The following is a 57,050-nucleotide window of genomic DNA, read 5'->3' as shown; positions in this document are numbered from 1 at the left end:
CCGTCTGGTCTTCGACGCCCAGGGCACGGCGGCCGACCCGATCGGCTACACCGTCCGCTATGTCGACGTACTGCACCAGGACCCGTCCGACGCCGTGGTCCCGATCAAGGGCGGAGCCATTCTGGAGATCTCGCTGTTCTCCCCGCGCTCCGACCCGGCGACCGGACAGCCCTACCCGCCGCTCCCGTCCGTCGACGTCACCGGGTACCGGACCTTCCGGGAGTTCAAGATCACAGGTGGCTCGGAGGGCTACACCCAGGCCGGACTGGGTGTCCGCGCCCGGCTGCCGTTCCGGGTCTTCCAGACGGCCAACCATCTCGTGGTGGACGTGGCTCACACCTGGTGAGGCGGACCACCAGGGCCGGCAGGTGCTGACCGACGAATCGGCCGGTTCACGCCTGGAACTCGGTGAGATCGATGGTGTGAACGCGCAGCGGGTAGCCGTACACCGGATGCGCCGTCTCCCGCTCGGGCACCATGCCGAGCTTGCGGATGACGTTCTCGGAGGCGTCGTCACCCACCCGGTTGATGCTGATGACGCGCTCCAGGCCACGGTCCTGGAGCGCGAACTCCAGTGTGGCGTGCGCGGCTTCGGACCCGTATCCCTGGCCCCAGAACTGTGAGCCGAGCCGCCAGTCGATCGCCACGGCGGGCATCACCTCCGGCAGGAACTCGGGCACGGACAGCCCTGTGAAGCCGATCAGTTCGCCCGAGCCCAGCAGCTCGACGGCGAAGAGTCCGAAGCCCTCCTCGTCCCACTCCTCCTCCCACCGCTCGATGTCCTCGGCCGTACGGTCCAGGTCGTGCACCGAGCCGTCGCCGACCCAGCGCATGACCCGTGGGTCCGCGTTGATGTCCGCCATCGGTACGAGGTCGTCGTCGTGCCAGCTGCGGAGGAGGAGACGGGGTGTGCGGATCTCGGTCATGCCCCCATCCTCGCAGCCTGCCGCAGGTGTGAATCCACGCCGCGCAACGGGATGTCATGTGTGGCGGCACATGATGGCAGCAATCTGCTGTGGCCGGCCACAGTGACCGCTGGTCCTTGCGGCATGAGACCGGCGGTCGGTACATGAGCGCGTCGGTGTGACCGGCCTGTTCCAGGCGGCCGGCGCGGAGAAGGCGGCCGCCGACGCCATCACCTTGTTCACCGCTCTCCAGCAACTTCCCTCCCTGGAATCGGCCTTGACCGCCTGGGAGAAGAACCGTCTCGACGAGGGGAACGCCCTCTACCGGCACGGCGTCGGGCTCGGGCAGCGGCTCGGCCTCAACGGGCCGGTGCCGGCCGGTGCCGCGGTGAGCGGCCCGAATCCCTGACCTCACTCACTCCGGCGACGCCCCCCGGTTCGTCGCCGCGCAGAACCACTACAACCTCCTCGATCGCCGTGCCGAGCTCGAAGTCCTGCCCGCCGCCACCGCGTTCGGCCTGGGGGCGCTGCCCTACTACCCCCTTGCCGGCGGGCTCCTGACCGGCAAGTACTCCTCCGGCAAGGCCCCGAAGGGTGCCCGCCTGACGCACTTCCGGCAGGACGACTTCGAGAACGCCGACCTGCAACAGCCCGCCGCCTCCGGTGACTTCGTCAAGCAGCGTGGCCTCACCGAGGTGCGGGCCGTCTTCTCCTGGCTAGGCTCCCGGCCCGCCGTCGCCTCGGTCATCGCCGGTGCCACCCGCCCCGAGCAGATCGCCCAGAACGCCGCCGTCGGGTACGAGTTCAGCGCGGACGACCTCGCGGAACTCGACGCGATCCTCCCGCCGCTGCCGCCGATCGCGCTCTTCTGACCTCCCTGAGCTTTTCAGCCTCTTGTGACAAGGCACGGCTGCTCCACGGGCTTCGGCGAGGTGTCACGCTCCCGGCAGCGGGCGGACCGTGAGGATCTGCGAGGCGTGTCCGACCGGTCCTTCGACGTCGTGCAGGACCGTGCTGGTCAGGCCCTGGCCGGTGGGGCCGAAGGTGACCTTGGTGTCCAATCCGGTCCAGGCGCCGCGCGGTTGGCGGTGGAGATGGATGGTCAGGTCGACGTTGGGGAACATCCACGCGGTGGGCGGCTGACGGACGGCGATGCCGTTCGCGGTGTCGACGAGGGCGACGTACGACGCGAGCGGTCCGGCCGCCCCACCGGCGACCAGCTCCAGCGGAGTCGAGACCCACGGCCCGGACGGGGTGGTGCGACCGGGCGGATCTGCACGGACCTGATGTAGCCGCCGGGCCAGACGTCGGTCGCAGGCCACGGGGCGAGTGACTCCGGCGGGGCGAGGCGGTCGTCGGGGCCGCCCATGACCGCGGTGGTGTCGAGGGCGGCCAGGAACCAGGCGCGGGCCCGCAGAACCGGGCGGCCGGCGATCCGTACCACCGCTTCGAGCAGCTCGATGGTCCGCCCGGGACGGACGGTCTCCACCTCGATCTCGCACTCGTCGAAGGCGAACCGGTGATCGTCGAGGACATCTCCCACGACCCCTCCTGCGGACCGTGGGCCGAAGTCGCCGAGGAGCACGGCCACCACTCGATGGCATCCGTCCCGCTGCGCAACCAGGGCGAGACCGTCGGCACCATGAACGTCTACGGCAGCGACCCCGCCGCCTCGGCCCCGGCGGCCTGGAGCTGCTCCAGATCCTCGCCAGCCACGCCGGCATCGCCCTGGAGACCGGCGCACAGCTGGAGCGCGACCGCCGTCGGGTGCGGGAACTCAGCGCGCTGAACGAGCTGCTCCGGCAGCACGCGGCCATCCACGACCGGTTCATCGGGGTCGCCCGGCGAGGCGGCGGCGTCACCGACATCGCGACCGAGCTGGCCGAGATCACGGACCGCCGCGCCACCGACCTGGTCACCACCCTGCGCACCTACCTCGACCACGACCTCAACACCAACGCCACCGCCGAGGCGCTCTACATCCACCCCAACACCGTCGGCCTGCGCGTCAGACGCATCGAGAGCCTGCTCGGCGTCCGCCTCACCAGCGTCGGCGACCTGACCACCCTGCGCGCGGCGCTCGCCATCGACGACATCACGCGCGACGCCTGACCTGTCCGTCCGGCGCCGACCCGGTCGTCGTCAACCTGTTCGGCAGTCACCTCGGAGCAGCGTGGCAGGCGGCACCCGCTCAACGGGCGGTGGCGAAGTCCTGGGTCCAGTAGCTGCCGGGCTGTGCGAGACCGACGCCGATCTCCTTGAACGCGCAGTTGAGGATGTTGGCCTTGTGGCCGGGGCTGGCCATCCAGCCCGCCATGACCAGCTCGGGAGTGGCGTAGCCGTAGGCCACGTTCTCGCCGTAGGCGCTCCAGGTGTACCCGGCGGCGGTGATCCGGTCTCCGGGGGAGGAGCCGTCGGACCCGGAGTGCGACATGTTCTGGTGCAGCGCCATGTCCTCGCTGTGTGCCTGTGCGACCTTGGTCAGGGTCGTGTTCAGGGTCAGGGCCTGACAGCCGACCTTGCCGCGCTCGGCGTTGACGAGTGCCACGACGCGAGCGACGACCCCGGACGCCGTGGCGGTGGCCTTCGGGGTGCTCGACGGCTTGGGGGCCGCGGAAGCGGTGGCGGCGGGGGCGGTGGTGGTGATCCGGGGGCGGGGGCTGGGCGACGCGGTGGTCTTCCCGGCGCGCGCGGGGGCGTGATGAGCAGTCTTCGTGGCGTTCGCGGAAGCCTTCGGGGCCTTCGTGGCGTTCGCGGAAGCCTTCGGGGCCTTCGTGGCGTTCGCGGAAGCGCTCGGAGTCTTGGTGGCGCTCGGCGCCGCCGACGCCGTACGCGAGGGCTCGCCGGCCTGGTCGGTGGTCCAGGGGCGGCCCCAGCCGGCGTCGTTCCACCAGCCCTTCTCGTCCCACGAGTCCTTCGCTGCGCTGTTCCCGGCGCTGTCGGACCGGTGTCCGCCGCTGCCGGGCCAGTTGGTACAGGCCATGGCGGCGGACGGTATGCCCACGCTGCCCACGGCGACGGCAGCGACGACTATCCGCCGGTACTGCGTGTTCTTACGATGTTTAGCCATGAGTAACCCGCTCCTGAGCTGCGGCGGCGTCCTGAGGATCGTCATTCTTAGGAAGCCTTCACACGGGGCGCAAAGGGCCTCGGTACTAGCTCGCTTCGTAGGTGAGGACGGCCCTTGCCAAGGGGGCGGGGAGCGGTGGTCCGGTTTCCGGGGTCTCCCCGGAGTCCTGTCGCCCCGTCAGAATCCCTGCGTGCGCGCGGAACGGGAGAAGTCGACTCGCGATCGCAAAGCCGTGAATTCAGGCGTGACGCATGGGTGCCCCAAGTCAGACAAATCCCATATGTCGTTAGAGCGGCATCTACTATCGGGCATGCCTAGGCCGCGGATCCGCTGTGAGGGATGTCACGGAACCATGCGTTCCGGTTATGACTCGACATGGATGTCGCGGACTCGAGGCGCCCGGCGCCAGTAGGGGCGAGGGCGCCCGCCAAGACCATCAGCGGCGACGGTGCACGGTCCAGGCGCAGCAGACAGGGCAGCGGGAGAGGAACAGGGCCTTCTCCGCGGCCGGCGGTCCGCCGGGGGTGGCGGAGGCGAGGCTGCGTGATCCGACGCGTCACAACGGCCATGAGGAGGCGTCTTCTCACCTGCCTTTAACCCTACAAAACGTAGTGTGGGATGTCCTCCTGCGACCTGTAGAGGATCCGGCTCCGTGGCGTGCGACGACGAGAGGTGCAAGATGGCCGACGGCTCGAACGCCATGACGACCGGTGTCCCTCGCACCGGCCCCCCGCCACAGTCCGTCCGGCCCCGGCGTCCGAGGGGCGAACCATGGCTCGGGGCGGTCGCGGCCGCCTTCACGCTCGCCCAACTCGTCCTCGTACGGCCCGATCTCGGTCTCGGCTGGGACGAGACCGTCTACGTCAGCCAGGTCAGCGGTCACGTTCCCGCCGCCTACTTCAGCGCGCCCCGCTCCCGCGGCATCTCACTCCTCACCGCCCCGATCGCATCGTGGTCCGACTCCACCGTCCTGCTCCGGATCTACCTGGCCGTCCTCTCCGGCCTGGCTCTCTACTGCACCCTGCGCGTCTGGCGAGGCCACCTCAGGGCCCACGTCCTGGCCTTGGCCGGCGCCCTGTTCGCCTCCCTGTGGGTGACGCTGTTCTACGGCCCTCAGGCCATGCCCAACTACTGGGTCGCCATCGGCGCGCTGGCCTGCGTCGGCTGCTTCCTGCGCGCCCGCGCGAACGCACGCGACCGGCCTGCCTGGTGGGGTGTGTTCGCGGGCGCCGCGCTGATGGCCTGGATGCGCCCCATGGATGCGGTCTACGTCGTGCTGCCCCTGCTCGCGCTCTCCGTGCGCCGCCCGCGTCTTCTCGCCGTGCTGGTCGCGGGGCTGGTGGCGGGTGCCGGCGAGTGGGTGATCGAGGCGTATACGAGCTACGGCGGCCTCGCGCAGCGCCTGTCCGCCGCCTCCGCCATTCAGGGCGGCCTCGGCTGGCACCTCGCCGTACTCGACCAGTTGCGCAGTCTCGGCGGACGTACCCTGTGCCGGCCCTGCACCGGATCGGCCCCCGGCCCGGTGGTGACCCTGTGGTGGTACGCGCTGCCGCTCCTCGCCGTCCTGGGCGCTGTGGTCGCCGTCCGCGCCCGGCGCGCGCTGCCTGTCCTGCTGCCGTCGGCCTGTGCTGCCACGGCCGCGGTTCCCTACCTGTTCCTCATCGGCTACGCGGCCCCCCGCTTCCTGCTGCCCGCCTACGCCCTGCTCGCCCTCCCCGTGGCCCACGGCCTCGTCCACCTGGTCACGGCCCCGGCCGGCCGGATCGCGCGCACCGTCGCCGTCAGCCTGGTGGCGGTCGGTCTGGCGGGTCACCTGGCCGTGCAGTACGTCGTTCTGGAGCACACCGTGCACAGCTCCGCCGCCTCCCGCGCCGACTGGGCCCGCACCGCCGCCGCTCTCCGCAGACTCGGTGTACGGACGCCGTGCCTGCTCAGCGGTTACGACGCTGTCCCCGTCGCCTTCCATATCGGCTGCGGCTCCGCCCAGACGACGGGGCATGACGCCAGCACCACCCTGGCCGAGCTGGCGCACGCCGCTCACCGCACATCCTTCGCCGTCCTCGTTCCGCCGGGCAGCCGTCCGCCCGCGTACGCGCGCGCCTGGACCGAGGAGCAGGCCGGCGTTCTCCGCGCGTACGTGGCACCCGATGTACGGCAGGGGAGGTGACCGTCGTGACCGCGACCGAGAGCCTGCCGACCGCCATGGGCAGGCGCCTGTACTTCCAGCTGGGAATCACCCTGATCGTGCTCGCCGCCGCCGGCTGGATGCTCGCCGCGCACCGGGCCACGCTCGACAGCGGCACCGACCGGCTGGCCGCCGCCGACAGGGAGTGGCTGGTGCTCGCCTGCGTCGCCGCCGTGGCCACCTGGGTGTGCGCGGCCGTGGCGCAGCAGGGGGCGGTGATCGAACGGCTGCCCAGGGGACGGCTGGTGGCGGCGCAGTTCGCGGCCGGCGCCGCCAACCACCTCCTTCCGGCCGGGGCCGGAGCGACGGTGGTCAACCTGCGGTTCCTGACGCGGTGCGGGCTGTCCACCCGGCGCTCGGCGACCGCGCTGGCGGTGAAGGCGGCCGTCGGCGGGATCGTCCGGTGCGCGCTGGGCGTGGCCCTCCTGGTCGCCTCGCCCGGCACGGTCCATCTCTCCGCGCGGGTCCCGCATGCGCTGGTCCTGCTGCCGGCGGCGGCCGGAGCCGTAGCCCTGGTGGTCGCGGTCAGCGGCCGCCTCAGACGAGAGGTGAGCCGAGCCTTCGTCGACGTGCGGGACGTGCACCGGTCCCGGGCGCGGGCCTGCGCGCTGTGGGGCGGGTCGGTCGCGTTCGCTCTGCTGCATGCCGCTGTGGTCGTCGCCATGGTCCATGCCATCGGCCTCGGCCTTCCCGCGAGCCGTGTGGTCATGGCCTACCTGGTCGCCAGCGGCGCGGCAGCGCTGCTGCCGACACCGGGCGGGCTGGGGTCGCTGGACGCCGCGCTCGCCCTCGCGCTCACGGCGGCCGGAGCGCCGGGACCGGCGGCGGTCTCGACGGTCCTCGGCTACCGCCTGCTGACCGGGTGGCTGCCGATGGCCCCCGGGTTGTTGGTCCTGGCGCTGCTGGCCCGCCGCTCGGCCTTGTGAACCGGCAAGGTGCTCGCCGTACCGGGGGCGTCCTCGCATCTTCTCGATCCGGTCAGTCCGGTGGATCCGACTGCCGTTCCAGCCGGTACCCGTGCCCCCGCAACGTGGTGATCCGGGGCAGCCGGGCCTGCCGTCCGTCCGCCTGTGCCGCCTCGGTCAGCCTGCGGCGCAGGCCCGCCAAGGTCACGTCGAGGGTCTTGGTGGAGCCGAACCAGTTCTCGTCCCACACCTCGGCCATCAGTGTCTCGCGCGAGACCGCCTCGCCGGCCCGCTCGGCGAGCACCGCGAGCAGGTCGAACTCCTTGGCCCGCAGCCGGACTTCGACGCCGAGCAGGGCACAGCGCCGGGCCGTTACGTCGACGACCAGATCGCCCAGCCGCACCGGATCCCGGACCGGCGCGGCCACCGCGTGCCGCCTGAGATGAGCCCGCAGCCGGGCGAGCAGCACGGTCAGACTGAACGGCTTGACCAGATAGTCGTCGGCCCCGGCGTCCAGCCCGGCGATGATGTCGATGTCGTCGGTCCGTGCCGTCAGTACGACGATCAGCAGCTCGGGGAGGCGGGCGCGCAGCTGCCGGGCGACGTCCAGGCCGTCCATGTCCGGCAGCCCCAGGTCCAGCAGCAGTACCTCGTACGGTGCCCGTCCGGCCTCCGCCAGTGCGCCCGCTCCGGTGCGGCACCACGTCGGGGCGTAGTCGTGGCCCCGCAGGCCGGTCTCCAGGTGGCGGCCGATGGTGTCGTCGTCCTCGACGACCAGGACGCGCAGTCGGCTGCGGTCCGGTGCGGCGGGCATGCGCATGGTCGACAGCCTAGGAGCTGCCGGGGCGCGGGGCTTGTCGTCGGTGCACGCCGGGTTCACAGGTCGCGGAGCTCCTCCACGGCGGGGCGGTGGCTGCCGCGGATGCCGTTGAGGGCCGCGGCCAGGAGGGCGGCGACGGCGGCGGCCCCTGTGAGTGCCAGGTAGGCACCGGGGATCGACAGGGTCGCGGGTGGTGGATCGAAGACGCCGGTCAGGACCTTGACCAGCATCTCCGACAGGACCCAGCCGATGAGGGCGCCTCCGGCCAGACCGCCGACGGCCAGCAGCAGGGCCTCGGAGAGGACCATGCCGCGCAGGTGGCGTGGTTGCGCGCCGAGGACCGTGGCGATGGCGAACGTGCGGCGCCGTTCGGCGAGTCCGAGGGCGAGGACCAGGCCGCCGGCCCCGGCGGCGAGCAGGACGGCGAAGGCCAGCTCGATGCGGGTGAGGCCGGCCAGGTCGACGGAGGTCAGGCTGGTGCCCACGGTGCCGCGGGTCTGGGTGAGGTCGGTGACGGTGGCCCCGGTACCGAGCTGCGTGCGCAGGTGGGCGGCGATCCGCTGCTGGTTCGTGCCACCGGTGTCGAGGAGGAAGGCGCCCACCGAGTCGTCGCCGGTGGCCTTGGCGATGTAGGAGGCGTTGGCGACGAAGAAGCTGTCCTTGGGGGCGGTGGGGAACTCCTTGGCGATACCGGCGTAGTGGAAGGGGACCGTGCGCAGGGACTTGGTGCGGGCGTCCTGGATGCGCAGGTTGACGGTGTCGCCGGGGGAGAGCTGGAAGTCGTTCACGGTCTCGACGCTGACGAGGAGGTTGTCCGGGCGCTGGGCGAGGCGCCGCATCAGCTGGTCGGCGGTGCCGCCCGCGAAGTAGGCGTCCTGGAGCGAGGTGGCGTCGGCGACCGTGTCCGGCCGGACGCCGTAGAGGTCCTGCAGGTCGGAGCCGACGTAGGCGAAGCGGTGCTGGAGGGGTTCGGCGTGCCGTACGCCGGAGATCTTCAGCGCGGCCCCGGCAGCGGGCGGGACTCGGGCGCCGGGTGGTTCGGTGACGGTGACGTCGGCGCCGTTGGTCAGCCGGGCGTCGACCTCGGCCTGCTGGTGGTAGGTGGCGTTGAAGACGGCGGTGGAGATCGCGAAGGAGACGGCGAGGGCGAGCAGGACCACCGACCGGGCGAACGGGCGACTGCGCCGGGCCAGGACGGCGGCGGTGGTGCCGGCCAGGGTCGCGGTCAGCGGCCGGACCAGCCGGGCCAGGCCGGGACGGCCGTGGGTGAGGGCGAGCAGGGTCAGGCGCCACAGCAGCAGGGCCGCCCCGATCCACAGCAGGGCGGGGCCGAGGAAGGCCCAGTAGGACACGGAGATGCTGGGGACGCCCTCGGGCGCGAGGACGAGTGCGTACTGGTTGCCGGAGGAGGCGCGGAAGACGAGCCACGAGCAGATCAGGAGGGCGAAGTCCATGCCGTAGCGCAGCCACCAGGGCGATCGGGTGCGTCGTAGGTCCTCCTGTCTGCGGGTGTCGGCGACGGTGACCGTGCGCAGGTCCCGCAGGGCGGGGACGAGGACCGCAGCTGCGGCCACGGCGGCTCCGAGTGCGAAGGCGACGGCGTACCAGAGGGACCAGGTGGCCGCGCTCGCACCGAAGGAGGCCGTGCCGAAGGCGAGCCGGCCGGTGAGGGCGGCGATGCCCAGTCCCGCCAGGCCGCCGAGGAGGCCGATGAGAGCGGCTTCCAGGCCGGCGAGGCCGGTGATCTGACGGGGCCGCAGGCCACGCAGCCGCAGCAGCCCCTGTTCCTGGCGGCGCCGTTCACCGCCGGCCGAGGCGACCGCCGCCGTCAGCGCGGCGGCCAGCACCGCGCCCGGCACACCGAGGAAGAGGAAGAGGATCTGGGCGTACAGGGCGTCCTGGCGGGCCGAGTCGAGTGCCGCGCCGACGTTGTTGCCGACCAGGGCCGTGCCCGCGGAGCGGGCTTCGAGGTGGTGGGCGGCGCCGGTGACCGCGGAGAACGCGGAGGCCGGGTCGGAGGGCAGCCGGGTGGTGTCGCGAGCGGTGTGGATCTGGGTGGTGACACCGGTGGCGCCGCGGGTGAGAGCGGCGAAGCGGGCGGCGGGCAGCAGGACGACGTTGTCCGGGGGCGCGGTCGGCTGGGACTGGCTGGGGGCGCCGACGGTCTGGAAGAGGGAGTCGGCCTGCGGCAGGTCGACCACACCGTCCACCCGCACCTGGCGCAGACCCGCACCGGGCAACCGGATGCCGATGGTGTCGCCGGGGGCCGCGTGCAGGTTGGAGGCGGTCTGCTGGGCCAGCAGGACACCGGTGGACGAGCCGGAGAGCGTGCGGACGGCGTCGGGGAAGCGGGCGCGGTAGCCGTCGGGCAGGCCGAGGGCCATGCCGGGGCCGGTGGCCTGGGTGCTTCCCTGCACGCGGGCCGTGAAGCCGTCGGTGCGGGCGTAGCCGACCGGCAGCGCGGCACGGGTGCCGCCGGCGGCGCGCACCAGGGACAGAACGGAGTTCGGGTCGGCGCCGGGCTGCACCTGGACCTGCCAGTCCACGGCGACCGAGCGCACGGCACGCTGCGTCATGGTCGCCTTCGACGCGGTCAGGAAGGAGCCGAGTGCGGCGACCAGGGCGACCGCGAGCGCGATGCCGGTCAGGGCGGCCAGGAGCCGTCCGGTGCGGTGGCGGGCCAGTCCATGGGCCCAGGCGGTGATCATGGCATCTCCTCGGTGGCCGACTGGGTTCCGGTGCGGTGCCGGGGCAGTCCCCGCGCCCGGGCGGTGGTCACGGAACCTCCTCGGGGGCGAGCAGCCGCCCGTCGCGCATGCTGCGGCGGACGGTGAGCCGGGCGGCGACGGCGGGGTCGTGGGTCGTGACGACGAGGGCCGCGCCGGTGTGGTCGGCGGCCGTCAGCAGGGCGTCCAGGACACGGGTGCCGGTGGCGTGGTCGAGGCGGCCGGTGGGCTCGTCGGCAAGGATCAGGCGTGGCGCCTGGGCCAGGACCCGGGCGGCGGCCACTCGCTGGGCCTGGCCGCCGGAGATCTCCTCGGGGAGCCGGTCGGCCAGGTCGGCGGCGTCCACGAGGGCGAGTGCCGCGAGCGCGCACAGTCGCGCCTCGCCCTCCGGACGATCGGCGAGGACCAGGGGCAGAGCGGTGTTCTCCGCCACGTTCAGGGCGGGGATCAGGCTGTCGCCCTGGAACACCAGGCCGATGTCGTACGGCCCGAGCGAGGCGGCCCGGGTGACGGTGCCGCTGGTGGGCTGTTCGAGCCCGGCGAGCAGGTGCAGCAGTGAGCTCTTGCCCGATCCCGAGGGGCCGACGACCGAGAGCCGGTCCCCGGCCCTGACGACCAGGTCGGCCCCGTGCACGGCCACGACCGCCTGAGATCCCCGGCCGAAGGTCAGCGCCGCGTCCGCGCAGCTGACAAGTACCTCATCCGACGGCATCGGGCGCCTCCTCGCGGTTCTGCCGCCGTGCGTCGGTGGCCTTGCCGTCCGTCAGGGTGATCACCCGGTCCGCGATACGGACGGCTTCCCGGCTGTGCGTGACGATCAGTACCGCGCACCCCTCCGCGGCCCGCTCCCGCACCATCGAAAGGACCAACTGCTCGGTCTCGCCGTCCAGTTCACCGGTCGGTTCGTCGGCGAGCAGGACGGCCGGCGCGTTGGCCAGCGCGACGGCGAGTCCGGCCCGCGCCAGCTCTCCGCCGGACAGTTGACGCGGCAGCGCGTGCGCCCGGCCGGCCAGCCCCACCCGGGCCAGGAGTTCCCCGGCCGGGACGGGAGCCCGACGGCCCAGTGCCCGCTGCGGCAGGCGGACGTTTTCGCGCACGCTCAGGTGCGGCAGCAGGTTGCGGGTCTGCAGCAGGACGCCGATGTGCCGGGCCCGCAGCCGGGCCCGCTCGGTCTCGGGCCGGTGGCTGATCCGCACGCCGTCGACGTGGACCTCGCCGCCGGAGGGCTCGTCGAGTCCGGCCAGGCACGCCAGCAGGGTCGACTTGCCGGCCCCGGACGGGCCCACGACCGCGACCGTCTCGCCGCGCCGCACCCTCAGCGACACCCCGCGCAGTGCGAGTGTCTCCTCCTCGCCGGCCCGGTAGAAGCGGTACAGCTCGCGGGCCGTGAGGACATCGTCGGCGCCGCCGGCGCCCTGTGTGCCGTCGGACATGGCGCTCACCGCCAGGCGAAGGAGTCGCTGACGATGCGCCACGGGTCGACGTTGTCGGCCTTGACCGGCCCCGACAGGGTCAGGTCCACCTCGTGCCCCGCGCGGTAGAACGCGTAGCGCTCGAAAGCGTCCCGCACCACCTTGCCGGTGACCGGGTCCTTCGCCGAGTCGCCCTGATAGGTCAGCAGGACCACCCGGCCGGCGTGCCGGGTCACCTCACTCACCCTGGGTGAAGAGAACTTCGGTACCTGGGAACGGAGTCGGGGTACGACCGCGTTGGCGACCGAGCCGGCCGTGGGCGCGCCGGAGGCGGAAACCGCGGTGATCTTCACGGTGTTGAGCTTGTCGGTGAACGCGGTGGTGCCGCCCTGGCTCGTGCGGGCCCAGCCCTCGGGCACCTTCAGGGTGAAGCCGGTGAAGGAACCGCCGGTCGGTTGGTAGGAGACGTACACCTGGTTGTCGGGGATGTCACCGGGCGGGTTGGACTCGGTGGGCGCCGGCTTGTTCTGCCCGCTGACGGTGGACGAGCCGGACGCGGGGCCACCTGATCCGGCGTGCGACCCGGAACCGGAACAGCCGGCCGTCACCGCCGCCACCAGCGTCAGCCCGACGGCCGCGTACGTCCTTGGGTGTGCTGCCATGGCCACTGCCCTCCAGAGGAGTCCTCGGACCGGACGGTCATGGCACCGAGGCTAGGAAGCGGCCGGTTAACGCCCCGCCCGCCGCTGGTTAGACGACGGCAAAACCGTGTGGCGCGGCGCATCCGCCCTGGTGAACGGCCCGCATGATGAGGGCATGAGACAGCGCGTGGTGCGAGTCGCCCTGACCGCCGCTCTGGTCGCCGTCGTCCTCCTCGCCGTCCCGCTGGCCCTGGCGATCAGATCGTCCCTGTACGCCGACCAGCGCGACAACCTGGAACGGGCGGCCCTGGCCGGGGCCGTACGCGTGAGCCCCGACTTCGTGACCGGCGACCCGGTGGAACTGCCCGCGCCTCCGGCCGGCGGGCGCCTCGGCCTGTACGACCCTCGATTGCGACTGCGCGCGGGCAGCGGCCCACGGCCCGGCGACACTCCGGTCCGGCAGGCCCTCGGCGGTGAGGTGGTACGGCACCGGGCGGGCGCCGACCTGGTGGTGGCCGTACCCGTCGCGCATGCCGAGAAGGTGATCGGTGTCGTACGGGCCTCGTCCCCCGCCGCGGCCGTACGCAACCGGGTCGCCGCCGCCTGGACACTGCTGCTCGGTGTGGCCGTGCTCGCGCTGGCCGTCGCCGTCCTCGTCGCCCGCCGTCAGGCCCGGGCGCTGACCGCGCCGCTGGAGGACCTCTCCCGGCACTGCCGAGCGGTGACCGAGGGCGACCTGAACGCACGGGCCGCCCCGAGCAGCGTCGCCGAGATCGACCAGGTCGCCCGCACCCACAACGAAATGCTGCACACCCTCTCAGAACTCCTGCGCCACGAACGTGACTTCACCGCCAACGCCTCCCACCAGCTGCGCACCCCGCTAACCGGTCTGCAACTCGCCCTGGAAGCGGGCCTCGCCCAGGACGACGACGCCCGGCTGCGGCCCGTGCTGGCCGAGGCACTGGCCACCACGCAGCGCCTGCACCACACGGTGGAGGAGGTGCTGCGCCTGTCGCGCTCCAGAGAGACGGCTCGTCCCACCGCCGGGACGATCGCCGTACGACAGTTGCTGCGGGAGACGGAAGAACGGTGGCACGGCCTCTTCGCCCAGGACGGCAGACGCCTGGAGTGCGCCACCCAGGACGCACCGGCCGACGTCCGCGTTCCGGGCGCGTCCGTCTCGGAGGTGCTCGGCATCCTGCTGGACAACGCCCGGGTGCACGGGCGCGGCACGGTCCGCGTGGCGGTGCGCGACCTGGAGGACGCCCTCGCCTTCGACGTGAGCGACGAGGGGACCGTGACAGGCTCGGCGTCCGGGCTCTTCGACCGCGGGCGCACCGGCGACGGCGAGGGAACGGGCATCGGCCTGGCCCTCGCCCGTGACCTGGTCTTCTCGCTCGGCGGCAGGCTCTCGCTGACCAGCCGGCACCCGGCCACGTTCACCCTGCTCCTGCCCGTCGGACCGGACGAGACGCAAGCGGCTGAGGCACCTGGGTGAGACAGACCGCGTACACCGAAGAGCGGCCGGCCGGCGAACCCGGTGCGTGGCGCGGGGCCGCCCGGGTGACTGTCACCCGGGCGGCCCCGTGCCGGGCGGGGATCAGCCGGTCGGTCCTGCCGGGGTCGTGGTGGTCTTGAAGCCTTCCGTCTTGTTGGCCTGGAGGGCGAAGTCGTTGGTGAACGTCTTGCCGAGGTCCACCGAGCCCTTCACGTTGCCGACCAGCTGCTCCGTGGCCAGGGAGGTCTTCGGGCCGCCGGCGGGCATGATGCCGTCGGGGAGGAACTGGCCCTTGTCCTCGGTCAGGGCGGTGATGTAGTCGGCCTTGGTCACCAGCTGGTTCGACACGAACGACGCCGGCAGCTTGTTCGCGATGTCGGCCGCGCTGTGCGTGTTGATCCAGTGCATGGTGGCGACGAGTGCGTCGACGACCTTCTGCACCGTGTCCTTGTGGGAGTTCACCCAGTCGGTCTGGGCGAGCACGCTGGCCGCGGGGAAGGCGCCGCCCATGGCCGCCGTGGCGCCCTGCGTGGTGGCCAGGTCGATCGCGGAGGCGCCGACGCCCTTCTTCTCGATCGCGGCGACCGTCGGCTGCGTCGTCATCACGCAGTCGACCTTGCCGTTCTGCAGGGCGGCGATGGCCGTGGAGCCCGCGCCGACGCCGATCCGGTGGAACTGGGCGGTCTTGACGCCCTTCTTGGCGGCCAGGAACTGGGTGAGCGTGTCGGTGCCCGAACCCAGGTCGGTGACGCCGAGCGTCTTGCCCTTGAAGTCGGCGCCCGAGGCGACGCCCGACTTCTTGGTGCACATCTCCCGCTCGCCCGGCGCGCCGGACAGCTGGACGACGTCCTCGACCGCCTTGCCCTTGGCCTGGAACTCGATCGTGTGGTTGTACCAGGCACCCGCCATGTCGACCTGGCCCGAGGCCATGGCGTCCTCGGCGCCGACACCGCCGTCCTGCTCGGTGCTGAGCTGGACGTTCACGCCGTACTTCTTGTAGAAGCCGAGGTTCTGGGCGAGCTGGTAGGGCAGGTAGATCTGCTTGTCGATGCCGCCGACCATGAGCTTCACGGTCGGCGTGCCGCCGGAGCCGCTGCTCGCGGTGGTGCTGCTGGAACCGCTGGAACAGGCGCTGACCGCGCCGAGGGCGAGAACGGTGAGGACGGACGCGGCGACTGCGACGGGTCGTCTGGACATGGCTGGCCACATTCCTTTTCTGGGTGCAACAGGGGATGGGTGAGGGGGAGAAGGGGGCGGCGTCAGAGGGCGTTCGACGCCTCGGAGGGGGCCGGCGGCCGCCAGGACAGCAGCCTGTGTTCGAGCTTGCCGATCACCCACTCGGCGCCGAGCACGATGACCGAGATGACGAGCATCGTGGCGAACACGCCGTTGGGGTCGAAGTTGTTCTGCGCGGTCTTGATGACCAGGCCGAGGCCGCTCTGCGCGCCGAGCACCTCGCCGACCAGGGCACCGACGATCGCGAAGCCGAAGGCGCTGTGCAGGCTGGCGATGATCCAGGTGAGCGCGGAGGGCACGGTGACGTGCCGGATGATCTGCAGTTGGGAGGCGCCGAGCACCTTGGCGTTGGCGAGGATGTTGCGGTCGACCTCGCGCACGCCCTGGAAGGCGTTGAAGAAGACGATGAAGAACACCAGTACCGCGGCGAGCAGGATCTTCGGCAGCACGCCGATGCCGAACGCGACGATGAAGATCGAGCCGAGCACGATCCGCGGGATCGCGTTGACCATCTTGATGTAGGGGCCGAGGACGTCGGCGAGGAAGCGGCTCTGGCCCAGCGCCACACCGAAGATCACGCCGGTGACGGCCCCGAGGGCGAAGCCGACGAGTGCCTCCTGGATCGTCGTCCAGATGTTCGCGTAGAAGGATCCGAACTCGGTGCCGTGCTGGAACAGGTCGACCAGTCGTCTGGCGATGCCGGAGGGCTGCCCGAAGAAGAACGGGTCGACGATCCCCCAGGTGGTGAACGCCTGCCAGCCGCCGATCACGATGACCGCGAGGCCGATGCGGCCCGCCCACACCAGGCCGATGCGGCGCCGGCGCGCGCGTTTGGCGGCGGCCGTGGCCGAAAGCTGTGCGCTGCCCTCGACGGGAGCGGGGGAAACTGCGGACGCCGTGCTCATGCCGTACCTCCTGCGGTGCGTGCGTAGGCGCGCTCCACCTCCTCGCGCAGCGAGTCCCAGATCTGGTGCTGAAGTTCGATGAAGCGGGGCTGGAAGCGGATCTCCTGGACCGAGCCGCGCGGCCGCGGCAGATCGATGTCGAAGACCGCCTTGACCGACCCGGGACTGGACGTCATGACGACGACCCGGTCGGCGAGCGCCACGGCCTCGTCGAGGTCGTGGGTGATGAAGATGACCGACGGCCGGATCTGCTCCCACAGACCGAGCAGCTCGGTCGACATGATCGCCTTGGTCTGCACGTCCAGGGCGCCGAACGGCTCGTCCATGATCAGGATCCGGGGTTCGTTGATCAGCGCCGCGGCCATCGCCACGCGCTTGCGCATACCGCCGGAGAGCTGGTGCGGGTAGCGGTCCTCGAACCCCGTGAGGCCCACCCGGCGCAGCCAGTCGCGCGCCGAGGCCTGGGCCTGCTGTTTGGGCACCCCGCGGAAGACGGGGCCCATCAGCACATTGCCGAGGACGGTCTTCCAGGGCAGCAGCGCGTCGGCCTGGAACATGAAGCTGACGCCGTCGGTGACACCGTTCACCTCACGGCCGCCGACCTTGACCGATCCCTCGCTGGGCCGGTCGAGTCCGGACACCATGCCCAGCGTCGTCGACTTGCCGCAGCCCGTCGGGCCCACCACCGCGCAGAACTGGCCGGGCTCCACGGTGAACGACACGTCCTGCAGTGCCGTGAACACCTCACCCGCGGGGGTCAGAAATCGTTTGGTGAGCCCGGAAATCTCGACTCGCGCGCTGTCCCGGCCGTCCTGCTCGGCGGCCGGGCGCACCGCGGCATCGTTGCGTGAAGCCATCTGAGGCTGTCTCCTTCCTGACCTCGGAGGTCGAGGAAGGCAGACGCTAGGGGCCACCGGGTGTTACGTCGCTGTTTCATCCGTATCCCGCGTTAGCCGTGTTAGCCCGGGTTCTGCTCGTTCTGCTCAGCGAGACGGGGGTGGGCAGAAGGCAGACAGCGGGGGCACAATCACGCCACCACGGGTACGGCGCAGGGGCCGGGCCCGGCCCGTACGGCAGGCAGCGACACCTGTGAAACCCATCCGTATCCCGATCCCCGGCCGTGGCGGGAAGGGGAGGCTCTCCGCGCGGATTCTGGCCAACCAGCTGGTCATCCTGGCGCTGACCGGGCTGATCGGTTTCGTGCTGTTCGCCTTCGCGCAGCGGGGCGAGATCGACCGTGCCTACGAGCAGCGGGCGCTCGACATCGCGCAGACCACGGCCGCCGACCCGCAGATCCGGCAGGCCATGCAGTACGGGGGAGGCGGGCACGTGGTGCAGACCGTGGCCGAACGGATCCGCAAGGCGTCCGGGGCGTCGTACGTGGTCGTACTCGACCTGCGCGGCATCCGCCACTCCCACCCCGACCCCACGCTGATCGGCGAACCGACGGGCGATCCGATCGTGGTGCTGGACGGCAGGCCCCAGGTCGGTACCGACCAGGGCGCGACCGGGCGTTCCGCCAACGGCAAGGCTCCGTTGCGCGGACCCACCGGCAAGCTGGTCGGCGAGGTGTCCGCGGGCATTCCCGAGCACTATGTGCTGGGCGAGCTGTGGCGCGAGCTGCCGACCTTCGGTCTGTACAGCGCCATCGCCGTCGCGCTCGGCTCGGCGGCCGCGTTCCTGCTGGCCAGGCGGCTCAAGCGGACGACGTTCGGACTGGAACTGGAGGAGATCGCCGGGTTGCTGCAGGACCGGGAGGCGATGCTGCACGGCATCCGTGAAGGAGTCGTCGCCTTCGACCCCGACGGCAGGATCACGGTGGTCAACGACGAGGCCCGCGACCTGCTCGGCCTCGGCACCGCGCTCGGCAGCACGCTGGCGGAGGTACTGCCGGACGGGCGGCTGCGCCGTGCCCTGGACGGCACCGTGACGGGCAGCGACATCAGCGTGCTCACCGACGACCACTGCCTGGTCGTCAACCGGATGCCGGTGGCCCTGCACGGCCGTGAACTGGGCGCGGTGGTCACCGTGCGCGACCGCACCGAGCTCATCGGGCTGCTGCGCGAACTGGACGCGGTGCGCGGGCTCACCGACGCGCTGCGCGCCCAGCAGCACGAGTTCACCAACCGGATGCACACGATGGCCGGGCTGCTGGACATCGGCGATCACGAAGCCGCGTACGAGTTCGCCGTCGAGACGGCCGGCGCCGAGCAGGCGCTGACCGAATCCGTACGGGAGCGGATCGGCAACCCGCTGCTCGTGGGACTGATCGTCGCCAAGATCACGGTGGCCGCGGAACGCGGGGTGCGGATCGTCCTCAGTGACGACTCCGCTCTCGGCGAGGACCCGCCGCATCTGCGCCGGCTGCTGACCATCGTCGGCAACCTGCTGGACAACGCGATCGACGCGTCCGCGACCGGACCGGCGCGGCCGGGCGGTCCGGAGGTGCGGCTGTCGTTGATCGAGGCCGTCGACGTGGTGCGGGTGGAGGTGGCCGACACCGGGCCGGGCATCCCGCCGGGCGCCACCGAGTCGATCTTCGAGGACGGCTGGTCGACCCGCCCGGACCGGGGTACCGCGCGGCGCGGCCTCGGACTCGCTCTCGTCCACCGGTTGGTGCAGCGGCACGGCGGCACGATCACGGTCAGCGAGGGGCCGAGTGCGGTCTTCACCCTGACGTTGCCCGTGCCCGACACCGTCCCGGCCCCGCAGGGCGCCCTGTTCACGACGGCTCCGCCGGTTCCGGTCGGCGCGCCGGACGGCATCGCAGGAGGTGACCGCTGGTGATCCGGACCCTGGTGGTGGACGACGACTTCCGGGTCAGCCGCATCCACTGCGACTACGCGTCCCGTGTAAAGGGCTTCGAGGTGGTCGGCCAGGCGGCGACCGTGGACGCGGCGCTCGACGCGGTACGCGCCCTCCACCCGGACCTGCTGCTGCTCGACATCTTCCTGCCGGACGGCAGCGGACTCGACGTGCTGCGCCGACTGAGCGGAGACGAGGGCGGCGACCGCCCCGACGCCCTCATGATCACCGCCGACCGGGACATCACCTCGGTGCGGATCGCGATGAAACTCGGCGCCGTCGGCTACCTGGTCAAGCCCTTCGGCGCACCCGACCTCGCCGAGCGACTCACCGCCTACCGCGAACTCCAGCACCGCATGGACGCCCTGGGCACGGTCCCCGAGACCGAACAGGCCGATGTGGACGCCCTGTTCAGCGCCGCCCGCCCGCCGGCCGTGCCCCGCGTCCCCGCCAAGGGCCACTCCGCGCCCACGCTCGCCCTGCTGCACCAGTCCCTGCGCACCGCACAGGACGCCCTGTCGGCCGCGGAGACCGCCGAACGCACCGGCGTCTCCCGTGCGACGGCGCAGCGCTATCTCTCCTACCTGGTCAAGGAGGGCATGGTCCGGCTCGAACTGCGCTACGGAGCCACCGGACGCCCCGAGCACCGGTACCGTGCCGTGCACTGACCGGGCGACGGGCGACGGGCGCCGTCTCGCGCGGCCGCTCGAGCCTGCCGGATCCTCCCGCCGTGAAGCGATACCGGCGGTACCGCCGGTATCGGCGGGCGTTTTCACGCAAAGCGCTTACCGACTACATCCTTGTAGACCTCAGGTGAACTGTAGATGATCGGACAGGGGCGTCGATTCGTCCCTGCCCTGAACGGCGGATGCCTGTCTCCCGTGCCGGGGCGGTCGGATGAACCTCCGGCTCGGCGGAACCCCGCCGCCCCAGTCTCCCTCTACGTGATGTAGCAGATGGCTCCCGGGCGGCCGGCCCCATGTGGTTGCCGCCCAGCGGAGGCGAGACGGAGGAGGCAGTTCTTGACTGACACCCATCGTGCCGGAATGGGCGTCCAGTCCCGCGGTCGTACCGCGACGCACCCGGCGGCACCGCCCCCGGCCCCGGCCCTCGGCATCCCGGACGCCGGGCCCCAGCAGTGGCACCGGGGCATGACCCTGGTGGCCACGATCAGCCTGTTCATCGGCACGCGCGCCGCCTGGACCGCCGCGATGGAGTCGAGCCCCCCGGTCGCCGCCGTCATCTCCGTCTGCTACGCCGCGATCCTCGGCTGTGCGGTTCTCAGCCTTCTCGTACGCACCCGCAGGGCGCTGATCCGGGTCGACGCGGCCGTACTGGTCACCGCCGTCGCGCTGGTGATCTGCGGCTATCTCCTCGACCACGCCGGCACCGACGAAGGCGTGCTGACCGCCCAGGCCGCGAACGAGATATTGCACGGGCGCCCGGTCTACGGTCAGTCGTGGCCCTGGTTGTTCGCCGACCACGGCGTCCTGGTCACCAAGACCATGTCCGGCGGCGCCGACTACACATACGGCTACCCGCCGCTGACCGCCCTGCTCGCCGCACCGGTGCATGCCGTCGTCCACTCGACGGCAGCCGCCACCCTGGTCCCCACCGCCGCGCTCCTGGCCTCCTCGGTCCTGCTGTGGTTCCTGCTGCCGGCGCCCTGGCGGTCCGCGGCCACGGCCGTCTGCCTCGGTTTCGGCCTCCTGCCCCACTACGCCTACTCCGGCTATCCGGCCATCACGGCCCTCGCCCTGCTCATCCCCGTCGTGGTCCGTTGGCCCAGCACGGGCGAGGGCGGCCACCTCGGACCAGGGGGCGTACTGCGGGCGGCCTTGCTGGGCGCCGCCTGCGCCGCCCAGCAACTCGCCTGGTTCCTCGCCCCGTTCCTGCTGATCGGCCTGTACGCCGTCCGGCGCGGCGAACTCGGCCCCCGGCGCGCCCTGGCGGTCACCGCCCGCTACACGGCCACCGCCGCCCTCACCTGGTCCGCGGCCAACGCGTACTTCGCCGTACAGGACTTCCCGGCCTGGTTGAACGGAATCCTGCTGCCCATGGAGCAGAAGGCGATCCTGCACGGTCAGGGCGTGATGGGTATCTCCTACTACTTCACCGACGGCAGCAGCCGCCTCGACTACTACTCCTACGGCAGCCAGCTGCTGCTGCTCGGCCTGCTCGCGGCCACGCTGCTGTTCGTCCGGCGGCTGGGCCCGGCCCTCACCGTCCTGCCCTGGATCGCGTTCTACCTGGCCACGCGCTCCCAGGACGGCTACTTCCTGATGATGACCCCGCTGTGGCTGGCGGCCGCCGCCACCGTCCCGGCCGCCGCGTTCGCCACCGCCTGGCAGCCTCGGCCGGCCCGGCTCCTGCCCCGCCTGCCCCTGTTGCCCCGCCTCACCGGCCGCCGCGCCAAGGCCGTCGTGGCGGCCGGGCTGCTCGCCCCCGCCCTCGTGTGCGTCGTGATCGCCGCCGCGAGCCCGCCGCCGCTGCGCATGAGCCTCACACCGCACTTCGCCAAGCACGGGTCGCGGGTCGGTGTCACCACCATCGACGTCCGGGCCGTGAACACCACGGGCACGGCGCTTGAGCCGCACTTCGCGAGCCGTACCGGTCAGGGCGCCTCCGGCTGGTGGACGATCGCCTCGGGTCCTGCCGTCCTGGCCCCGCACACCTCCGCCGACTATCGCGTGGAACCCGGGGGAGGGTTCCACGCGATGCCCGGCGGCCACGGTCCGGGCACCTATCTCATCGTCGTCACCGGCACGCCGATGACGATCACCTCCGCCCGTATCCCGGCCGCCACTTCTGCCACCGGCACATGATCCGAGGCTCCTCGCCGGTCGCCGCCGCGCGCGACGACCGGTCGCTCCGGGGGTGGAACGGGCGGTTCGGAGTACGTTGGCCTCAGCGCGGTCGTCGGCCGAGCGTCGGTCGCTACGCCCTTCGAGGGCGGGCCCGTACGACCCGGTTGGCGGCCGTCTTCTGCAGCAGACCGTAGGCGAGGACCGGAAGCAGCAGATGCGGTTTGTCCGGGAGCGCGGCCGTGATCAATACCGCGCTCGCGCTGCTGTTGTTCATGCCGCAGGCGAGGGTGAGGGACGAGGCGGCGGGCGGGTCCAGCCGCAGCAGCCGTGCCGCGCACCGGCCGAGCACGAACGACAGCTGGCAGACCAGTGCCGCCACGACCAGCGCGGCACCCAGCAGCAGGGGGCGTGGCCGGGCGACGAAGGAACCGAGGGCGCCGCTGGCGTTGACGTACGTCAGGACGAGCGAGCCGACCAGGGCCACGGGTACGACGACTCCCGACACCTGCCCGGGCCAGGACGAGGGCAGGGCGAACCGGACCAGCACGCCCGCCGCGCAGGGCAGCACCACGCCGGCGAAAGCGAAGCCGCCGCCTGTGAGGTGATCGTTCGCTGCGAGCGAGTCGGCGTAGCCGTCGCTGAGCAGCGGGGACAGGAGCCGGACCAGCACAGGCGTGGTGAGCGGGCTGAGAAGCGTGGAGGCGAGCACCAGGCCCACCATCGTGGGCTGGTCCCCGTCGCCTTTGCCGGTCCACACGGTCGCACCGGCCGCGACGGGCATGGCGACGACCAGGATCATCGCGGTGACCAGGCCGCTGCCGCCGTCGGAGTCGGGCGAGGTGTGCAGCAGGCACGCGACCAGCGGGATGACCAGCAGCGGGATGGCCAGGTGCAGAACGAGCCCCGCGAGCAGTGCGCTCGGGCGGCGCAGCACGCGGCCCAGCTCACGGACGGGCACCTGGAGCCCGGCCGAGAACAGCACCAGCCACAGCAGGCACGGCGCGGTGGACAGGGGCAGGCGGAGCAGCGGCCCGAGCGGCAGGGCGTGGGTGTGGCGCAACCACAGGCCTGGGGCCGGCAGGAGCAGGGCGCCGGCGTAGGACAGGACGACGGCTCGGCCCAGGCGGCGCCGCAGCCAGACGGTCGCGCGGTCAGCCGGCGCGGAGACGGTGGTCGTGGCGTGCAAGGCGGTCTTCTTCCGTCGCGGGGGCAGGGGCGGGACGGAAGGCCGCTATGAGAAGACGGAGTGCGTGCGTGTGCATGGCGCCATGCTGCTCGCACGGCGGTGGCGAGGCGGGCGATGCGCGGCGGCAGTCAGGATATGTTCAGGATTGCGGTGCCATGGTCGGGCGGTATGACCTATGAAACGTCTGAGGGCCAGGTGGTTCCTGAGGCTGCCCGGACAGCCCCTCTGGGTCATCGCCCGCGCCGGAACAAGGTGCCCGAGCCCACCCTTCACTTCTGGATCATCAAGATCCTGTGCACGACGGTCGGCGGGACCGCGGCCGACCTGCTCGACGAGAAGGCGGGTCTGGGGCTGACCGGCGTCTCGGTGCTGATGAGCGCCCTGCTGGCCGTCGTGCTGGTGGGCCAGTTCCGCACGAGTGCCTACCGGGCGGGCGTGTACTGGCCCACCGTGACGCTGATCAGCGTCGTCGGCACACTGATCAGCGACAACCTCACCGACGACATGGGCGTCCCGCCGGAGACCACCACCGCTGTCCTCGCGATCGTCCTCGCGGTCGTGTTCGTGGTCTGGTACCGGCGCGAGCGGATCCTGGCCATCCAGCACATCGACACCGCCGGCCGCGAGTCCTTCTACTGGCTCGCGGTGCTGGTCGCGTTCGCCCTGGGCACCGCGGCAGGTGACCTGGTGTCCGAGCGCCTGGACCTCGGGTACTGGCTGTCCGCCGTGCTGTTCGCGGCGGTCATCGCCGCGGTGGCCATCGCCCACTTCGCATTGGATCTGGACGCGGTGTGGAGCTTCTGGATCGCCTACCTCCTCACCCGCCCCCTCGGCGCCTCCATCAGCGACTACCTCTCCCTGCCCGCCGGTGACGGCGGCCTGGGCCTGGGTACCGTCGTGACCAGCGCCCTGTTCCTGGCGGTCGTCCTCGGACTGGCAGGGCGCTGGCCAGGGAAAATGGAGAACTTCCGGCGGAATACCTAGGGTCAGTGCGTGGCTTTTATTGTGGTATGCGAAGATGACGCGGCGGTTCGCGACGTCCTCAAGCGCGCGCTTGAGCACGACGGCCATACGATCGCGGTCGCCGCTACGGCGGACAGCCTGCTGCGGAACCTTGAGCCGGTCCCCCATCTGGTCGTCCTCGATCTGGGACTCCCGGACGCCGACGGCCGCGATGTCTGCCTGGCGCTGCGGGCACGTGGCGTCGATGCCCCGGTGCTGATGCTCACCGCTCTGGACGGCATGCACCACAAGGTGGGCGGCTTCGAGGCGGGAGCCGACGACTACATGACGAAACCGTTCGACATCCCGGAGCTGCTCGTGAGGGTCCGCGCCCTGCTACGCAGAACAACCGCGACGACCCCACCGAGGGGCGTCGTTCTCGATCCGGCGAAACACGTGGTGATCCACGGTTCGACGAGCGAGAGCCTGACGCCGACCGAGTTCCGGTTGCTGGGCAGGCTCATCGCCTCACAGGGCGACGCGGTACGCCGCCACGCCCTCGTCGCAGCCGGCTGGCCGCATGGCGCACACGTCAGCGACAACACCCTCGACTCCTACGTGCGCCGGCTACGGACCAAACTCGGTGCGCTGGGCGTGGCCGATCGCCTGGCGACGGTCCGCGGGGTGGGCTATCGATGGGAGTGACGGGTTTCCGCGGGAGGGTCGTCGCGCTTGCGGTGCTGATCGCCACAGCGGTGGTCGCCGTGCTGGTGGTGGTCTCGCACGTGTTGCTGAGCCAGGTGACCGACGCCGACGCGAACGCTCTGGCGCATACGCGTGCAGAGTCGGTGGCGGCGAACGTGACCGTACGCGATGGTCACGTCGTGCTGATCGAGAGCGGCAACGAAGCCCTGGACACGGTCTCGTGGGTGTATGCCGACGGGCGCCTCATCGACGGGATCGTGCCGGGCAGCGTCCTTCACCGCGTCGAGGCGCTCGTCGGCTCCGGGCAGTCCCAGACCACCACGGTGGGCAGTCACCTTCTGTATGCCCAGCCGATCCCGCTCGAAGGCCACCACGTCATGGCGGTCGTGAGGGTGGATCTGACGCCGTACGAGACGTCGGAGCAGCGCAGCCTGACGATGTCGCTCATGCTGGGCGGCATCTCGATCCTGCTCGCCGGCGTCGTCGCACACCTCGTGGTGGGTCGTGCGTTGCGGGTGGTCCACGACATGGCCGCCCTTGCCGACGACTGGGGCGAACACGAACCCGGGCGCCGATTCGACCTCGGCGCACCTCGCGATGAGTTCGGGGAACTCGGGCGAACTCTCGATCGCCTGCTCGACCGCGTGGACAACGCGCTCGCGGACGAGCGCCGGCTCACCGACGAGATCGCCCACGAGTTGCGGACGCCCCTGACGGCCCTGCGGGGCGAGGCACAGTTGGCGCAACTCGCGGGTCACCGGGTGGCACCGGAGTCCGTGCTGACCGAGGTCGACCGTCTGAACGCGGCGATCACGACGATTCTGAGCACCGCCCGGACGCGGATCGACGGCGGTACCCGCTGCGATCTCAGGGCGGCGGCGCGACAGGCGATCGCCGGTCGCTCCATCGAACTCGCCATTCCGACCAACGTCGATGTCGCCGTGGCAACCGAGCTCGTCGTGGCTGTGTTGTCACCCCTGTTGGAGAACGGCCTGCGGCATGCGAGTTCGCGTGTCTGGGTCACGGGGCGCATCCAGCCCCAGGGCGTCGTGATCGACGTCCTCGACGATGGCCCGGGGTTCGATCCGACAGAGGTCGACCGGGTCTTCGAAGCGGGCGTGACCAGCGGCAACGGGCACGGACTGGGGCTGGCCGTGGTGAAGCGTCTCGCCGCGTCCGCGGGGGTGGCAGTCCGTGCGATCGCGGACGGTCACGGTCGCGTCGAGGTGACCTTTCCCACGCCGGAGGCGATCGCGTAGTCAGGTTGTGTGCAGGTTGGCCGAGCCAACCTCGCCGCATGACAACGACGAGCGAAGCCCGCACGCACCGCAGCGGGCGGCTGATGCTGAACAAGGTTCCCGAGGTCACCGTCTGGTTCTGGGTGATCAAGATCCTGTGCACGACCGTCGGTGAGAGCTTCGCCGACTGGATCAACATGAAGCTGGGCGTCGGCCTGGTGAACACGGCCTGGATCTTCACCGCGGTGTTCGTGGTGGTCCTGGCCGCCCAGCTGCGGCTGAAGCGGTACGTCCCGTTCCCGTACTGGCTGACCGTGGTCGTTGTCAGTGTCACGGGCACGCTGTACACCGACATCCTGACCGACCAGCTCAACGTGCCGCTGTGGATCAGCACCACGGTGTTCTCGGTCCTGCTCGCCGTGGTCTTCGGCGTGTGGTGGCTGCGCGAGCGCACCCTCTCGATCCACTCGGTCACGACGCTGTCGCGCGAGTCGTTCTACTGGCTCACCGTTCTCGTCACCTTCGCCCTCGGCACCGCGACCGGCGACTGGACCCTGGAGCTCACCGGCTGGAGCCCGGGAGTCTCGGTCCTGCTGCCGCTCGGCCTCATCGCGGCGATCGCGCTGTTGCGGAAGTTCGGCGCGAACCCGGTGCTGTCCTTCTGGCTCGCCTACATCCTGACCCGCCCGCTCGGCGCCAACATCGGCGACTGGCTCGCCTCCCCGAAGGTCGCTCAGCCGGGCGAGCCGACCGGCCTTGCGCTGGGCACCTTCACCACCAGCCTGATCTTCCTCGGCCTGATCCTGGCGACCGTCGTCTACCTGACGGTGACGCGTTCCGACGTGACCGAGACCTACGACGCCACACACACCCCGCAGATCGCGGCCAACCCGCAGCGGGAGCGCATCGGACTGGCGGGCTTCGGCCTCCTCGCCGTCGCCACCGGGAGCCTGCTGGTCTGGGCGCACAGCCAGCCGCACGTCGGCCCGGCGCCGGAGACCGACGCCACCTCCACCGTTCAGCTCGCCCCCGGCCAGGCCGTGAAGAAGTTCCCGCCCGCGAAGGTCGACGCACTCAAGGCACTCGCATCGACCTCGCTCAGGGACGCACGGTCGGGCAACGCGACCGCGGCCCACGCGGCCGCCCAGTCGCTGCGAGACCTCTGGGATGCCGACCAGGCCTCGCTGCAGCCGCTGGACAACACCGGCTGGACGTTCCTCGACGCCCAGATGGACCAGGTCCTGAAGACTTTCGGGATCGACCACCCGAACCCGCCGATGGCGCCGGCCCGGCAGGAGGCCGAACTCAACACCCTCCTCACCGATATGCGCTGATGCGCTGACGGACCCGACCGGCGGCGGCCACTCCCCTGAGGCCGCCGCCGAGGCCCAGGTGCTATCGCCTCCCCCTCCGTCACATGGACAGCTGAAGATCGGCCGCGCTAGGTTCGGTACGGCCGTCTTCGTCCACCACGACGACTTGCCGGCGGCCGTCGGGCACGGCAGCCACGAAGGCCGTAACTTCGTGAACAAGATCGTCACCACGCTCCTCGCAGCGAGCTGACACAGTGGACAGGACTCGACGGCGACCCGGTGAGTGACGTGTGACGACCGACAGCAATCAGTGGGCTGCGCGCTTCGCGGTGCGTATCCGCTCGGTCCGCCCGTCGCCACCGGGGGCCGCCGCCCGGCAACGGCCCGACGCGGCCATCTGGACATCCGTGGCCGGCATCGCGCTGTTCGCGCTGGTCGGCGCGAGCGCACCCAATCACAACACCCTGCGGGCGCCGATCAGCCGGCTGCGCCTGCCCGCCATGCCGGGCACCGCGTCCGCGGCCCTCACCTACACCGCCATCGTGCTGTGCTGCCTGGGCGCACTCGCCCTGCTGCACGCCCACGAACAGGGCTGGAGACCGAAGCCGCAGGCCCTGTTCGGCGCCGGCGCGGTCGCCGCGCTCGTCGTCGCCAACCTCACCCCCGTCGGCTCCTCCGACACGGCCAGCTACGCCGCGTACGGCCGGATCACCGCGCTCGGCGGCGACCCGTACGTGATGACGCCCGCCCGGCTGGGAGGCGCCTACGCACATCTGGTGAGCGACGCGTGGCGGCACACGCCGTCCGTGTACGGGCCGGTGGCGACATGGTGGCAGGCCGGCGCCGCGGTCGTCGGCGGGGACCTGCCGTGGCTGACGATCTGGGCGCTGATGCTGGCGAACGCGGCCGTCTTCCTGGGCACCGGCTGCCTGCTGATCCGCACCGCCGACGACCCGGTACGCGCCGCCCTGCTGTGGAGCGCCAACCCGCTGCTGATCGGCGTGCTGGTCGCGGGCGGGCATCTGGACACCCTCGTCGCCTGCCTGGCCGTGTGCGCGGTCCATGTCGGCCGCAGAGCCGTGGGACGGCACCACGATCTGATCGTCGGAGGCCTGGTGGGCCTGGCGTGTGCCGTCAAGATCAGTGCCGCCCTGTTCGGGGTCGGTCTGGCCTGGCCCCTGCTGCGTTCCGGCGCCTGGCGACCGGCCGCCCGGCAGGCAGGTGCCGCCGTGCTGATTCTGGCCGTCCTCTACGGCGTCTACGGCGTCCATGCCCTCGCCCCCCTTTCAGGTGCCTCGCACCAGGTCTCCTCGCCCTCCCCGTGGGCGGTGCTCGAGTACTTCGGTACCAGGTACCTGGGCCCCCGCGCGGCCGCCGCCGCCCCCGGACTCCTCTGGCCCGTCCTGATGCTCGCCCTTGCCTGGCTGCTCCACCGCCGGGTCCCGGCCGGGCGCCCCGCCGCGGTCGCCGTGCCCTTCGTGCTCGTCTTCGCCTGGATTCTCACCGCGCCGTGGTCGATGCCCTGGTACACGGCCCTCGCCTGGGCCCTGGCGGCCCTGGGCCGTCAGGGGCCCCTCACCCGGTACCTCGTCATCACCACCGGCGTCCTGGCCCTGTTCAACAACGGCGGCGGCCATGGCTGGACATGGTGAACGGCTGCGTCACAGGGCCCGAGTGGAGACGGTCAGGAGGTAGGTGCCGTAGAAGAGCGAGACGACGGCCAGGGCGGTGAGCAGGACGACAAGGGTGCGCAGGCGGCTCCGCGCCAGATGCCGGGCGAGCGGGAGCAGCAGGGGGAAGGCCGGCAGCAGGAACCTCGGCTTGCTGGTGAAGAAGTGGGTGCCGCCGACGGCGATCACGATGAGGACCGCGCAGTATGCGAGCAGGGGCAAGGGCATCCTGTTCAGGACGCAGAAGACGAACAGCAGCACGGAGCCGAGGATGATCGCGGCCGTCAGATAGACGACGAGGGTGTCGTGCCCGACGACCAGGTGCTTGAACATGTGGGCGGTGTAGCGGCCGAAGTCGAACCGTGAGCCCCAGAGGCTCTGTACGTGGAAGTAGCCGGTGGGGTTGTGCGTTCTGAGCCCCACCCAGCCGACGTAGCCCAGCCAGCCGAGGGGAGCAGTGGCGGCGGCCGCCCAGGCGCGCCAAGCGGTGGGCGCACCGGCGCGGCGCAGCTGCCAGAGATGAGCGACGGCGCCGGTGACGACGGCGGCCGCCACGGCGAGGCCGTTGGGACGGCACAGCCCGGCCAGCACCGCCAGCGTCGCCGCGGTCAGCCAGCGGCGGGTCAGCACGGCGTAGAGCGACCAGGCGGCGAAGGCGATCATGAGGGGCTCGGTGTACGCCATCGTCAGGATGATCGCGTGCGGCGTCAGCGCCCACAGCGCCACGAGGAGGATCCCGACGCGACGTCCGTGCAGCAGTTCCCCGACCGCGTACACGCCCCAGGCCGCCACCAGGGCGGCACTCCATGAGATGAGCAGCGCCACGTTGACCGGGCCGATCGGCAGCACCGTGTTTACTGCGCGGATCAGGCCCGGGAAGAGGGGGAAGAACGCCAGGTCGTTGAAGACGCTGTGGCTCCATGCAGGGCGGATGACCAGGCCGTAGCCGTACTGGGAGATGTGCCAGTACCAGTGGCCGTCCCATTCCAGGCCGAGCACGGTCCGCGGGTGCTTGCCGAGGTGCAGGGCCCACAAGGTCGCCATGATCACGCCGGTCAGCCGCACGGAGGCGAACACCGTCAGTGCCGGCAGCGCCTTCCTCAGCTCGGAACGCCAGGACCGCCGCTGAGGCGGTGAGGCGAGTCTCGGCGTGAAACGCTGCGTGAGCGCGTTGCTCGTCTTCGTCGGGCTGTCGCCCATTTCGACCTCCTTCTCTGCCCTGCAGGAGGGAGCTGTCGGAGGCCGGGTTCCATTGACAAGAAACCTCTTACTTCGCGATAACCGGTGATATTCCGCGCCGATGTCGCATTACGGAATTCTTGCGGGCCGGTAGGAGAGCTCCGGGCTCTGGTCCTCGTCCGTTCGATCACCTCTTCCGGGGCGGAGCGGGCCTGACCGCCGCGCCGACGGCGAGTCGCCGTGATGCGGCGGCTGCGGAGACCCCCGAGAACCATCGGGTCCTGAAGCGACGGCAGAGATCTCGGGCCACGTACACCCCCGGGCCGCCGAAGCCGACGATGTCCGCGGCTCCGTCACCGGTGGTCGTGAGCAGGAACCGGGGGTGCTTCTCGACCGTGCTCCAGCCCTGGTCGACGCCGAACTCGTCCAACGTGCACTTCGGGGCCTGGACGGCGGCCCCGGACAAGGTGGCCGACATCGATCGCGCCCGCTTCACGGCCTCGGCCGCCGTGGGCCGCTCGGTGGTCACCGGCCCGCTCCCGTGGGCGGGCGCGCTGCCGCCGCCCTCACCGGCCTCGGCCTGTGGCCCAGGCCGAGGGGGTTCCGTCAGGCGTCCGCCAGCCGTGCCTCCTCCAGGTCCAGGGAGCGTTGCAGCCGGCGGCGGGTGGTGTCGCTGATGCGGTGGGTGTCGTACAGGCGCTGCAGTTCCGTCGTCTCCACGGCTATCAGGTCGCGGCGCAGCTGGCGGTAGACCAGGTCGGCCGACTCGGTCGGCGTGGCGGTGCCGGCGAGGCGGTCGCGGGCGTCTTCGAGGCGGGCGGTCAGGCCCCGGCGGAGCCGGTCGAGGACGATCTCGGGCACGGCCTCCAGCTCCGTGAGCTCCTCCAGGCGGCCCAGACCGGCGTGGGCGAGGCGGGAGCGGGCCTCGACCTCCTCGCGCTCGGTGTGGGCGGGCTCCAGGGCGATGCCGGAGCGGCGGACGACCGGGGCCAGGGTGAAGCCCTGTACGACGAGGGTGACGACCACGACCGAGGTGGTCAGTACGAGGACGAGCGGCCGGTCCGCCAGGGCGGTGCCGTCCTTCGCGATCTCCGGGATGGACAGGGCGGCGGCCAGCGGCATCACGCCCCGGGTGCCCGCCCAGGTCAGCACCATCGGCACCCGCCAGTTCATCCGGCCCGGCGCGCCCTTGCGCTGCACGACCGCCGACAGCGGAGCGATCCACAGCAGCCGTACGGCGATGAGCGTGCCGGCCACCGCGAGGGCGTACAGGGGCCACGCCCGGTCGCCGTCGGCCAGGGCCCGCACCTCCGCGGGCAGCGCCAGGCCGATCAGGGAGAACACCACGCTCTCCAGCAGGAACACCACCGTGCCGTAGACCGCGTGCAGCTGGAGCCTTATGCGGGCGTTGGTGAGGCGGTCGCCGCGGCCGCCGAGGACCACGCCCGCGACCACGCACGAGGTCACGCCGGAGGTGTGCGCCGCCTCGGCAAGGAGATAGGCGGCGTACGGGGTGACCAGGGCGATCACCGTCTCCAGTACCGGGTCCTCGGTGCGCCGCCGGATCAGGGCGATCACTGCGGCCACCGCGGCGCCGATCAGGGTGCCGCCACCGGCCAGCACGAGGAACTGGCCGCCCGCCGCACCCCAGTCGGCGGCCGCGGAGGCCACCGCGATCCCGGCCGCCACCCGGACCAGCACCAGGGAGGTCGCGTCGTTGAACAGGCTCTCCGCCTGGACGAGCACCTGCACCCTCGGCGGCAGCGAGAGGCGCCGCCCCAGCGCGGTGACCGCCACCGGGTCGGTGCTGGCCAGCACCGCGCCCAGCACGAACGCCATCCGCCAGGACAGGGGCGTCACCCACACCGCGACCGCGCTCACCGCGGCGGCCGAGGCGAGCACCAGCCCTATCGCGAGGATCCCGACCGGCTTCCACACCGCGCGCAGCTCGCGCCAGGGCATGTCCTCCGCGCTCGCGTACAGCAGCGGCGGCAGCACGACCAGGCCGATGATCTCGGGGCTGATCTCGATCTGCGGGGTGCCCGGCAGCAGGGCCACCGCGAGACCGGCGACGACGAGCAGGGAGGGGGCGGGGATCCGCCAACGGCGTGCGAAAGTGGCGACCACCGTGGCGAGGACCACGAGGGCGAGAACCGTTCCGACGCTGCGCATGCCGTCCCCCTGGGGCCCAACAGGAGCCACCGTGGCTCCCGGCCGACCAGACTTCCCGGCACACCTGCTGCCACCCTATCGGGCCGGCTCACGTCAAGACAGTGTCAAGGTCCCCGGGAACGCCGCCAAGGAAGCGCTAACAACCGCGCCGACCGGCCCGCGAAGGGGCTTCCTTGGGAGGGAGCGACCCCTGTGGTCAGGGGAGTTGATCCAGTGAGCGGAGCGCGTCGGCGGCGATGAGTGACGTACGGCCCGGACGACTGAAGGTCTATCTCGGGGCGGCCCCGGGAGTCGGCAAGACCTACCGCATGCTCGACGAGGGGCGGCGCCGTGCCGCTCGCGGGGCGGACGTGGTGGTGGGGTTCGCGGAGTGCCACGGGCGGCCGCGCACGGAGGCGATGCTCGACGGTCTGGAGACCGTCTCCCGCGCGTCCTGCACCTACCGCGGCGGACGGTTCGAGGAGATGGACCTCGCCGCGCTGCTCGCTCGGCGCCCCCAGGTGGCGATCGTCGACGAGTTCGCGCACAGCAACGTCCCGGGAGAGGGCCGTAACCCCAAACGGTGGCAGGACATCGAGGCGCTCCTCGACGCAGGCATCGACGTCGTCACCGCGCTGAACATCCAGCACCTGGAGTCCCTCAACGACGTGGTCGAGAAGATCACCGGGGTACCGCAGCACGAGACCGTGCCCGACGACGTCGTCCGGCGGGCCGAGCAGATCGAGCTGGTGGACATGCCACCCGAGGGGCTGCGCCGCCGGATGGCGCACGGCAACATCTACACCCCCGAGAAGATCGATGCGGCCCTGGCCAACTACTTCCGGCCCGGAAACCTCACCGCGCTGCGGCAGTTGGCACTGCTGTGGACGGCCGACCGGGTCGACGAGGCACTGCAGGAGTACCGCTCGCAGCACGGCATCGGCAGGGTGTGGGAGACCCGGGAGCGGGTCGTGGTCGCCCTCACCGGCGGTCCGGAGGGCGACACGTTGGTACGACGGGCCGGCCGCATCGCCGACCGGTCGGCGGGCGGGGACCTGCTCGCCGTGCACGTGGCCCGCAGCGACGGGCTCGCGGCGGGCGTCTCGCACGCCTCGCTGGCCCGGCAGCGCCGGCTCGTCGAGGACCTCGGGGGCAGCTACCACTCGGTGGTCGGCGACGACGTGGCCACCGCCCTGGTGGAGTTCGCGCGCGCCGAGAACGCCACCCAGCTCGTCCTCGGCACCAGCCGCCGCGGCCGGCTGGCCCGGTTCCTGACCGGGCCCGGCACGGGGGAGACCGTCACCGAGCTGTCCGGCGACATCGACGTCCACCGGGTCACCCATGAACGCGCCGGCCGCGGCACCCTCCTGCCCTCGCGACGGCGCACCCTGTCCACGGCCCGGCTGATCGCCGGCCCGGTGACCGGCCTGGTGCTGCCCGTGCTGCTCACGGTCGTCCTCGCCCAGCTGCGGGGGACCCTGAACCTGACCAGCGAGGCACTGCTGTTCCTGCTCGCCGTGGTGGGCGTGGCCTGTATAGGCGGGGTCATCTCGGCGGTGATCGCCTCCGTGACGGCGTCCCTGCTGCTCAACTACTGGTTCATCCCGCCCATCGGCGCCTTCACCCTCGACGATCCGAACGCCCTGCTCGCCCTCGCGGTGTTCGCGGTGGTGGCCGCCGTGGTGGCCGCCGTGGTGGACCGGTCGCTGCGCCTGTCACGCCGCTCCGCCCGCGCGACGGCCGAGGCGGAGACCATGTCGTCCCTGGCCGGCAGCATCGTGCGCGGGGAAGCGACCATCCCCGCCCTGCTGGAACGGACCCGCGAGACCTTCGGCATGGAATCGGCGGAGCTGGTGGACGAGCCGCCCGAGGACACGGGCGTGACAGCCGTTCCCGCCGGTCCCGGCGCCTGGCTCGCGCTGTGGGGCCGCACACTCTCGTCGTCCGAGCGGCGGGTGCTGGCCGCGTTCGCCGCGCACGTCGGTTCCGCCGTCGAACGGGCCCGGCTCGCCGAGGCCGCCGCCGAGGTGGAACCGGTCAAGGCCGCCGACCGGCTGCGTACGGCACTGCTGCGGGCCGTCGGCCACGACCTGCGCACCCCGCTCGCCGCGGGCTGGGCGGCGGTCACCTCGCTGCGCAGCCGCGACGTCGAGTTCTCCGCGGAGGACCGGGACGAACTCCTCGCCACCGCCGACGAGTCCATGGCCAAGCTCAACCGGCTGGTGGAGAACCTCCTCGACCTCAGCCGCCTGGAGGCGGGCGTCCTGCCCCTGAACCTCCGGGCCGCCTCACTGGAAGAGGTCCTCCCGATGGCACTCGCGGACGTCCCCGACGTGCACGTGGCGGACCTGGAGGCGATCCCGGCGGTGCTGGCCGACCCGCCGCTGCTGGAACGGGTGATCGCCAACCTGGTCGGCAACGCCGCCCGCCACACACCGGCGGGCAAGAAGGTGCTGGTGACCGCCAGCGCCCTGGCCGGCCGGGTGGAGCTGCGGATCGTGGACCGGGGGCCCGGCCTGCCAGCGGAGGGCCGGGACCGTCTCTTCGAGCCCTTCCAGCGGCTCGGTGACACCGACAACACGACCGGCCTCGGCCTCGGACTCGCCCTCGCCCGTGGCCTGACCGAAGCCATGAACGGCACCCTCGGCCCCGAGGACACCCCCGGCGGCGGCCTCACGATGGTGGTGTCGCTGCCGTTCGCTCCCCGGACCCTGAGCGCCGTACCGACCGAGCAGAGCGCAGGAGGTGCGTGATGAGCACAGTGACCGGTCCCGGTACCTGGAAGCCGCACCGTGGGGGAGGAACCCCGGCCGCGCGTCCATCGCCCGGATGACGGCAGAGGCAGGCCGCCCGCAGCCCGGACCCGTCAAGATCCCGTCAGATTCGGCCGCCTGAGCGCGAAGAAGCCGCCAGGAAAAGCCGGACGGCGCGGGAAAGGGACAGAACCTGGGTGCAACCGCGCACCCCTGGGCCCTGGTGCGCGGCCGGACCACGAAGGAGCGCGCACCCATGACCGTCCTGACCACCGCGCCGGACGCCGTCCCCGCCGATGCGGAGCCGCCCGACACCGGCGAGCGCCACCGCCTGACCGCCGTCACCGGCCTCGCCGCGCTGTCGCTGGACGCGATGGCGTCCGTGGCGTACGGACCGGAGGCGATCGTGCTGGTGCTGGCCGCCGCCGGTGCGCACGGCCTCGGCTTCACGCTGCCCGTCACCCTGGCCATCGCGGCCCTGCTGGCCGTACTGGTCGCCTCGTACCGGCAGGTCATCGCGGCCTTCCCGGACGGCGGCGGTTCGTACGCCGTCGCGCGCACGCACCTGGGCGCACGGACCAGTCTGGTCGCGGCGGCCTCACTGGTGCTGGACTACGTCCTCAACGTGGCCGTCGCCGTCACCGCCGGCGTGGCCGCGCTGACGTCCGCCTTCCCGGCCCTGTACGACGACCGGCTGTGGCTGTGTCTGGTGGTGCTGACGCTGATCACGGGTGTCAATCTGCGCGGGATCGTGGAGTCGGCGAAGGCGTTCATCGTGCCGACCGTCGTGTTCGTCGGCTCGATCTTCGTGCTCATCGTCGTCGGTCTGTTCCGCTCCCACCCGGTCAGCACGGCGACCGCGGCCGGGCATGCCTCGGTCGTCGCCGACAACGCCTCCACCGTGGGCGCCCTGCTCCTGCTGAAAGCCTTCGCCTCTGGTTGTGCCGCGCTCACGGGCGTGGAGGCCATAGCCAACGCGGTGCCCTCCTTCCGCCGCTCCCGGGTCAAGCGGGCCCAGCGGGCGGAGGTGGCGCTCGGCGCCGTACTCGGTGTGATGCTCATCGGCCTGTCGGTGCTCATCGGCCGCTTCCACCTCCAGCCGGTCGAGGGCGTCACCGTCCTCGCCCAGCTCGCGGACGCCGCCCTCGGCCACAACTGGGCTTTCTACGTCATCCAGTTCGCGACGATGATCCTGCTCGCGCTGTCCGCGAACACCTCCTTCGGCGGTCTGCCCGTACTGCTGAAACTGCTCGCCCGCGACAACTACGCACCGCACGTCTTCGCCCTGAAGGCCGACCGTCAGGTGCACCGGCACGGCGTGCTCGCCCTGGCCGCGGTCTCGGCCGCGCTCCTGGTGTTCTCCGGCGGCGACACCAACACCCTGGTGCCGCTCTTCGCGATCGGCGTCTTCGTCGGCTTCACCATCGCCCAGGTCGGCATGGTCAGACACTGGCGGCTGGAACGCGGCCGGGGATGGCGTGGCAAGGCGCTGCTCAACGGCTCCGGTGCCCTTCTCACCGGCGTGGCGACCGTCGTCGTCACCGCGTCGAAATTCGAAGAGGGCGCATGGCTGATCGTGATCACGCTCCCGCTGCTCGTGGTCGCCTTCGAGACCGTCCACCGGGCCTACGACAGGATCAGCGAGTGCCTGGGCCTCGGCCGCACACCGGAGACCCCGCACCGCGAGCGCTCGCTGGTGATCGTCCCCGTCTCGTCGATCTCCCGTCTGACCTCGGAGGCCCTGACCGCGGCCGCCTCCCTCGGCGACGAGGTCCGCGCGGTGACCGTCTGCCACCCCGATCCGGAGGACCGGGCCCAGATGCACGCCCTGGAGCGCGCCTGGGCGGAGTGGGACCCCGGGGTGCCGCTGGTGCGGCTGAGCTGTGCGCGGCGCACGCTGGGCCGCCCCATCGCCGCATACGTCCGTGAGACGGCCGCCACCGAGCCGGCCACCCGGGTGACCGTGCTGATCCCTGAGACGGAGCCCGAGCGGCTGTGGCAGCGGCTGCTGCAGAACCAGCGGGGCGCGGTCGTCGCGCACGCCGTGCGGCGGGAGACCGACGCGGTGATCTGCCGGCTGCGGTTCCACCTGTTCTGATTCCGGCACCGGCTGCGACCTGCGTGATCGTCCCGTCGTAAGAGTCCCGTCAAAGCCGTGTGGGTCGCCGTAAGGGAGCCGTCAACGACGGTCGATTCCGGCCATGGAGGCGGTTTGCTCTAACCGTCCGAGTCCGTTTCGAACCTCACTCCAGGAGTTCACGATGGCCGATCTGGCCTTCGTCGTCACCGTGCTCGCGGGTTTCGCGCTGGTGGCTCTCGTCGCCAAGGGGGTGACGAAGCTGTGACCGCCGAGAACATCGTCGGCCTGATCGTGGCCGTCGCCCTGCTGGGCTATCTCGTCCTCGCCCTGATCTTCCCGGAGAGGTTCTGAGACACGTCATGGGTCCCGTAACCGCCGCCGTGCTCCAACTCGCCGCGCTCATAGGCGCGCTGGCGCTCTGCTACATCCCCTTCGGCAACTACATGGCCAAGGTCTACTCCTCCGACAAGCACTGGCGCGTCGAGAGGTGGATCTACAAGGGCATCGGCGCCGATCCCGACACCGAGATGCGCTGGCCCGCCTATCTGCGCGGTGTCCTCGCCTTCTCGTTCGTCGGCGTCCTCTTCCTCTACCTGTTGCAGCGGCTGCAGGGCGTCCTGCCCGGCTCGCTGGGCTTCTCCTCGGTCAACCCGGCCCAGTCGTTCAACACGGCCGTCTCGTTCGTGACGAACACGAACTGGCAGTCGTACTACGGCGAGCAGACCATGGGTCACGTCGTGCAGACCGCCGGTCTGGCCGTGCAGAACTTCGTGTCGGCGGCTGTGGGTATCGCCGTCGCGGTGGCGCTGGTGCGCGGGTTCGCGCGCTCGCGCACCGGTGAGATCGGCAACTTCTGGTCCGACCTGGTGCGCGGCACGATCCGAATCCTGGTGCCGTTCGCCGCCCTGGCCGCGGTGATCCTGGTGGCCTGCGGTGCGATCCAGAACTTCTCCGGGATCCACGAGGTCGGCCAGTTCATGGGCGGATCGCAGCAGTGGAACGGCGGCGCGGTGGCCTCGCAGGAGGCCATCAAGGAGTTCGGTACGAACGGCGGTGGTTACTTCAACGCCAACTCCGCCCACCCCTTCGAGAACCCCACCCCGTTCACGAACCTGTTCGAGATCTTCCTGATCCTGCTGATCCCGTTCGCGCTGACCCGCACGTTCGGTGTGATGGTCGGCTCGGTGAAGCAGGGCTACGCGATCCTCGCCACCATGGGCACCATCTGGCTCGGTTTCACCGCGCTGATGATGTGGACGGAGTTCGCGCACCACGGCCCGGCGCTGCAGCTCGCGGGCGGCGCGTACGAGGGCAAGGAGGTGCGCTTCGGGGTCGGCGGTTCGTCGATCTTCGCGGTGGCCACCACGCTCACCTCGACCGGTGCGGTGGACTCCTTCCACTCCTCCTTCACCGGCCTCGGCGGCGGGATCACGCTGCTCAGCATGATGCTGGGCGAGATCGCACCCGGCGGTACCGGCTCCGGCCTCTACGGCATCCTGATCATGGCGGTCATCGCGGTGTTCATCGCCGGTCTGATGGTGGGCCGTACGCCCGAGTACCTGGGCAAGAAGATCGGTGCGCGTGAGATCAAGCTGTCGGCGATCTACATCCTGATCACCCCGGCGCTCGCGCTCGTCTTCGCGGCCGCGTCGATGGCTCTGCCGACCCCGCCGCACTCCATGCTCAACTCCGGGGCGCACGGCTTCTCCGAGGTGCTGTACGCCTTCACCTCGGCGGCGAACAACAACGGCTCGGCGTTCGCCGGTCTGAACGCGAACACCGACTGGTTCAACACGATGACCGGGCTGGCGATGCTGTTCGGCCGGTTCCTGCCGATGGTGTTCGTGCTGGCGCTGGCGGGCTCGCTGGCCGAGCAGCGGCCCGTCCCGGCCACGGCCGGCACCCTGCGCACGGAGAAGCCGCTGTTCACCGGCCTGCTGGTCGGCGCGATCCTGATCATCACCGGTCTGACCTACTTCCCGGCGCTGGCGCTGGGCCCGCTGGCCGAGGGGCTGGCGTCATGACCACCCGAACGGAAGCCCACGAGGACACCATGTCCACTCCCACCCTTGCGCCCCACCAGGACGCGCCCACCGGGCACAAGCCGGCCGAAGGCCGTGTCGGTGCAGGCCTGTTCGATCCCAAGCAGCTGGTCAGGTCCCTTCCCGAGGCCTGCCGCAAGCTGGACCCGCGGGTGATGGTCAAGTCGCCCGTGATGTTCGTGGTGTGGGTCGGCTCGATCCTGACCACCGTCTTCTCCTTCAAGGACCCGGGCGACTGGTTCGGGTGGGCGATCAGTGCCTGGCTGTGGCTGACGGTGATCTTCGCGAACCTCGCGGAGGCGGTCGCCGAGGGCCGCGGCAAGGCCCAGGCCGACACCCTGCGCAAGGCCAAGACCGACACCGTCGCCCGACGGCTGGTGGGTGACAGCGAGGAGCAGGTGCCGGGGACCGAGCTGAGGATCGGTGACCTGGTGGTCTGCGAGGCCGGTGACATCATCCCCGGTGACGGTGACGTCGTCGAGGGCGTCGCCTCGGTCGACGAGTCGGCGATCACCGGTGAGTCGGCCCCCGTCATCCGCGAGTCCGGCGGCGACCGCTCCGCGGTCACGGGCGGTACCAAGGTGCTGTCCGACCGGATCGTCATCAAGATCACGACGAAGCCGGGCGAGACCTTCATCGACCGGATGATCAGCCTCGTCGAGGGCGCCGCCCGGCAGAAGACCCCCAACGAGATCGCGCTGAACATCCTGCTCGCCTCGCTGACGATCGTCTTCCTGCTGGCCGTCGCCACCCTCCCGCCCTTCGCTGACTTCGCGGGCACCCACCTGACGATGGTCGTGCTGGTCGCGCTGCTGGTGTGTCTGATCCCGACCACGATCGGTGCGCTGCTGTCCGCGATCGGTATCGCCGGCATGGACCGCCTGGTCCAGCGCAACGTGCTCGCCATGTCGGGCCGTGCGGTCGAGGCCGCGGGTGACGTCTCCACGCTGCTGCTGGACAAGACCGGCACCATCACCCTCGGCAACCGCCAGGCCTCCGAGTTCGTGCCGGTCAGCGGGACGACCGAGGCCGAGGTCGCCGACGCCGCCCAGCTCTCCTCGCTGGCCGACGAGACCCCCGAGGGCCGCTCCATCGTCGTACTGGCGAAGGAGAAGTACGGGCTGAGGGAGCGGCACCAGGGCGAGCTGGCGCACGCCGAGTGGATCGCCTTCACCGCCCAGACCCGGATGTCGGGTGTGGACGTCGACGGCCGCAGGATCCGCAAGGGGGCGGCCGGTTCGGTCATCGCCTGGGTCCGCGAGCAGGGCGGCACGGTCGCCGAGGACGCGGACACGCTCGCGGCCGCCATCTCGCAGGCCGGCGGCACCCCGCTCCTCGTCGCGGTCGAGGACGCCGAGGGCGCCCGGATCCTGGGTGTCATCCACCTCAAGGACGTCGTCAAGGACGGCATGCGGGAGCGGTTCGACGAGCTGCGCCGGATGGGCATCAAGACCGTGATGATCACGGGTGACAACCCGCTGACCGCGAAGGCGATCGCCGAGGAGGCGGGTGTCGACGACTTCCTCGCCGAGGCCACCCCCGAGGACAAGATGGCCCTCATCAAGCGGGAGCAGGCGGGCGGCAAGCTGGTCGCGATGACCGGCGACGGTACGAACGACGCGCCCGCCCTCGCCCAGGCGGATGTCGGGGTGGCGATGAACACGGGTACGTCGGCCGCCAAGGAGGCCGGCAACATGGTCGACCTCGACTCCAACCCGACCAAGCTCATCGAGATCGTCGAGATCGGCAAGCAACTCCTCATCACCCGGGGCGCGTTGACGACGTTCTCGATCGCCAACGACGTCGCGAAGTACTTCGCGATCATTCCGGCGCTGTTCGCGGCCGTCTACCCGGGCCTGGACAAGCTCAACATCATGGGCCTGTCCTCACCCGACTCCGCGATCCTGTCGGCCGTCATCTTCAACGCGCTGATCATCGTCGCGCTGGTGCCGCTGTCGCTGAAGGGTGTGCAGTACCGGCCGGTGAGCGCGGACAGGATGCTGCGCCGGAACCTGACGATCTACGGCGTCGGCGGGCTGATCGCCCCGTTCATCGGCATCAAGATCATCGACCTGCTCATCTCCCTCATCCCCGGAATCGGCTGATCGGCATGAACAACTCCGTGACCAACACTGCCCGGCTGCTGGGTGCGGGCCTGCGGGCGCTGCTCGTACTGACCCTGGTGACCGGCGTCATCTACCCGCTGGTCGTCACCGGCATCGCCCAGGCCGCGTTCCACGACAAGGCGAACGGCTCCGAGATCAAGTCGCAGGGCAAGGTGGTCGGTTCGTCCCTGATCGGGCAGTCGTACGACCTGCCGCTGAAGAAGGGGCAGCAGACCCCGGACGCCGCCCTGCAGTGGTTCCAGGGCCGTCCGGCCAACGGGCTCGGCAGCAACAGTGTCAACACCCAGTACAAGCTGATCCTTTCGGGCGCGACCAACCTCTCCGCCGACAGCAAGGTGCTGATCCAGCAGGTCAAGGACGCCAAGGCCGCGGTCGTCAAGGACAACTCGGTGCCCGGCTACACGGTCAGGCCCTCCCAGGTCCCCGCCGACGCCGTCACCTCCTCCGGCTCCGGTCTGGACCCGGACATCTCCCCGGCCTACGCGGAGATCCAGGTGCACCGGATCGCCGAGAAGAACGGCCTGTCGGTCGCCCAGGTCGAGAACCTGGTCAAGGACCACACCGACGGCCGCACCCTCGGCTTCATCGGCGAGCCCCGCGTGAACGTCCTCGAACTCAACATCGCGCTCAAGGACCTTCTGGCGAAGCACTGACGGGATGACGTGACACGCGCGGGAGTTGGCGGCCAGGAGCCTTCCCGGACCCGTCGACTCCCGTCCCCGCACAGTCGGTTGCCTCGCGCTCGGCGCCCGTCGGCCCGACGTACGAAAGGAAGGGCACACACCCATGACCCGGGTGCTCGTGGTGGAGGACGACCCGCAGCTCGTACGGGCCCTCGTCATCAACCTGCAGGCACGCAAGTACGGCGTCGACGCCGCCCCGGACGGCGCCACCGCCCTGCGGCTCGCCGCTGCCCGCCAGCCCGATGTGGTGATGCTCGACCTCGGTCTGCCCGACATGGACGGCATCGACGTCATCAAGGCGCTGCGCGGCTGGACCCGGGTGCCGGTCCTCGTCCTGTCCGCCCGTCAGGCGTCCGACGAGAAGGTCGCCGCGCTCGACGCGGGCGCCGACGACTACATCACCAAGCCGTTCAGCATGGACGAACTCCTCGCCCGGCTGCGCGCGGCCGTCCGTCGTACCGAGGACGCTCCGCTGGTTCCGGAGACGACACTGGTCGAGACCGGGGAATTCAACATCGACCTGCTCGCCAAGAAGGCCGTACGGGGCGGACGGGACGTACGGCTGACCCCGACCGAATGGCATCTGCTGGAGATCCTGGTGACCAACCCGGGCCGGCTGATCACGCAGAAGTACCTCCTGCAGGAGGTCTGGGGCGTTTCACAGAGCAACAAGACCAACTACCTGCGGGTATACATGGCCCAGTTGCGCCGCAAGCTGGAGCCGGACCCCGCCCACCCCCGTTATCTGATCACCGAGCCCGGCATGGGCTACCGCTTCGAAGGATGACATGGCACGCGGAAAGCTCCGGATCTACCTCGGCGCCGCACCCGGCGTCGGCAAGACCTACGCCATGCTCTCCGAGGCCCACCGCAGGGTGGAACGGGGTACCGACTGCGTCGTCGCGTTCGTGGAACACCACCACCGGCCGCGCACCGAAGTGATGCTGCACGGCCTGGAGGAGATCCCGCGCAGGGAGATCGAGTACCGCGACAGCACCTTCACCGAGATGGACGTGGACGCCGTCCTGCGGCGCGCTCCCGCCGTCGCCCTCGTGGACGAGCTCGCCCACACGAACATTCCCGGCTCCCGCAACGCCAAGCGCTGGCAGGACGTGGAGGAGTTGCTCGCGGCCGGCATCGACGTCGTCTCGACCGTCAACATCCAGCACCTGGAGTCCCTCGGCGACGTCGTGGAGTCCATCACCGGAGTGCGACAGCGCGAGACCGTCCCGGACGAGGTCGTCCGGCGCGCGGACCAGATCGAGCTCGTCGACATGTCCCCGGAGGCCCTGCGCCGTCGTATGGCGCACGGCAACATCTACCAGCCCGACAAGGTCGACGCGGCCCTGTCCAACTACTTCCGGCCCGGCAACCTCACCGCCCTGCGCGAACTCGCCCTGCTCTGGGTGGCCGACCGGGTGGACGCGTATCTGACCGAGTACCGCAGCGCGCACCACGTCTCGGCGATCTGGGGCTCGCGGGAGCGGATCGTGGTCGGTCTGACCGGCGGTCCCGAGGGAAGCACCCTCATCCGCCGGGCGGCGCGGCTGGCCGAGAAGGGCGCCGGCGGTGAGGTGCTGGCCGTCTACATATCGCGCAGCGACGGACTGACCTCCGCCTCCCCGAAGGAACTCGCCGTCCAGCGCACGCTGGTGGAGGATCTCGGCGGTACCTTCCACCAGGTCGTCGGCGACGATGTCTCCGTCGCGCTGCTGGACTTCGCACGCGGGGTGAACGCCACCCAGATCGTCCTCGGCGTCTCCCGGCGCCGCAGCTGGCAGTACGTCTTCGGGCCGGGCGTCGGCGCCACGGTCGCCCGGGAGTCGGGTCCGGATCTGGACGTCCACCTGATCACGCACGACGAGGCGGGCAAGGGCCGCGGACTGCCGGTGGCGCGCGGAGCGCGTCTCGGGCGGAACCGTGTCGTCCGGGGCTGGCTCGTCGGTGTGCTCGGTCCGGTCCTGCTGACCTGGCTGCTCACCGGCGCCACCCCGAGCGTCGGCCTCGCCAACGACATGCTGCTGTACCTCACCCTGACGGTGGCGGCGGCCCTGGTGGGCGGGCTCGCCCCGGCGCTGGCGTCCGCGGTCGTGGGCTCCCTACTGCTCAACTGGTACTTCACCCCGCCCGTCCACACCCTGACGATCGCCGACCCGAAGAACATCGTCGCCATAGCCATCTTCGTCGGCGTCGCCGTGTCCGTGGCCTCGGTGGTGGACCTCGCCGCCCGGCGCACCCACCAGGCGGCCCGGCTGCGCGCCGAGTCCGAGATCCTGTCCTTCCTCGCGGGCAACGTCCTGCGCGGCGAGACCAGTCTGGAGGAGCTGCTGGAGCGGGTCCGGGAGACCTTCGGCATGGAGTCGGCCGCTCTGCTGGAGCGGGCCGGCGAGACGGATCCGTGGACCTGCGCGGGCAGCGTGGGCCCTTGCCCCTGCCAGGACCCCGACGACGCCGATGTCGACGTGCCGGTCGGCGACCACATGTCCCTGGCGCTGTCGGGACGGGTGCTGCCGGCCGCCGACCGCCGGGTGCTCGCCGCGTTCGCCGCCCAGGCCGCCGTCGTACTGGACCGGCAGCGGCTCCAGCAGGAGGCCGGCCGGGCCAGGGAGCTGGCCGAGGGCAACCGGATCCGCACCGCGTTGCTGGCCGCCGTGAGCCACGACCTGCGCACCCCGTTGGCCGGGATCAAGGCGGCGGTCACCTCGCTGCGTTCGGACGACGTGGAGTGGTCCGAGGAGGACCGGGCGGAGCTGCTGGAGGCCATAGAGGAGGGTGCGGACCGGCTCGACCATCTCGTCGGCAACCTCCTCGACATGTCCCGGCTCCACACCGGTACCGTCACGCCGATGCTCCGCGAGACCGACCTCGACGAGGTCGTCCCGATGGCGCTCGGCGGGGTGCCCGAGGACAGCGTGGAGCTGGACATCCCGGAGACGCTGCCCATGGTGCGCGTGGACCGGGGGCTGCTGGAACGGGCCGTCGCCAACGTCGTCGAGAACGCGGTCAAGTACAGCCCGCCGGGGGAGAGGGTCCTGGTCTCGGCCAGCGCCATCGCGGACCGGGTCGAGGTGCGGGTCGTGGACCGTGGACCCGGCGTCCCCGACGACGCCAAGGACCGCATCTTCGAGCCCTTCCAGCGCTACGGCGACTCGCCGCGCGGCAACGGGGTCGGCCTCGGCCTCGCGGTCGCCCGCGGCTTCGCGGAGGCCGTGGGCGGCACCCTGAGCGCCGAGGACACCCCCGGCGGCGGTCTCACGATGGTGCTCAGCGTGCCGACGGCACCGCAGCGCCGGACGGAGCAGCCGGACCTGCCGGCCGCGGCCACCTCCTGACCGGCGGGCCCGAGGACGTCGGATCTCCTGAGGATGTCGGATCTCAGGAGGTCGTCAGCTCTCAGGCGGCACGGTCTCGAACTCCTTCTCCAGGTCACGGGTGTCCAGCCGCAGCCGCCAGGTGTTCCGGCGGTGCGCGGCGGCCAGCGCGGCCTCCAGCGGCGACGGCGGCACGGCGAGGACGGAACAGGTGGCGTGCGCGAGGCAGTAGCGGCCGACCGACGGCCGCAGCGCGCGGCGCAGCAGACCACGGCGCCCGGTGCCGACGACGAGGAGATCGTCGTCGCGGTCGGCGATCTCGACCAGCGCCCGACCCGGGGCACCCCGGGCGACGAGAGCCTGCCCCGCACGTCCCGTGTCGGCGCTGCCGAAGACGCCGCACAGCGCCGCGAGCAGCCGTTCCCGTGCCAGCCTCTCCCACTCCGGGATCAGATGGGACGCGGCCGGTGAGCGGCGGGCGAGGGGATCCCCGCCGGGCGGCTCCCAGGCCAGCACCGGCCACAGCTCGGCACCCCGGCGCCGGGCCTCGCCAGCGGCCAGACACAGGGCGGCCAGACTTCCCGGTGAACCGCTCACTCCGACCAGGACTCGTCGAGCGGTTGAGAGTGCGTCGGACTCGGACATCGCTTCACCGTTCTTCACACGCCGACGGGCGGACCCGTCCTCACACGCCGACGGGCGGTCCCGCGTCGGCGAACCTCATGGAAACCACGTCCATCTCACCTCCGCGCCGAGGCTCTCGAACAGCCCGCCGGCCAGTCTTTGGCGCGATTCTGACGGCGCCCGCGAAGCCGGATCGGCGCTGGTGTCAGCGCCGCGTCAGCGTTCGCCCGATGCCCGTCAGCGTCGCGTCATGAGCGGGCGGACCACCACGCCGGGCGGGCATAGCGTCATCGGTGAGCCCCGTTCCGCCTCCTCGCGTCCGGGGCCGTCAAGCCACTCGACCCGACCCCACCCGAACTCGCTCGGGTCCCGGTCTCCGGAGGTAACCCATGCAAGACATCCTGTGCGGCGAGGACCCGGAACCCTCTGAACGGTTCCCGGCCGGACCTCTGTTCGTCCCCGTCCGGTCGGGACCCTCGGAGTGTGTGACGCGTGTCTTCCGCACCCCTCTCGGCGACCGTACGGCGGTCGGCTTCACCTCCGAGAAGCGGCTGATCGCGACGCTCGGCCCCGGGCAGGCGTGGATCAGGCTCGCCGAGCCCGCGCTGCGCGCGCTGACCGCACCGCTCGGAATCGCCACCGTCACGGTGGATCCCCAGTTCACGGCACGGGCCGCCCGGCCGGTGCACCCCGTCGTTCCCGCGCTCGCCCTGCGCGTCGCCTGAGAGGGGGCACGATGACCACTGTTCACGACACCGCCGTCACCACCCTCGCCGGTGACCTCTCGGTCTGGCCCGCGTCCACCGCCGAGCCCCGCCCGGGTGACCTGGCGGTGGGCGGGGTCCCGCTCGCCGAGGTCGCCGACCGCTTCGGCACCCCTGTCTACGTCCTCGACGAGGCCGAGGTCCGCGACCGCTGCCGCACCTACCGGCACGCCTTCCCCGACGCCGAAGTCCTCTACGCGGCCAAGGCGTTCCTGTGCCGCGCGATGATCCACTGGATGCAGGAGGAGGGCCTCGGGCTCGACGTCTGCTCGGCCGGCGAACTGGAGCTGGCCGTCACCACGGGCTTCCCCGCCGAGCGGATCGTGCTGCACGGCAACGCCAAGTCCCCGCGCGACCTGGAGTCGGCGCTGCGGCTGGGCGTGGGCCGTATCGTCATCGACAGTCCGTCGGAGATCGCCCGGCTGGCCGCCGCCGTCGGCCCGCACGGCCACCAGAAGGTCATGGTCCGGGTGGTGCCGGGGATCAGCGCGGGCGGCCACGAGAAGATCAGGACCGGCACCGAGGACCAGAAGTTCGGCCTCAGCATCTCCGACGGGTACGCCCAGCACGCCATCGCCCGGATACTCGACCAGCCACAGCTCGAACTCACGGGCCTGCACTGCCACTTGGGTTCCCAGATCACCAGCGTCAAGCCGTATCCGGCCGCCGTGCGGCGCATCGTGGGGCTGCTGGCCCGGCTGCACGAGCAGCACGGTCTCGTCCTGCCCGAGCTCGATCTCGGCGGCGGACACGGCATCGCCTACCGCCCGGGTGAGCAGGCCCTGGACCTGACCACCCTGGCCCGCAAGGTCCGTACCGAGCTGGCCGAGGCGTGCGCGGCGGCCGGGCTGCCCGTGCCCCGTCTGATCATCGAACCGGGGCGGGCCATCGCCGGACCTGCGGGCATCGCGCTGTACCGCGTGCTCGCCGTCAAACGCACCGGCTCGCACACGTACGTCGCCGTAGACGGCGGCATGAGTGACAACCCGCGGCCCGCCCTGTACGGAGTCCGCTACGCGCCCCGTCTCGTCGGCCGCCGCACCACCGCGGACCGGGCTCCCGTCACCGTCGTCGGCCGGCACTGCGAGGCCGGCGACGTACTCGCCGCGGACGTCGAACTCCCCGCGGACGTACATCCCGGAGACCTGCTCGCCGTCCCCGTCGCCGGTGCGTACCACCTGTCCATGGCCTCCGGGTACAACCTGGTCGGCCGCCCGCCCGTCGTCGCCGTGCGCGACGGACACGCCCGGCTCCTGGTCCGCCGGGAGTCCCTGGAGGACATCCGCAGCCGCGACGTCGGTCTCTAGCCCCGCGTCGCAGCCCTGTTCCGCCTCCGGGCGAGCGACGGCCCGGCCCTCGCGGCGGCCTTCCCGACCTCCCGTATGCAAGACATGTGAGGGCATGGTGACCGCGGGGAACAGGACCGGCGGCACTGCCTGTTCGCCCTGTTCGCCCTCGCCGGCCGGCCTGTCAGCGGCCGGGCGTGGTCGGGGTCGGCACGTTCCAGGCCCGCGGCGTGAACTTCGTCGTCCCGGCCATCGGCGCGGCTCTCGTCCTGGCGCTCCTCGACTTCCTGCCGGCCCCGTCCCTGGGGCCGCCGGCGGAGGGGCTGCCGCAGAACCCCCGGGCGGGTCGGCATTCCCTCACGCCGGCCGGCCCGCCCGGGGCACCGACGTTTCGCGAACCGGCACCCCCCTCTACCGGCGATCGGACCACTGCATCGGTAATGTCCGCACTGATGCACGGGACCGGGCCGTCCGCACGACGGCCCGTGAGGAGGAGGTTCGTCATGGCCGACAGTCGGCAGGAGACCGCGTCGGCGGGGCCCCCGGAGGCCCACAGACAGCTGGCGCGCGACTCGGTGCGGCTCGCGGTGGTGATCGGCGCCCTCGGCGTGGTCTTCGGCGACATCGGGACCAGCCCGATCTACACCCTCCAGACCGTGTTCGACCCCGACGACCCGCACCCCGTCCCGGTCTCCACGCAGAACGTCTACGGCGTGGTGTCGCTGGTGTTCTGGTCGGTCATGATCATCGTGACGGTCACCTACGTACTGCTGGCGATGCGCGCAGACAACGACGGTGAGGGCGGCATCATGGCGCTCATCACCCTGCTGCGCCGCTGGTCCTCACAGCGGGGCAAGCGGGCCGCCACCGTCCTCGCCGCGCTGGGCATCTTCGGCGCGTCGCTGTTCTTCGGCGACAGCATGATCACCCCGGCGATCTCGGTGCTCTCCGCGGTCGAAGGACTGAAGGTCGTCGAGCCGTCCCTGGACAGTGCGGTCGTCCCCATCACCGCGGTGATCATCGTGATCCTGTTCCTGGTGCAGCGCCGGGGCACCGCGGCGGTCGGCCGGGTGTTCGGCCCGGTCATGATCGCCTGGTTCCTGGCCATCGGTGCGTGCGGTGTCGTCGGCATCACCGAGCACCCGAACATCCTCCGGGCGCTGTGGCCGAGTTACGCCCTGAGCTTCCTGTTCGGCCACTTCGGGACCGCCTTCTTCTCGCTGGCCGCGGTCGTGCTCGCGGTCACCGGCGCCGAGGCGCTCTACGCCGACATGGGGCACTTCGGCCGCCGGGCCATCACCCGCGCCTGGCTGTTCCTCGTCTTCCCGGCCTGCATCCTGAGCTACCTGGGCCAGGGCGCGCTGATCCTCGACGACCCGAAGAACATCAGCAGCCCCTTCTTCCTGCTGGTGCCCGACTGGGGCCGGTGGCCGATGATCCTGCTCGCGACGGCGGCCACGGTGATCGCCTCCCAGGCGGTGATCACCGGCGCGTACTCGGTGACCTCCCAGGCCGCCCAGCTCGGCTACCTCCCGAGGCTGCGGATCGCGCACACCTCCGAATCCACCATCGGCCAGATCTACGTCCCCTGGATCAACTGGCTGCTGATGGTCTCGGTCCTCACCCTGGTCTTCGCCTTCCGCAGCTCCGCGGCGCTGGCCTTCGCGTTCGGCATGGCGGTCACCGGCACCATCACCATCACCACCCTGCTGTTCTTCTACGTCGCCCGTGCGAAGTGGGGCACGCCCAAGTGGCTCATCGGTATCGGTGCCGGCCTGCTGCTCTTCGTGGACCTGCTGTTCGTGGCGGCCAACCTGACCAAGCTGGTCCACGGCGCGTGGCTGCCGCTGCTGATCGGCCTGACCACGTTCACCGTCATGACGACCTGGCAGCGCGGCCGCAGCATCGTCACCGGGGAACGGGCCCGGCACGAGGGCTCCCTGCCCGAGTTCATCGCCGCCCTGCGCACCGGGGCGGAGCCGACCCGCACCGTCCCCGGCACGGCCGTCTTCCTCAACCGCGGCAAGGAGACCGCGCCGCTCGCCCTGCGGGCCAACGTCGAGCACAACCACGTACGGCACGAGCAGGTCGTGATCCTCTCCATCGAGACCGAGCCGGTGCCCCGGGTCCCGGCCGACCAACGCCTCACCGTGGACGGCCTCGGCTTCACCGACGACGGGATAGTGCATGTCACCGCCCGCTTCGGCTACATGGAGACACCGGACGTGACCGCCACCCTGGCGATGCTCGAACCCGCCGACACCGAAGGGCCGTTGGACCTCGACCACGCGTCCTACTTCCTCTCGAAGATCGAGCTCCGCCGAGGCAAGGCCCCGACGATGGCCCCCTGGCGCAAGCGCCTCTTCATCGCCACGTCCTACATCACGGCCGACGCCGCCGAGTACTTCGGCCTCCCCGGCGACCGCACGGTCATCATGGGCTCCCACATCGAGGTGTGACCCCGCCGACGGGCCACCGGACATCCGAACCCACCGAGCGACCGAGCGGTGAAAGCCCGGGTACGGGCGAAGCCGCCGCCGCTCGGTACTCGGTGCTCGACGGTCCGCCTCTCATCGGTCCAGCACCCGTCCCGGCAGGTTTTGTCCCGGGGTTACCCGGGCGGGGTTGGTTCATGGTGAAGACCGGCGTCAGAGTGATCCGGCGAAGGCGCAGCAGCGACCGGAGGAAGCCCGTGGAGACGGTTGGCATGGTGATCCAACCCACGGATACGACAGGGGGGTTCATGCCATCCGAGAGGATCCCGGCGCCCGCGCATACCCACACACGTAAAGAGGCCTGATGAGGCATGCCCGAGCACTGCGCCGCGCCACGGTGATCCTGGCTGCGGTCGTCCCGACGGGACTCGGTACGACGACGGCCCACGCGGACCCCGGCATCCCGGACATCGGCTACGGGTACGCCAACAACGCCGAGTCGGTCCGCTGCGTCCAGTTCTTCGTGAACAACTACCTGGACCTGCACCTCCTGGTGGACGGCGAGTTCGGCCCCCAGACCGAGAACGGGGTCAAGCAGCTCCAGAAGTACTCCAACTACCACTGGGCCACCACCTTGCTGGCGGTCGACGGGATCTTCGGCAAGAACACGGGCGAGGTCGTGCTCGAGCACATCAAGCGGTATCCCGGGTCGATCGACTACACAAAGGCCGGCCACTGCGCCCACTACGTCCCCTCGTACAACGTCGTCCTCAACTGACGCCTGTCGGGAGACCGGTCGGGAACAGCTCCGTTGTCAAGGACGCGAGGGGCTGCCGGGTTGGCCGACCTGCGATCCCGAGCTATGCAGAGCGGGTCGTCCGGTTTCCCGGCTTCATGCAGGTCAGCAGTTCTTTCGCGCGGTGGGCGAAGAGGTGGGCCTCGCGTTCGGTGGACAGTGCCAGGGCTCGTTCGGCGGTGGCCCGGACGGTGGCGGCGGGTGCACCGCGGGCCTGCAGCACCCGCGCCCGCAGCAGGAGCAACAGGCCCTCGGCGTAGCGCTGGCCGTGTGTGTCGAGGGCCGAGTCCGCCCGGTCGAGGGCTGCGGCGGCTTCGTCCGACTTGCCGGCCATCAGCCACATCTCGCCGAGGAGGCCGTACCAGGTGGCGAGGCCGGAGCGTGGTGGGTCGGCCAGCGCCACGGTGATCAGTCGTTGCGCCTCCGCCGCGGCGCCGGCCGGGTCCTCGCCGGTGACGGCGTGCGCCCAGCACAGCGCCAGCCGCTGGTAGCTGCCGAGGACGACGAACGAGAACTCGGGGTCCAGGGCGCTCCCGCGCTCGGCCGTGCGCAGCGCCTGCGCGGCGTCACCGGCCAGTGCTGCGGCCGTACAGGCGAACGCGGCCCAGACGGTGATCACGTAGGGGTCGTCGTCAGCGGTGGTCTCGATCGTGTCGAACAGTGCCTGTGCTGTGGGGAGGTCGCCGTGCAGCGCGGTCATCAGCGCGAGCATGGCGGGCCCGAGCAGCCGCAGGTCGCGCCGGAGCTGGTCCTCCCGGCCCTGCGCCAGGGCGTCGAGCATGTTCGAGCTGGTCCGGCTCAGGTACCGGTACGCCTCGCCGATGTTGCCGACGTCCCACTGGTGGATGCCCCACGCGTACTGGCCGTAGGTGCGGACGACCGGGTCGGCGGATGCCTCGCCCTGGTCCAGCAGCCGCCGTGCCAGTCGTCCGGCGCGGTCGAGTTGGATGCCCTGGGAGTGGGCGGCCCAGCGGGAGAAGAGGAAGTCGGCGGCCTCCCGTTCCCGGCCCAGGCCACGTGCCAGGTACTCGGCCCGCTCCAGCAGTTCGAGCGCCGAACCGACGTACCCCGCCCGCATCCCGTCCACCGCGGTGAAGAGCGAGAGGGCGGACAGTTCCAGCTCCGCCAGACCCGCCGCGCGCGCCACCTGCGCGGCGGACTGCAGCTGTCGTGCGGCGGCATCGAGTGCTGACTTTCCCGCCGCGCAGCGGCCCGCGCGTATCAGTGCGGTGGCGGTGCGGGCCGGGTCCGCGAGCGGGCCGGCGGCCCACAGGTGATGGGCGAGGCGCTCGTCGTCCGTGGCCGTGCTGTGCTCCAGCGCGTCCGCGACGAGCAGGTGCAGCTGGATCGCCCGGGGCGGCGGTGTGGCGTCGGCGACGGACTCGCGGACCAGGTCGTGCGCGAAGCGGTACGCATGCGGATCTCCGGGGGAGGGTTCGAGGAGGCCGAGTTCCTGCAGTGGTTCAAGGCGGTCGAGGCAGGTCGGCATGGAGAGCCCGGCGGCGCGCGCGAGCAGCGCGAGGCCGACGTCCCGGCCGATCAGCGCGGCGATCTGCAACAGGTGTCTGGTGCCGGCGTCCAGTCCGGCCATCCGGTCGCGAACCACGTCCCGGACGGTGGCGGGCACTCCGGCGCGTGCGGTGGCGGCCTCGGTGAGGACGCTGCGGTCGGCGAGGAGGCGGGACAGTTCCCGGACGAAGAAGGGGTTGCCCGCGGTGCGGGCGTGGATGTTGCGGGCGGCGCCGGGGCCGGGGTCCCGGCCGGTCTCCTGGCGGACGAGTTCGGCCACTTCGGCCGGGTCGAGCGGGTCGAGCCGGATCCGGCGGTGGCGGGGCAGCCGGCTCGCCGCGGCGAGCAGCCGTTCCAACTCCGTGCCGGGCGTGGGCGCACGGTCGCGGAGCGCCCCGATCACGGCCGTGCCGCGCGGCAGGTGAGCCGCCAGATGGCCGAACAGATCGAGTGAGGCGGCGTCGGCCCACTGGAGGTCGTCGACGACGAGCACCACCGGCCGGCCCGCCGACACCCGGCCCACGAGCGCGACGGTCTGCTCGAACAGGCGGAACCGGGTGCCGCTGTCCGGCAGTACCGGCGTGGTGGGAACGCGCCCCTGCGGCCCCAGGAGGCGGCCGAGTTCGCCGACGTGCCACTCCCGGCGCGCTGTGGCGGGCAGAGCGCCGAGGATCGCGCCGACGGCCTGCACCCAGGGCCACATCGAGGGCGTGCCGTCTCCCTCCAGACAGCGGCCCCAGACGACGAGTGCGCCGCTGCGGTGGGCTTCGGCGTCGGCCTCTTCAAGCAGGCGGGTCTTGCCCACCCCGGGTTCGCCCTCGACCAGGACGAACCCGGTGCCTGCGGCCAGCGCCGACTCCACGGCCTGCCGCAGCACCCCGAGCTCCTGGGCCCGGCCCACCAGGCAGCCGCCGGGCGGGGTTGCGCCGGCAGCGGCCGACGACCGTTCGTACGGCGTCTCCTCGCCCGGTACCGGTGTCTGTTCCAGTACGCCCTGTTGTGCGGTCACCAGCGCCGGGCCGGGATCGATGCCCAACTCCTCGGCCAGCTGGGCGCGAACGGTCCGGAACACCGCCAGCGCCTCCGCCTGCCGGCCGGCTGCGGCCAGGGCGGTGACGAGAGCCGCCTGCACCGCTTCGTGCAGCGGCGTCATCCGGGCGGCGAGATACAGCGAGGGGAGTACGCGCTCGGGCTGACCCAGCGACACCGCGAGCTCGGCGGCCGCGACGCAGGCGTCGAAGAATTCGCCGTCCAGAGCGATGAACACCGCCATCGCGGTCGATCCGTGGGCGATTCCGTCACCGGCCGAACCGTGCCAGAGTTTCAGTGCCTGTACGTAGGAGTCGAGTGCGACATGCGGCTGCTGCTCCGCTACGCCGGTTCTGGCTGTCCGGACCAGTTCCCGGAAGGTGACGACGTCGAGCATGCCGGGGGCGGCGGCGAAGAGGTATCCGTTGCCGCGGCGTTGCAGATACGTGCCGGTTCCGCGTGGGGGCAGGGCAGGTTCCAGCAACCGCCGTAGGGCACCGACGTACTTCTGGAGGATGTTGACGGCCGAGGCCGGGACGTCCTCGGCCCAGATCAGGTCGACCAACTCGCTCGTGCTGACCGGCCTGCCCGCCCTGGCGAGCAGCACCGCCAGCAGACACGCCTGCTGCGGAGGCCCCGCGTCCAGTTCGACACCGTCCCGCCAGATCCGCAACGGACCGAGGATCTGCAGACGCACAGGCGCGCCGGAGGCCATCATGCCTATTCCTACTCCTCCTCGTGCCCACCGGCCGACCGCGATCGGCTGCCGGGCCAAGTACCCCAGGGAGCAGTCCGCGGCCTACGGCCATCCGCTGTCAAGCGTGAGCGCCGACTTCCCGTCCCGGCCATGGCGGTGGAGGGGCTGATTCCGATGGGCTCACATCTCACGCCTCCCTCTCTGCCGCCTTCAGACGCTGGGCCGCCGTGTCGCCGCGCCGGCCGACCGGTACGACACCTGTCGCGGCGCCGAGGCCGTATGCGGGCATGTCGACGTACACCGATTCGTAGGAGCCTGCCGGGACGATGAACGTCTCGTGCCAGATACCCACATGGCCCTTCCCGGCGCGTGCCCGCCGGTTGAACTCTGCCCAGGCGGGCCGGTGCTCCTTGTCCTGCTGGTGGGCGTAGGCGAGGAGCCGTTCCTTGTCGCTCCAGTACTGGACGACGTAGAAGTCCCGGAGGCTGCCGTAGAGCACCTTGTAGCCGAGGAGACCGCTGCCCTTTTCCTGTGACAGCTCGCGCAGCATGCGCGGCATCGACATGAATGCCGGAAACCAACTGGAGAACGCTCGCAGCCGGTTGATGCGTAGCCCGATGTGGAAGACCACGACGTCGCCTTCGGCGGCGGCGGTGTTGCGACCCGGAACCACTTTCTCGGACATGTTCCTCCTCTGGTCCTCGTTGCGACGGTTCAGGTCATGAGCGGACGAGTGACCGGGTCTTCGAGCGAACGGCCCAGAAATGGCTCAGCAGCCCGATACCCCAGCCCAGAATCGACCACAAGGGCCAGAAGAAGAGGTCGGGTGTGAAAATCGCCCACACCACCACCTGGGCCACATTGGCGACGACATACCAGAAGAGGTGGATCCGCAGGCCCCACCTCATGGCCTTTTCGCTCTTGTGCATTTTCCCTCCCGTGGATCATCGGATCGATGCACTTGCGGTGACCGGCGGTGCTATTGCGGGAGCGTCTGCTCCTGCACGGCCGTCTCGATGAGGGCCACCGTCGCGCCCGGCCGGGAGACGAACACCATGTGCGAAGCACCCTCGACCACCTGGGTCTTCGCGCCGGAGCGCTGGGCCATGAACTCCTGCGTCGCCGGGGGGATGATCCTGTCGGCGCCGCTGATCAGGTTGTAGTTCGGGATGTCGTGCCATGCCTGCGGACCGGTGGCGGGCTCGCCCAGGGCGGCGCCGGTGGCCGGGCGTTGCGTGATCGAGTAGAGGGCGGCTTCCTCTGCCGACACGTCGGCCGCGAAATGGGGATGGAAGACCTTCGGGTCGATGTAGAGGTCCACCTGTCCGTCGGGCAGCGGTACGGGCTTCAGGGACTCGCCCACGGTGCTGCCCGGGAACTTCTCGACCAGTGCCTGCGCGCTCTCGCCCGTCTCCGGGACGAACGCCGCCAGGTAGACCAGTGCCTTCACGTTCGCGTTTCCCGCGGCGGCGGCGGAGATGACCGCACCCCCGTACGAGTGCCCGACCAGCACGATCGGTCCCTCGATGCTGTCCAGCAGTGCCTTGACCTGAGCCGCGTCGAAGGCGAGCCCTCGAAGCGGATTCGGCGCGGCGACCACTGGATGGCCGTCGGCGACAAGCCGCTTGGCGACGGCGTTGAAGCCGCTGCTGTCGGCAAAGGCTCCGTGCACGAGCACGATCGTCGGATTCCCGCTCACCATGGACCAACCTCTCCTTCGGATGACGGCCGACACCGGAGGTACGACCGCGGCGACCGTGGAGGGTTGGCGGACGAATTCAGCGAGAACGACACGGCTCCGCCCCCTCACCCACACCCTCACGTTCGGCGCCAAGCTATGGCTTGGCACTGGACGGGAATTGAATGAGACCGGGCCCCGGTTCCGGACGGCCTTCAGTGATCATTCAGTCGACGTCAAGCCGGTTCGACCAATCTGAGCCCGCGGAGGACGGATGACTGGGGGTTGCGGATGGTGTCGGACGAGGAAGCCGACGTGGTGGTGATCGGGTCGGGTATGGGCGGTCTCGCGGCGGCGCGCACGATCGCGCAGTTCGGCGGGAAGCGTGTTCTCGTCCTCGAACAGCACTACACGCTGGGCGGGATGACGCACGAGTTCTCCCGCGCCGGGCGATACCGGTTCGGCACCGGGCTGCATTACATGAGCGCGAACGCCGGCCCGTTCCTCGGGTTCATGACGGACGGGCGGGCGCAGCTTTCGCCGCTGCCGGACGAGTACGACGCACTGCACTTCCCGGGGTTCGAGTTCGCCGTCCCCGCCACGAAGGAACGGTTCCGTGAGCGTCTGAAGGAACGGTTCCCTGCCGAGTCCGACGCGATCGACGGCTTCTTCCGGACCACGCGCCGGGCCATGGCCGGGCTGGCCGCGCGCAATGTCATCGCATCGTTTCCCGCCGGGCTGCGCAAAGCGGGTGCGCCCGTCGTCGAGCGGCTGTTCCCGTCGACGTTCCGGTCGTTGCGGGACCAGGTCGGCCGCAGTTTCCGCGATCCGCGGCTGCGGGCCGTTCTGGCCGCACGTTGGGGGCTGTACGGCACTGCGCCGGCATCGGGCGCGTTCGGCTATCACGCGGCGGTCCCGCTGACCTTCTTCATGGAAGG

At 71.2% G+C, this 57,050-nt stretch carries 49 protein-coding genes and 1 pseudogene (1 of these 50 running past the window's edge); 30 read left to right on the top strand and 20 right to left on the bottom strand.

The genetic code is table 11. The features are described 5' to 3' along the window. Positions 1-346, top strand: the 3' portion of a protein-coding gene (locus ACIRR9_RS38380; protein WP_403761949.1) for a hypothetical protein. It extends 197 nt beyond the left edge of the window; only the last 346 of its 543 coding nucleotides appear in the window; its start codon lies beyond the left edge, outside the window; the stop codon is at positions 344-346. Positions 347-392: 46 nt separating this feature from the next. On the opposite strand, the gene ACIRR9_RS38375 is transcribed toward ACIRR9_RS38380, so the two are convergent. After that, complete coding sequence (locus ACIRR9_RS38375; protein WP_403761946.1) at positions 393-926, bottom strand: GNAT family N-acetyltransferase; 534 nt, start codon at positions 924-926, stop codon at positions 393-395. 157 nt (positions 927-1,083) lie between these two features. On the opposite strand from ACIRR9_RS38375, the gene ACIRR9_RS38370 reads away from it, so the two are divergent. Together ACIRR9_RS38370 and ACIRR9_RS38365 are read left to right on the top strand one after the other, a co-directional pair. Next, complete coding sequence (locus ACIRR9_RS38370) at positions 1,084-1,314, top strand: hypothetical protein (protein ID WP_403761943.1); 231 nt, start codon at positions 1,084-1,086, stop codon at positions 1,312-1,314. Beyond that, positions 1,307-1,777 carry an aldo/keto reductase gene (locus tag ACIRR9_RS38365; protein WP_403762232.1) on the top strand — a complete coding sequence of 157 codons (471 nt, stop codon included), beginning with the start codon at positions 1,307-1,309 and terminating at the stop codon, positions 1,775-1,777. Before ACIRR9_RS38370 ends, ACIRR9_RS38365 begins: the two co-directional genes overlap by 8 nt. Positions 1,778-1,840: 63 nt before the next feature. On the opposite strand, the gene ACIRR9_RS38360 is transcribed toward ACIRR9_RS38365, so the two are convergent. Beyond that, positions 1,841-2,227: a hypothetical protein gene (locus ACIRR9_RS38360; RefSeq protein WP_403761940.1), complete on the bottom strand. Its 387-nt coding sequence runs from the start codon at positions 2,225-2,227 to the stop codon at positions 1,841-1,843. 167 nt (positions 2,228-2,394) lie between these two features. Here ACIRR9_RS38360 and ACIRR9_RS38355 point away from each other — a divergent pair. Together ACIRR9_RS38355 and ACIRR9_RS38350 are read left to right on the top strand one after the other, a co-directional pair. After that, positions 2,395-2,694, top strand: a pseudogene (locus tag ACIRR9_RS38355) (GAF domain-containing protein); the annotation flags it as partial. After that, positions 2,673-3,017 carry a helix-turn-helix domain-containing protein gene (locus ACIRR9_RS38350; protein ID WP_403761937.1) on the top strand — a complete coding sequence of 115 codons (345 nt, stop codon included), beginning with the start codon at positions 2,673-2,675 and terminating at the stop codon, positions 3,015-3,017. The pseudogene ACIRR9_RS38355 and the gene ACIRR9_RS38350, both read left to right, overlap by 22 nt. Positions 3,018-3,096: 79 nt before the next feature. Here the strand turns inward: ACIRR9_RS38350 and ACIRR9_RS38345 are convergent, their stop codons facing one another. Then, positions 3,097-3,975, bottom strand: a complete 879-nt coding sequence (locus tag ACIRR9_RS38345; RefSeq protein WP_403761934.1) for a CAP domain-containing protein — start codon at positions 3,973-3,975, stop codon at positions 3,097-3,099. 679 nt (positions 3,976-4,654) lie between these two features. On the opposite strand from ACIRR9_RS38345, the gene ACIRR9_RS38340 reads away from it, so the two are divergent. Together ACIRR9_RS38340 and ACIRR9_RS38335 are read left to right on the top strand one after the other, a co-directional pair. Further along, on the top strand, positions 4,655-6,142 hold the full coding sequence (locus tag ACIRR9_RS38340) for a hypothetical protein (protein ID WP_403762229.1): 1,488 nt from the start codon (positions 4,655-4,657) through the stop codon (positions 6,140-6,142). A gap of 5 nt (positions 6,143-6,147) precedes the next feature. Then, positions 6,148-7,086 (top strand): lysylphosphatidylglycerol synthase domain-containing protein, encoded by a 939-nt coding sequence (locus ACIRR9_RS38335; protein ID WP_403761931.1) that lies wholly within the window; start codon positions 6,148-6,150, stop codon positions 7,084-7,086. Positions 7,087-7,138: 52 nt separating this feature from the next. Here ACIRR9_RS38335 and ACIRR9_RS38330 read toward each other — a convergent pair whose 3' ends face one another. From ACIRR9_RS38330 to ACIRR9_RS38310, 5 genes are all read right to left on the bottom strand, one after another. Continuing rightward, on the bottom strand, positions 7,139-7,885 hold the full coding sequence (locus tag ACIRR9_RS38330; RefSeq protein WP_403761928.1) for a response regulator transcription factor: 747 nt from the start codon (positions 7,883-7,885) through the stop codon (positions 7,139-7,141). 56 nt (positions 7,886-7,941) lie between these two features. After that, positions 7,942-10,593, bottom strand: coding sequence for an ABC transporter permease (locus ACIRR9_RS38325; RefSeq protein WP_403761926.1), 2,652 nt, complete (start codon positions 10,591-10,593; stop codon positions 7,942-7,944). Between the two features lie 67 nt (positions 10,594-10,660). After that, a complete protein-coding gene (locus ACIRR9_RS38320) occupies positions 10,661-11,323 on the bottom strand; it encodes an ABC transporter ATP-binding protein (RefSeq protein WP_403761923.1) in 663 nt (220 codons plus the stop codon). Beyond that, positions 11,310-12,044 (bottom strand): ABC transporter ATP-binding protein, encoded by a 735-nt coding sequence (locus tag ACIRR9_RS38315; RefSeq protein ID WP_403761920.1) that lies wholly within the window; start codon positions 12,042-12,044, stop codon positions 11,310-11,312. Before ACIRR9_RS38315 ends, ACIRR9_RS38320 begins: the two co-directional genes overlap by 14 nt. A 5-nt stretch (positions 12,045-12,049) precedes the next feature. Beyond that, on the bottom strand, positions 12,050-12,685 hold the full coding sequence (locus ACIRR9_RS38310; protein WP_403761917.1) for a hypothetical protein: 636 nt from the start codon (positions 12,683-12,685) through the stop codon (positions 12,050-12,052). 154 nt (positions 12,686-12,839) lie between these two features. Here ACIRR9_RS38310 and ACIRR9_RS38305 point away from each other — a divergent pair, with 154 nt between their 5' ends. Next, the gene (locus ACIRR9_RS38305; protein ID WP_403761914.1) at positions 12,840-14,162 is read left to right on the top strand and encodes a histidine kinase dimerization/phospho-acceptor domain-containing protein; all 1,323 of its coding nucleotides are present in this window, start codon (positions 12,840-12,842) and stop codon (positions 14,160-14,162) included. Between the two features lie 102 nt (positions 14,163-14,264). On the opposite strand, the gene ACIRR9_RS38300 is transcribed toward ACIRR9_RS38305, so the two are convergent. The 3 genes from ACIRR9_RS38300 to ACIRR9_RS38290 form a co-directional block, all read right to left on the bottom strand. Continuing rightward, the gene (locus ACIRR9_RS38300; RefSeq protein WP_403761911.1) at positions 14,265-15,359 is read right to left on the bottom strand and encodes an ABC transporter substrate-binding protein; all 1,095 of its coding nucleotides are present in this window, start codon (positions 15,357-15,359) and stop codon (positions 14,265-14,267) included. 62 nt (positions 15,360-15,421) lie between these two features. Next, positions 15,422-16,303, bottom strand: coding sequence for an ABC transporter permease (locus ACIRR9_RS38295; protein ID WP_403761908.1), 882 nt, complete (start codon positions 16,301-16,303; stop codon positions 15,422-15,424). Further along, a complete protein-coding gene (locus ACIRR9_RS38290) occupies positions 16,300-17,160 on the bottom strand; it encodes an ABC transporter ATP-binding protein (RefSeq protein WP_403761905.1) in 861 nt (286 codons plus the stop codon). Before ACIRR9_RS38290 ends, ACIRR9_RS38295 begins: the two co-directional genes overlap by 4 nt. 232 nt (positions 17,161-17,392) lie before the next feature. Between ACIRR9_RS38290 and ACIRR9_RS38285 the strand changes: the two genes are divergently transcribed. The 3 genes from ACIRR9_RS38285 to ACIRR9_RS38275 all read left to right on the top strand — a co-directional run bounded on the left by ACIRR9_RS38285 (position 17,393) and on the right by ACIRR9_RS38275 (position 21,933). Next, the gene (locus ACIRR9_RS38285) at positions 17,393-19,090 is read left to right on the top strand and encodes an ATP-binding protein (protein ID WP_403761902.1); all 1,698 of its coding nucleotides are present in this window, start codon (positions 17,393-17,395) and stop codon (positions 19,088-19,090) included. Then, positions 19,087-19,776, top strand: coding sequence for a response regulator (locus ACIRR9_RS38280; RefSeq protein WP_365344339.1), 690 nt, complete (start codon positions 19,087-19,089; stop codon positions 19,774-19,776). The genes ACIRR9_RS38285 and ACIRR9_RS38280 overlap by 4 nt, the downstream gene beginning before the upstream one ends. A 378-nt stretch (positions 19,777-20,154) precedes the next feature. Continuing rightward, positions 20,155-21,933, top strand: coding sequence for a hypothetical protein (locus tag ACIRR9_RS38275; RefSeq protein WP_403762226.1), 1,779 nt, complete (start codon positions 20,155-20,157; stop codon positions 21,931-21,933). Positions 21,934-22,045: 112 nt separating this feature from the next. Here the strand turns inward: ACIRR9_RS38275 and ACIRR9_RS38270 are convergent, their stop codons facing one another. Beyond that, a complete protein-coding gene (locus tag ACIRR9_RS38270; RefSeq protein WP_403761899.1) occupies positions 22,046-23,101 on the bottom strand; it encodes a sodium-dependent transporter in 1,056 nt (351 codons plus the stop codon). A 168-nt stretch (positions 23,102-23,269) separates the two neighbouring features. On the opposite strand from ACIRR9_RS38270, the gene ACIRR9_RS38265 reads away from it, so the two are divergent. The 5 genes from ACIRR9_RS38265 (at position 23,270) to ACIRR9_RS38245 (ending at position 28,951) form a co-directional block, all read left to right on the top strand. Beyond that, a complete protein-coding gene (locus ACIRR9_RS38265; protein WP_403761896.1) occupies positions 23,270-24,085 on the top strand; it encodes a hypothetical protein in 816 nt (271 codons plus the stop codon). Positions 24,086-24,094: 9 nt separating this feature from the next. Then, positions 24,095-24,748 (top strand): response regulator transcription factor, encoded by a 654-nt coding sequence (locus ACIRR9_RS38260; protein ID WP_403761893.1) that lies wholly within the window; start codon positions 24,095-24,097, stop codon positions 24,746-24,748. Beyond that, positions 24,739-26,007: a sensor histidine kinase gene (locus tag ACIRR9_RS38255; protein ID WP_403761890.1), complete on the top strand. Its 1,269-nt coding sequence runs from the start codon at positions 24,739-24,741 to the stop codon at positions 26,005-26,007. The genes ACIRR9_RS38260 and ACIRR9_RS38255 overlap by 10 nt, the downstream gene beginning before the upstream one ends. Positions 26,008-26,045: 38 nt before the next feature. Next, positions 26,046-27,320 (top strand): hypothetical protein, encoded by a 1,275-nt coding sequence (locus ACIRR9_RS38250; RefSeq protein ID WP_403761887.1) that lies wholly within the window; start codon positions 26,046-26,048, stop codon positions 27,318-27,320. A 269-nt stretch (positions 27,321-27,589) separates the two neighbouring features. Next, positions 27,590-28,951 (top strand): hypothetical protein, encoded by a 1,362-nt coding sequence (locus ACIRR9_RS38245; RefSeq protein ID WP_403761884.1) that lies wholly within the window; start codon positions 27,590-27,592, stop codon positions 28,949-28,951. A gap of 9 nt (positions 28,952-28,960) precedes the next feature. Here ACIRR9_RS38245 and ACIRR9_RS38240 read toward each other — a convergent pair whose 3' ends face one another. From ACIRR9_RS38240 to ACIRR9_RS38230, 3 genes are all read right to left on the bottom strand, one after another. Next, complete coding sequence (locus ACIRR9_RS38240) at positions 28,961-30,169, bottom strand: hypothetical protein (protein ID WP_403761881.1); 1,209 nt, start codon at positions 30,167-30,169, stop codon at positions 28,961-28,963. A gap of 166 nt (positions 30,170-30,335) precedes the next feature. Then, complete coding sequence (locus ACIRR9_RS38235; RefSeq protein WP_403761878.1) at positions 30,336-30,677, bottom strand: hypothetical protein; 342 nt, start codon at positions 30,675-30,677, stop codon at positions 30,336-30,338. Between the two features lie 77 nt (positions 30,678-30,754). Continuing rightward, positions 30,755-32,320, bottom strand: a complete 1,566-nt coding sequence (locus tag ACIRR9_RS38230) for a Na+/H+ antiporter (protein ID WP_403761876.1) — start codon at positions 32,318-32,320, stop codon at positions 30,755-30,757. Positions 32,321-32,556: 236 nt separating this feature from the next. Between ACIRR9_RS38230 and ACIRR9_RS38225 the strand changes: the two genes are divergently transcribed. The 9 genes from ACIRR9_RS38225 (at position 32,557) to ACIRR9_RS38185 (ending at position 45,315) form a co-directional block, all read left to right on the top strand. Further along, positions 32,557-35,052, top strand: a complete 2,496-nt coding sequence (locus ACIRR9_RS38225; protein WP_403761873.1) for an ATP-binding protein — start codon at positions 32,557-32,559, stop codon at positions 35,050-35,052. Positions 35,053-35,308: 256 nt separating this feature from the next. After that, on the top strand, positions 35,309-37,150 hold the full coding sequence (locus ACIRR9_RS38220; RefSeq protein ID WP_403761870.1) for an APC family permease: 1,842 nt from the start codon (positions 35,309-35,311) through the stop codon (positions 37,148-37,150). Positions 37,151-37,253: 103 nt separating this feature from the next. Next, positions 37,254-37,397 carry a hypothetical protein gene (locus ACIRR9_RS38215; RefSeq protein ID WP_384563319.1) on the top strand — a complete coding sequence of 48 codons (144 nt, stop codon included), beginning with the start codon at positions 37,254-37,256 and terminating at the stop codon, positions 37,395-37,397. Continuing rightward, entirely contained in the window at positions 37,394-37,483 is a 90-nt protein-coding gene (gene kdpF / locus ACIRR9_RS38210) for a K(+)-transporting ATPase subunit F (protein WP_037659531.1), read from the top strand. Before ACIRR9_RS38215 ends, kdpF begins: the two co-directional genes overlap by 4 nt. A gap of 8 nt (positions 37,484-37,491) precedes the next feature. Beyond that, on the top strand, positions 37,492-39,156 hold the full coding sequence (kdpA, locus tag ACIRR9_RS38205) for a potassium-transporting ATPase subunit KdpA (protein WP_403761865.1): 1,665 nt from the start codon (positions 37,492-37,494) through the stop codon (positions 39,154-39,156). Then, positions 39,153-41,279, top strand: coding sequence for a potassium-transporting ATPase subunit KdpB (gene kdpB, locus ACIRR9_RS38200; protein ID WP_403761863.1), 2,127 nt, complete (start codon positions 39,153-39,155; stop codon positions 41,277-41,279). Before kdpA ends, kdpB begins: the two co-directional genes overlap by 4 nt. A gap of 5 nt (positions 41,280-41,284) precedes the next feature. Further along, a complete protein-coding gene (locus ACIRR9_RS38195; RefSeq protein WP_403761860.1) occupies positions 41,285-41,953 on the top strand; it encodes a potassium-transporting ATPase subunit C in 669 nt (222 codons plus the stop codon). Positions 41,954-42,086: 133 nt separating this feature from the next. Then, on the top strand, positions 42,087-42,770 hold the full coding sequence (locus ACIRR9_RS38190) for a response regulator (protein ID WP_403761857.1): 684 nt from the start codon (positions 42,087-42,089) through the stop codon (positions 42,768-42,770). Position 42,771: 1 nt separating this feature from the next. Continuing rightward, positions 42,772-45,315, top strand: coding sequence for an ATP-binding protein (locus ACIRR9_RS38185; RefSeq protein ID WP_403761853.1), 2,544 nt, complete (start codon positions 42,772-42,774; stop codon positions 45,313-45,315). A 54-nt stretch (positions 45,316-45,369) separates the two neighbouring features. Here ACIRR9_RS38185 and ACIRR9_RS38180 read toward each other — a convergent pair whose 3' ends face one another. After that, positions 45,370-45,939, bottom strand: coding sequence for a universal stress protein (locus tag ACIRR9_RS38180; RefSeq protein ID WP_403761850.1), 570 nt, complete (start codon positions 45,937-45,939; stop codon positions 45,370-45,372). 368 nt (positions 45,940-46,307) lie between these two features. Here ACIRR9_RS38180 and ACIRR9_RS38175 point away from each other — a divergent pair, with 368 nt between their 5' ends. From ACIRR9_RS38175 to ACIRR9_RS38160, 4 genes are all read left to right on the top strand, one after another. Further along, a complete protein-coding gene (locus ACIRR9_RS38175) occupies positions 46,308-46,643 on the top strand; it encodes an SAV_915 family protein (RefSeq protein ID WP_403761847.1) in 336 nt (111 codons plus the stop codon). An 11-nt stretch (positions 46,644-46,654) separates the two neighbouring features. Beyond that, positions 46,655-47,989, top strand: a complete 1,335-nt coding sequence (gene lysA, locus ACIRR9_RS38170) for a diaminopimelate decarboxylase (protein ID WP_403761844.1) — start codon at positions 46,655-46,657, stop codon at positions 47,987-47,989. A 482-nt stretch (positions 47,990-48,471) separates the two neighbouring features. Further along, entirely contained in the window at positions 48,472-50,427 is a 1,956-nt protein-coding gene (locus ACIRR9_RS38165; RefSeq protein ID WP_403761841.1) for a potassium transporter Kup, read from the top strand. A 340-nt stretch (positions 50,428-50,767) separates the two neighbouring features. Next, the gene (locus ACIRR9_RS38160; protein WP_403761838.1) at positions 50,768-51,181 is read left to right on the top strand and encodes a peptidoglycan-binding protein; all 414 of its coding nucleotides are present in this window, start codon (positions 50,768-50,770) and stop codon (positions 51,179-51,181) included. 82 nt (positions 51,182-51,263) lie between these two features. On the opposite strand, the gene ACIRR9_RS38155 is transcribed toward ACIRR9_RS38160, so the two are convergent. From ACIRR9_RS38155 to ACIRR9_RS38140, 4 genes are all read right to left on the bottom strand, one after another. Beyond that, complete coding sequence (locus tag ACIRR9_RS38155) at positions 51,264-54,455, bottom strand: ATP-binding protein (RefSeq protein ID WP_403761835.1); 3,192 nt, start codon at positions 54,453-54,455, stop codon at positions 51,264-51,266. Between the two features lie 166 nt (positions 54,456-54,621). Then, entirely contained in the window at positions 54,622-55,119 is a 498-nt protein-coding gene (locus ACIRR9_RS38150; RefSeq protein ID WP_403761832.1) for a DUF4188 domain-containing protein, read from the bottom strand. Positions 55,120-55,153: 34 nt separating this feature from the next. Next, positions 55,154-55,363 carry a 2TM domain-containing protein gene (locus tag ACIRR9_RS38145; RefSeq protein ID WP_403761829.1) on the bottom strand — a complete coding sequence of 70 codons (210 nt, stop codon included), beginning with the start codon at positions 55,361-55,363 and terminating at the stop codon, positions 55,154-55,156. A gap of 50 nt (positions 55,364-55,413) precedes the next feature. Continuing rightward, complete coding sequence (locus ACIRR9_RS38140; protein WP_403761826.1) at positions 55,414-56,136, bottom strand: alpha/beta fold hydrolase; 723 nt, start codon at positions 56,134-56,136, stop codon at positions 55,414-55,416. A 267-nt stretch (positions 56,137-56,403) separates the two neighbouring features. Between ACIRR9_RS38140 and ACIRR9_RS38135 the strand changes: the two genes are divergently transcribed. Beyond that, positions 56,404-57,050, top strand: a 647-nt coding sequence (locus tag ACIRR9_RS38135) for a phytoene desaturase family protein (protein ID WP_403761824.1), incomplete at its 3' end; no start/stop codon positions are given.

The sequence above is a fragment of the Streptomyces sp. NPDC101234 genome (assembly GCF_044767525.1).
Lineage (GTDB): Bacteria > Actinomycetota > Actinomycetes > Streptomycetales > Streptomycetaceae > Streptomyces > Streptomyces sasae.
The sequence above is the reverse complement of the archived record's forward strand: the minus strand, read 5'-3'. Positions and strand labels throughout refer to the sequence as shown.

Excerpts from the sequence above, each read along its gene's own strand:
- ACIRR9_RS38255 (WP_403761890.1), top strand. The coding sequence starts at position 24,739 with ATGGGAGTGACGGGTTTCCGCGGGAGGGTCGTCGCGCTTGCGGTGCTG.
- ACIRR9_RS38240 (WP_403761881.1), bottom strand. The coding sequence starts at position 30,169 with ATGGGCGACAGCCCGACGAAGACGAGCAACGCGCTCACGCAGCGTTTC.
- ACIRR9_RS38290 (WP_403761905.1), bottom strand. The coding sequence starts at position 17,160 with ATGGCTTCACGCAACGATGCCGCGGTGCGCCCGGCCGCCGAGCAGGAC.
- ACIRR9_RS38300 (WP_403761911.1), bottom strand. The coding sequence starts at position 15,359 with ATGTCCAGACGACCCGTCGCAGTCGCCGCGTCCGTCCTCACCGTTCTC.
- ACIRR9_RS38305 (WP_403761914.1), top strand. The coding sequence starts at position 12,840 with ATGAGACAGCGCGTGGTGCGAGTCGCCCTGACCGCCGCTCTGGTCGCC.
- ACIRR9_RS38320 (WP_403761923.1), bottom strand. The coding sequence starts at position 11,323 with ATGCCGTCGGATGAGGTACTTGTCAGCTGCGCGGACGCGGCGCTGACC.
- ACIRR9_RS38345 (WP_403761934.1), bottom strand. The coding sequence starts at position 3,975 with ATGGCTAAACATCGTAAGAACACGCAGTACCGGCGGATAGTCGTCGCT.
- ACIRR9_RS38310 (WP_403761917.1), bottom strand. The coding sequence starts at position 12,685 with ATGGCAGCACACCCAAGGACGTACGCGGCCGTCGGGCTGACGCTGGTG.
- kdpB (WP_403761863.1), top strand. The coding sequence starts at position 39,153 with ATGACCACCCGAACGGAAGCCCACGAGGACACCATGTCCACTCCCACC.
- ACIRR9_RS38250 (WP_403761887.1), top strand. The coding sequence starts at position 26,046 with ATGACAACGACGAGCGAAGCCCGCACGCACCGCAGCGGGCGGCTGATG.
- ACIRR9_RS38375 (WP_403761946.1), bottom strand. The coding sequence starts at position 926 with ATGACCGAGATCCGCACACCCCGTCTCCTCCTCCGCAGCTGGCACGAC.
- ACIRR9_RS38330 (WP_403761928.1), bottom strand. The coding sequence starts at position 7,885 with ATGCGCATGCCCGCCGCACCGGACCGCAGCCGACTGCGCGTCCTGGTC.
- ACIRR9_RS38140 (WP_403761826.1), bottom strand. The coding sequence starts at position 56,136 with ATGGTGAGCGGGAATCCGACGATCGTGCTCGTGCACGGAGCCTTTGCC.
- ACIRR9_RS38225 (WP_403761873.1), top strand. The coding sequence starts at position 32,557 with ATGAGTGACGTACGGCCCGGACGACTGAAGGTCTATCTCGGGGCGGCC.
- ACIRR9_RS38215 (WP_384563319.1), top strand. The coding sequence starts at position 37,254 with ATGGAGGCGGTTTGCTCTAACCGTCCGAGTCCGTTTCGAACCTCACTC.
- kdpA (WP_403761865.1), top strand. The coding sequence starts at position 37,492 with ATGGGTCCCGTAACCGCCGCCGTGCTCCAACTCGCCGCGCTCATAGGC.
- ACIRR9_RS38220 (WP_403761870.1), top strand. The coding sequence starts at position 35,309 with ATGACCGTCCTGACCACCGCGCCGGACGCCGTCCCCGCCGATGCGGAG.
- ACIRR9_RS38325 (WP_403761926.1), bottom strand. The coding sequence starts at position 10,593 with ATGATCACCGCCTGGGCCCATGGACTGGCCCGCCACCGCACCGGACGG.
- ACIRR9_RS38265 (WP_403761896.1), top strand. The coding sequence starts at position 23,270 with ATGACCTATGAAACGTCTGAGGGCCAGGTGGTTCCTGAGGCTGCCCGG.
- ACIRR9_RS38230 (WP_403761876.1), bottom strand. The coding sequence starts at position 32,320 with ATGCGCAGCGTCGGAACGGTTCTCGCCCTCGTGGTCCTCGCCACGGTG.
- ACIRR9_RS38340 (WP_403762229.1), top strand. The coding sequence starts at position 4,655 with ATGGCCGACGGCTCGAACGCCATGACGACCGGTGTCCCTCGCACCGGC.
- lysA (WP_403761844.1), top strand. The coding sequence starts at position 46,655 with ATGACCACTGTTCACGACACCGCCGTCACCACCCTCGCCGGTGACCTC.
- ACIRR9_RS38155 (WP_403761835.1), bottom strand. The coding sequence starts at position 54,455 with ATGATGGCCTCCGGCGCGCCTGTGCGTCTGCAGATCCTCGGTCCGTTG.
- ACIRR9_RS38180 (WP_403761850.1), bottom strand. The coding sequence starts at position 45,939 with ATGTCCGAGTCCGACGCACTCTCAACCGCTCGACGAGTCCTGGTCGGA.
- ACIRR9_RS38160 (WP_403761838.1), top strand. The coding sequence starts at position 50,768 with ATGAGGCATGCCCGAGCACTGCGCCGCGCCACGGTGATCCTGGCTGCG.
- ACIRR9_RS38150 (WP_403761832.1), bottom strand. The coding sequence starts at position 55,119 with ATGTCCGAGAAAGTGGTTCCGGGTCGCAACACCGCCGCCGCCGAAGGC.
- ACIRR9_RS38175 (WP_403761847.1), top strand. The coding sequence starts at position 46,308 with ATGCAAGACATCCTGTGCGGCGAGGACCCGGAACCCTCTGAACGGTTC.
- ACIRR9_RS38145 (WP_403761829.1), bottom strand. The coding sequence starts at position 55,363 with ATGCACAAGAGCGAAAAGGCCATGAGGTGGGGCCTGCGGATCCACCTC.
- ACIRR9_RS38165 (WP_403761841.1), top strand. The coding sequence starts at position 48,472 with ATGGCCGACAGTCGGCAGGAGACCGCGTCGGCGGGGCCCCCGGAGGCC.
- ACIRR9_RS38185 (WP_403761853.1), top strand. The coding sequence starts at position 42,772 with ATGGCACGCGGAAAGCTCCGGATCTACCTCGGCGCCGCACCCGGCGTC.
- ACIRR9_RS38275 (WP_403762226.1), top strand. The coding sequence starts at position 20,155 with ATGGGCGTCCAGTCCCGCGGTCGTACCGCGACGCACCCGGCGGCACCG.
- ACIRR9_RS38315 (WP_403761920.1), bottom strand. The coding sequence starts at position 12,044 with ATGTCCGACGGCACACAGGGCGCCGGCGGCGCCGACGATGTCCTCACG.
- ACIRR9_RS38190 (WP_403761857.1), top strand. The coding sequence starts at position 42,087 with ATGACCCGGGTGCTCGTGGTGGAGGACGACCCGCAGCTCGTACGGGCC.
- ACIRR9_RS38295 (WP_403761908.1), bottom strand. The coding sequence starts at position 16,303 with ATGAGCACGGCGTCCGCAGTTTCCCCCGCTCCCGTCGAGGGCAGCGCA.
- ACIRR9_RS38195 (WP_403761860.1), top strand. The coding sequence starts at position 41,285 with ATGAACAACTCCGTGACCAACACTGCCCGGCTGCTGGGTGCGGGCCTG.